This window comes from Halomonas sp. MMH1-48 (assembly GCF_022348105.1).
GTDB classification, from domain to species: Bacteria; Pseudomonadota; Gammaproteobacteria; order Pseudomonadales; family Halomonadaceae; genus Vreelandella; species Vreelandella piezotolerans.
The window spans coordinates 1-45,087 of the sequence record NZ_JAKRFL010000023.1 but is presented as its reverse complement, the minus strand read 5'-3'; the positions used below and the strand labels follow the sequence as shown (position 1 = coordinate 45,087).

The window sequence follows — 45,087 nt, the reverse complement described above, 5'->3', positions numbered from 1 at the left end:
CCACTCGGAACTGGACACCGCGCCGGACGGTCTGGCTGAACCCGGACCGGGAAGACCCGCTGGTTCAACGCGATCAGCGATTAGAAGCCGCCTGATTCCAGGTTCCAACAAGCTTGACAGGCATCGGTGGCCAGCGACTACTTTCAGGCGCTGGCTCGGGCAGAGTGCGATCTAGCGATTTGCTATTGGCCCGTTGGACGCTGCGATCTGGATATCGACACTAGCGCCTGCGCCTATCGAGTCATTGGGCATGAACGGCTAATTCCCGTGACCGGGCGTAAAAACGACGGGGCGGCGTGTGCACTACTACCTGGCGCTCGCCAGCAGCCAGTGCCCTGGCTGGCCTACCCCAAACGTGGGCTACTCGGCTCGGCGGTCAAAGCACATTTGGCACGATTGCCGCAAAGCACGTACTTAACGGCACAGAGCGAAAACCTCTATGCAGCGGGTATCAAAGAACTGGTGCTGCTGGGGTATGGCATGAGTTGGCTACCCGAGCGAAATGTGGCCGCAGAGCTGGCTGACGGCACCTTGGTCAGGGCGGGCGACAGCCGCTGGGACGTACCCATGGAGCTGCGGTTGTATCGTCACCAAAGCCAGCACCATGCCGAACTCGATAGTTTGTGGGGCCAGCTCTCACCGCCCCGACTTTGAAAGGACGTTTATATGTCAGCAACCCTCTATCAACTGCAGCGCGACCACATCCAAGCACTGAATCATGCTTATCAAGCGCGCATGGCGGCGCATAACCTGGATAGTTTGGCGATATACAGCGGTCATGCGAACAACCACTTCGCTGATGACCATGCCACCAGCTTTCAGTCCTACGGCCATTTCATTCATTGGGTGGGGATGGCTGATGTTCAGCACAGCTGGCTGGTGATTCAGCCCCATCAGCGCCCCCAGCTTTATCTGTACGCGCCTGCCGATTTTTGGCACTTACCGACTCAGCTGCCTGAAGAACCCTGGGTGGCGGAGTTCGACGTACATTTATGTAGCGATAAAATCACCCCGCCGCTCACAGGACACGCTGCCGTGATCGGCGATCTGAAGGAGCTCGCGAGCACGACACCCCTCGCCAATGTCGCCACACTTCATCCCGAAGGCTTGGTACGCGAACTCGACGAGTTGCGCATGGTCAAGTCCGCCTACGAAGTGGCTTGCCTGCGCGAAGCCAATCGACTAGCAATCGCGGGCCACCAAGCGGCTAATGCTGCTTTTATCGGTGCGTCGGCCGAACTGGATGTGCAGCTTGCCTATTTAGGGGCCAGCCGACAGCGAGAGTCGGACGTGCCTTATCAAAACATTATCGGTCTAAATGAGCATGCCGGGGTCTTACACTATCAGCGCTATGACCTGTCAGCCCCCAAACGGCGTTATAGCCTGCTAGTCGATGCGGGCCGTCGTTTTCGCGGCTACTGTGCGGACATTACCCGTACCTATGCAGGCCCGGATGCACCCAGCGAATTTGGCGGGTTAATCAGCGCCATGCACGGTCTGAAAGATGAACTCATCACCCACATCGTTCCTGGCATCGAGTTTCTAACGCTACATGAGCAGATGCACCGAGGCCTAGCCGACATATTGATCTCGCACGGACTGTATCAGGGCAGCGCAGAGAGCGCCGTGGAAACCGGTGTTACCCGCGCCTTTTGCCCGCATGGACTGGGCCACTCATTAGGGATTCAGGTACACGATGTGGCCGGATTGAGGCAGCCAGACGGGAGCCCATCGCCAGCACCTGACACCCATCCAGCCCTGCGTCTCACCCGTACGCTGCAAGCCGGTATGGTCATCACCATCGAGCCAGGCCTCTATTTCATTCCCATGTTGCTGGCACCACTGCGTAAAAAGCCCCACCCCATCGACTGGACGCTGGTCGACCGGCTCGCCGTGTGCGGAGGCATACGCATCGAGGATAATATCCTAGTGACAGAAGGCGGATCTGAGAACTTGACGTTATAGCCACTCCCTCGCCCAACAAAAAACGCCCGGCTTACGCGTGTAAGCCGGGCGTATATGTATCGGATTGGTTTAGAAACGGTAAGTAATACCGCCGCCGATCGTCACTGGCTCGATATCGACTTCGCCAACGGTGGCGCCAGCCGCATTGATGTCGGCGCTTACGTCCGCGTAGCTAACATAGCCGTTCAGCATGACGTTATCCGTCACTGCCAAATCCACACCCGCTTGGCCGATGGCGCCGTAGCTCTCGTCGATGCTCAAGCCAGATGGCTCGCTGGAAAAACTCGTGTAGTTCAAACCAAGACCTACGTAAGGCTGAACTTTCGAGTCCAAACCACCCATCGGGTAGTAGTTGACCAGCAGGTTCACCGGCAGACGGTCGACGCTACCTGCGCTGCCGCCCGGCGTCGTGTTCAGGTCATGTTCGAATTTTTCAGAGCTGTTGAGTTCGACGCCAAATTTGTCGCTGAACAGGTAGCCCGCACCATAAGTGAACCCACGTGCGCTTTGTACGTTGAGGTCCGCACCGCCAACATTGCCGTTACCTGAGCCCGTATCCGTTTGGGCAACACCGCCGCGAACAAACACATCGCCTGCTTCGTAGGCCATAACGGCTTGGCTCGCCATGACGGCACTGGCAGACACGATAGCGGCGGTGATCAATTTCATTTTGCTCATCAGGGTCATCCTCTTGCATCTTGCTTGGGATTGATGCTGGTCAACGCCAGCTAACCTATACAATATATAGTATAAGAACACCGTTTCCAAATTTCATGTGAAATTTTATTATAGGTTTTCTGGCTCTGATAGCTTTTGTTAACTATCGCGCTTGACAAACGAGCATAAAAAAAGTCCCCCGAAGGGGACCCAGGTGGAGCACGCCAGCTCACTCGGTGTATTGCCGGGCAGCGCCGCGGCAACGTTGCAAAGAAGGGAGAGCATTGAGTGCCGGTTGCATCGCGACCTTAATGACTCTATTCATTTGCGGGTTACCTTTTATGTTGCGAGCTGCGTGCCAAAAAAATAATTTCTATTAAAAAACATAATCTTACTAAATAAATGAGTAAAGAAAGCGTTCGCTATCTCTTTACCCCATGAAAAAGCGCACCAGCGGCGCGCATTTTTCGCTGCATTGCTTCATAACGAATCACTCAACCGCCACCAGCAACTAGCCTTACTGGCTTACTTGATTGCGGCCGCCGCGCTTGGCTCGATAAAGTGCCTCATCTGCTAAGACCAAGAGTCGGTCTCTGTTGTCCTCTGATACGTCGGTGCTACAGACCATACCCGCCGAGAGCGTGCACGCAAACTCCTGCTCCCCTTGGTTAAAGCGCAGGCGAGAAAAGTATTGGCGAATGTCTTCCAAGCGCTTCCGACCGTCCTCTGCGCTGCAGTGTGGCAGCACCACTAAAAACTCCTCGCCCCCATACCGGCCAATCATATCGGTTTGGCGTAGGCGCTGACGCAGCAGCGTCGCCACCGACGCAATCACGACGTCCCCTGTGGCATGGCCATAGGTATCATTCACCGATTTGAAATGGTCGATGTCCACCATGGCGACCACCACCGAATAGTGTTGTCGGAAGCCACGACATATCTCGTTGATCGCGGCACTTTTAATGCTGGCATGCTTGAGCAGCCCGGTCAGACTGTCTTTATTGAGCAGCGCCGACAGTGTGCGTGAGCGGGCCACGCGCACACGAATCGAGGCTACCAGCTGCGCAGCGAGAATGGGCTTGGTGAGGAAGTCATCGGCTCCGTGGCTGAGCGCATCTACCTGCTTACCTAAGTCCATCTCTGCCGATAAGAAGACGATGGGCAGACTACTCCACTCGTCATACTGCCGAACCACTGACGCTAAATCAGGGCCATCGTAATCCGGCATGTGCACATCCATCAGTAAGAGTTCGGGTCTAAACGAGGCGAGTTGATCGATGATATGGCGGGGATTGTCGAGGATGCGCACTTCCATCCCCGCGGCTTCTAGCACGAGCTGGTAATAAGCCGCCAGCTGTTGGTCGTCGTCCACGACGAGAATACGAGCGGGTGGCGATTGACGCTCTTGAAGAAGCTGCTCCAGACGGTTCACCAATTGCGGTATGTTCAGTGGCTTCAAAAAATAGCCATGCGCATTTAACTGTGCCGCTCGCATACGTGCATCGAAGGAGTCACAGTCGCTGATGAAAAGCAGGGGGCAAGAGAGCGCTTGCAACGGTGCAAGGTGTCCCACGCCTGCCATGGCGTCTACGATCAAAATATCGGGAGACTGATTGGCGATCGCTTGGCACGCCTCTGGCACAGAGTCGAAAAGGCGGACGTCATAACTGAAGTTCATCAACTGTTCACGGATATGCTTACCGAGCTCGTCATCTTCTTCGATCAGCCAAATCTTAGCGGATGTGCCGTTGATTTCTTGAGGCCCATCAACGCTAGGCGCCTGCTGCAAACTAGGCACGAGCTCGATTTGCATCGACTGTAATTGGCTACTCACCACGTTGACGAGCTGAAGATCGATGGCTTGATCGCTCTCCTCCAGCCAGCGCTTAAGGCCATTTTCCAACAGCCGTGCTTGGCTGCCGATCGCATCGAAACCAAACGTCCCTGCCGACCCTGCCAGTTTGTGTAGTCGATGGTAAACATCGGTCAACGTATCCCGAGGGGCTTGTGGGTCGCCACTGGACGGGGCTTCGGTGGTGACCATTAGCTGAGCACGTAACGTTTGCTGCAAACGCGTGAGCACACTGCACAACGATGCCAATTCGGCTTGCAGATTATGCTGATAGGTTTGTTTGAGCAGTGCCAGTTTGTGCTCTAGCGACTGTTGATCATGATTTGCCACACGCCTGCTCCCAAAGAGTGCGAACTTGATTAGCCAGGGTCATGGGATCGAACGGTTTGGCAATCACGCTTTTGGCACCGAGTGCGATGAGTTGATCCACCTCGTGGGGTTGTACTTTGGCGGTCATGAACGCGATAGGCACTTTCTCGAGACTCGAGCGTTGACGCAACGCCGCTAGAGTCGATGGCCCATCCATACCAGGCATCATGACATCGAGTAGAATCATGTCTGGGGCGAACGCTTCGGCTTCTTCCAATGCCTGCTCCCCTGAAGCACAGACTTTGACGTTAAAACCACCGACGACTTCGAGAGCAAGTGTCGCTACCGTTTGGATATCAGGATCATCTTCTACATACAAAATACGCTCTAAGCTGCTCATTCGTTATCCACCATCTGGACCAGTTGGGTTCGTTGTTGAATTGCCTCGAGCAACTCTGTCGGACTAATACGCGATTTCAAGAACACCGTCTCGACACGATGTTGATCTGCTTCACTGATGGACTGCCCAGATAGGATAATGATTCGCGCGTGGGGCTGCTCTTCACGAATCTGCTCTAGTAAATCCCAACCTTCGCCGTCAGGCAGACCAATATCCAAAATAATGGCATCGTAGCGTCGATAGGCTAAGTGGCGACGTGCCATGGCCACGCTCACCGCGTGATCACACACTGCATGCTCATCCAGCATGGCGCGTATGACCGCATGGAGGTCGGGGTCATCCTCGATATGCAGCAGCCTCAGGCGCTCTTGATGAGTCTGCATCTGCTCGCTGAGTAGTGCTAGCAGGTGTTCAGTCTGAATGGGTTTTGCCAACCAAGCGATGTCCTCTAAGTGACCTTCCAGAGCGACACCGCCTCGCTCCATGCTCCCCGTCACCACCATGACGGGGGTATGCTTCGACGCCCGCTGCTGTCGCAGCGCATGAATCACATCGAAACCGCTCATGTCGGGTAGTCCAATATCGACGGTGATGGCGTCATAGTGTTGGTTGGCCAGTTTCTCTAGCGCCATGGCACCGTCCAAGGCAGAGTCCACTTCGAAACCGGCTTGAGCCAATGTTGCAAAAAGAACACGCACGACGGAAGGATCATCCTCGATCACCAGCACTCGGCCCGCGTCAGCGCCCCGCGAATCACTAAGAGTATCCGAGGGATGAAGAGGCAGGGAGAACCAGAAACAGCTGCCCTTGCCCTCTTCTGAATCGAAGCCCATCTCACCTTCCATGTGCTCGATTAGCTCGCGCGTAATCGCCAAACCCAGCCCCGTTCCCCCTTTCGCCCGCGAGTCGGAGGCATCGACTTGTGCGAACTTACTAAAAATATGGCCTTTGAAGTGGTCGGGAATTCCCGGCCCATCGTCTTTGACGGTCACCATCATCCTATGGTCTTGCTTATCGACACTGATTTGGACTTCTCCTCCCTCCGGCGAAAACTTCACGGCATTGGAGAGCAGGTTCGCCATGACCTGACGAAGCCGCTGACCGTCGACACGCACCTGTGTATCCGGATGAGGATTATCCAGCGTCAACGTAACCTGCCGCTCATGGCGATAGTGGCGATTCTCCTCGATGGCACTTTCCAGTAAACGCTGCAGCGGCTGCCACTGCATATCGAACGCCAGTTTACCGGCGGCTATTTTTTCGATATCCAGCAGGTCGTTGATCAAGTGGGTGAGCCGCTGACTATTTTTATGCGCGATGTTGACCATACGCATGACGGTATCCGGCACGCTGCCAAGCGCCCCGGCAGCGACCATACCCAGCGCTCCCGAAATGGACGTAAGCGGCGTACGCAGCTCATGACTCACGGTCGAGACAAACTCGTTTTTCATTTGCTCGACGCGCTTCGATTCAGAAATATCTTCGGCAATGCCCAAGTAACCGGTAATCGTGCCTTGCTGATCTTTAATAGCGGTCACCACCAGCTTGATGGGCACACGATCGCCCGCGCGGGTCAGATAGGTCCACTCGTTGACATCGCGCTTTTCCAGGGCAGCCCGGTGGGTAAACACCTCCAAGGGCATCAAGGTATGGCCTGCACTCTGGCTCAGTTCGAGGAGCCGCTGTTCGACTTCATCGGCATCGTGAAACAGCATGGGAGTTTGCACTCCGATGACCTCGCTCGCCTGATATCCCAAAAGGTCTTCAGCACCTTTGTTGAACAGCTTGATCACTCCCTGGGTATCCATGGCGATAATGGCAAAATCCACGGCAGCATCGAGCACCGAGCTCAGCAAATCATTGCTACTGGCGAGTGCTCTGGTGCGTTGATCGACCTCGCGCTCTAAATTGCTCTGCGTATGGCGAAGGCGTTTGAACGCATCGCTGAGCTCCGCGCTCATCGCACCCAATAAATTAGAAAGCTGCTGGAACTCGACGATGCGACTGTCGGGAAGTTTGGGCGTTTTGCCTTTGGCAATCGAATCGCTCAGCGTCCGCCCTTTTTTGCCGAGACGGGTTAGCGGCTGAGTAATCATACGGCTCAAGAGTTCAGCCGCCACGATGCCAAAGATCAATACTGCCGCTAACATGGCAAACAAAACGGTCCGATAAGCTTCCATGGCACGCACGGTAGGCAGTGCCGGCGTCTCTAACAATACGTGATCGACACCTCCTACGCCGCGGGCAGGTAACTGTAGTGTATAAAACCCCTGAGAAAAGCGAACGGCCGGGTTATCCAAATTGCCTGGAAGCCACATACGCATGCGCTCGTCTAGATCGATGAGTTCATCTCCAGATGCCAGCGTTAGTGAGTTGAGATGACCTACCTGTGCCAGCAGCTCACCCTCTGCATCGAGTAGTCCAATATTGACGTTGCTATCTGCCCTTACTCGACCAATATGGTAAACGAAACGCTGATCGGCTCCGGGTTCCGACAAACGCCCCACCAGCTCGTTGCCCATGGCATTGAGCGTTTGGTTGACAAAGTTTTCTTGCCCCTGACGCATGGCATGGCCTTCGTACAGAATCAGCGGAATACCCGTCATCAATGTGACCGACAATAGGGCACAAAACAGCAGATGTTTGAGCCTTAATAAAGCCCCTGCCGTCGGCAGCCAAGACCGTTGAGATAGCCCACAAACAATAATGATCGCGCTAGCGATGACCGCGTTGAAAACACCGTTAATGGCTTGTTTTAAATACACCAGCAGCGTTAGCTCTTGGCTCCATCCTAACCACAAAGGCAATAATAGAAAGTCGATCGGGGCGGCGATCGCCGTCCAAAAGATCAGTGCAGCAATGATCAAGTTTTTGACTTTATGGTGGTAAAGCCAAGAGACCACGAGCGCCTCTAGGATGAACACCATGACGGTGACGGGATTTTCCCAAAAGACATAAGTATAAACGCCTGAGGCGACCCCAATCAGTACCGCTGGCCATGTCCCCAGCCAAGCAACGGCTAGCATGACAGCCACCGAGCCAAATACGAAAAAAACGTTAAACAGTACCGAAAGCTGTAGCATATTGCCCGCCACGCCAGCGACGAGCAGACACGCAAACAGAATACCTAGATACCAAGGAGCCCCATTGAAGCGTCCGATTCGTTCAGTGCCGAACACGCGTAGGCACCTCCGCATAAGGGAAAGTTATGTAAAACGTACTACCTTCTCCCTCTGTGGATTGAAAACCGATAGTGCCCCCCATTTGTTCGGTCATCGCCTTACTAATTGAAAGCCCCAAACCCGTTCCTCCTTTAACGCGTCGATCACTCGCATCTGCTTGCGAAAATTTTTGGAAAATCCGTCCCCTAAACGCCTCAGGTATTCCGCACCCGCTATCGTTTACGTTGATGCGTATCTCTTTATCAAACTCGTCACAATATATAACGACGTCACTGTTAAGCCGAGAGAACTTTGCAGCATTAGAGAGTAAGTTGGCCATGACCTGCTGAAAGCGCAATACATCGACGTTAATAAAACGGTCTTTCGATAGCGTTTCCAACCGTAAAGCAACGCCATGCTGATCGGCATAAGGCTGGTTTTCAAGTAGCGCAGCCTTGAGCAGTTCTCCTAGTTCTCTGGGCTGGCAAATAACATTGAGCTGCCCCGCCAAGAGTTTTTCGATATCCAAAAGATCATTGATCAACAGAGACAGCCGCTCGCCGTTTTTCAATGCCATGGAGAGCATCTTGTGGGTGCTCTCGGGTAGCTCTCCAGTAGCACCGCCCAGCACTAGCTTCAACCCGCCGGCCATGGCCGTGAGTGGGGTACGAAGTTCATGGCTCACCGTGGAAACGAACTCGCTCTTCAGTGCATCGACTCGCTGCCGATCTAACGCCGAGCCAATCCAACGGCTCAATAGCTTGATGAAGAGTGTGTCGGTTTCAGCAAAACGGTGCTGGCGAGGATCGGCGGAAGAGAAGCTCACCGTTCCAAAGAGCTGATCACCCAGTTGAATCGACGATCCCATATACGCTTTGAGGCCGAAGGTGTCGTAACACGGATGATGCCTAAGATCGCTCTCGGTCGTATCGTGAACGGCCAATAGACCGCTGGTTTTTAGCGTCATGTCACAGTAGGTATTGGTCAAGGGCAAGCACTGGCCGGCCGCCAGCGTGACATCCTTCGGCGCCGTGACGGCGACGACTTCGAATACCCCTCTATGGATACGGCTAATGATGCCAATTTGAAGATTGAGATAGCGACAGCCCAACGCCAACGCTTCCTGAAATTGCCTATCGATACCTAAATGATTAGAGGTGCTGATATCGTTAAGTGCGGCCAATGCGTCCACCAGTGAACGCTGGCGAGATTCATCGTCAGCCAACTGTCGTTTAACGTCGTTGACCCTGGTAAGCTCATTTTCCAGCCCAATTCGATTGATTTCATCTTCTACGCACGCCGCCAAGTCGGTCAACACCTGACGCTGGGAAGGGCTCAAACGGCGCGGCTCGGGGTGGATGATACACAAGGTGCCTACTCGAAAGCCGTTGGCAGTGGTCAGCGGCACGCCTGCATAGAAGCGAATGCCGCGACGGGCGGTGACCAGCACATTGTCAGCAAAGCGGGAATCTTGGCTGGCATCTTCTATCTCGAAGATGCTCTCTCCTTGAATGGCGTGCGCGCAAAAAGACTCCTTTCTGCAGGTCTGCGTCAGCGAAATGCCCTGACGTGACTTGAACCACTGGCGCTCCTCATCGACCAATGACACTAACGCAATGTCCACGTCAAAAATGGAAGTAGCCAATCGGGTGATCCGATCGAAGCGCTCCTCTGGCGGAGTATCCAAAATGGCTAAACTATGTAACGCCAGCAGCCGCGCTCGTTCACTCTCCACCATGACAGAAACCTCAAAGGTGTCTAACCGCCAATATTATCCATCGGGCATAGCGCCGCTAAGATCGTTTAGTTACTGTCAATGTATGCCTTAATGTGGGTGCTGTCGCTGGCTGTATCGATATTTTACATTTGCACTACTCGCAGCCGGTTACGACTCAACCACTTTGGAAACGCACTCATGACCTCACCCTGCACCTACTACGTTACCGGTGGCGCCCAAGGCATCGGTCTGGGCATTGCCCATACCCTTTTGGCCAAGGGACACCGTGTCGTCATTACCGATATTGATGGCGAAGCCCTCGACGCCGCTGCGCAAAGGCTGCCTCATCCGTCGCAACTGCTGACTCTCACAGCGGATGTCAGCGATGAAGCCCAGGTGATGGCCAGCCTCGAAAAAAGTGTCAACCACTTTGGGCAGCTAAACGGTATCGTGCATAACGCCGGCATTGCCGACCCTTTTCATGGCCCGGTGGAGCAGCTTTCGCTAGAGACATGGCAGGCCTACTTGGACACCAATCTCACCGGTGCCTTTTTGTGTGCCAAACATGGCGCTGCCTACTTACGTCCTCACGGCGGCAGCATGGTGTTGATGGCTTCGTCACGCGCCATCCAATCCGAGCCGGACACTGAAGCCTACGCCGCCAGCAAAGGCGGCATCGTCGCCTTGACGCATGCGCTGGCGGTCAGCCTGGGGCCTGATATTCGCGTCAACGCTATCAGCCCCGGCTGGATCGAAGTGGGCGACTGGCAAAAACCCAGCCGACAGCAGTCGGTGGAGCACCGGGATATCGATCGCGAACAACACCCGGCCGGCCGCGTGGGCACCCCCGAAGACATCGCTTCACTCACTCACTTTCTGCTCTCTAAAGAGTCTGGTTTTATTACCGGCCAGAATTTCGTCGTCGACGGCGGCATGACACGCAAAATGATCTATGCCGAATAGCGGCCTGCGCGCAAAGGTGCCGCATCAAAAAAGGCCATCGAAGGATGGCCTTTACATGGCAACTCCACGTTGGATTAAGGCGTAACGATGATTTTGACTTGCGCCTTATCGTTCAACAGCGCCTCGAAGCCCTCCTCCACGATATCCGCCAGCGGAATGCGTTGAGTGACCATATCCTCGGCGCGGAAGTAGCCCCGCTGCATCAGCGCCATCACCGCTGGGTACACATGGCGATAGGCAATGATGCCCTTCATAGTGCGCTCTTTGATCACCAAGTCATTAGGCTGAAAGCTGGCCTCTGACTCCCAAATACTCACCACCACCACTTCACCGCCCTCATGGGTGCTGTGCAGCGCTTGATTGAGCACGGCGGGAATGCCGGTCACTTCGAACGCCACGTCCACCCCGCCACTACTCAATGCTTGCAGCTTTTCCACCGCGTCGTCTTGCTGCGGGTCGATGACGATGGCGCCCAGCGCTTCGGCTTTGGCTTTACGCGAAGGCGCGACTTCCACCGCATAGATCTGCGCTGCTCCCGCAGCTTTGAGGGCTTCGATGGTCATTAAGCCAATCGGCCCAGCACCAAACACCACGGCACTATCCCCGGCTTTGAGGCTGCTCTGGCGTACTGCATGCAGCGCGACCGCCGCAGGCTCGACCAGCGCCCCCTGCTCGAAGCTAAGGTCATCCGGCAGTTTGTGCACCATATGCTCACCCATCACGGTGAACTCAGAGAATCCGCCGCCACCGCCGGAAAGGCCGTGAAAGCCGAGTAGCGGCGTCAGGTTGTAGCGCTCCATCTGATAAGCGCCATCTTTATTAGGCGAGAGGATCGGCTCAATGGCCACACGGTCGCCTACCTTCACCCGAGTCACTTTCTCACCAACCTCGACCACTTCGCCGGCAAACTCATGGCCCATGATGATCGGTGCCTGCTCGCCGCTGATCGGATGCGGTTTGCCTACCGGAATAAAAATCGGCCCGGCGGCATACTCGTGTAAATCGCTGCCGCAAATACCGCAGGCGGCGACTTTCACTTTCACCGCATGGGGGTCATCGATGGTCGGCACCGGCACCTGTTCGACGCGCAAATCTTTCGCCGCATACCACACCGCGGCCTGCATCTGTGATTGATCCGTTGACTGGCTCATAGGTTGCCCTTTCTGTTAAGACACATGGTGAACCGGCTGCAGCCCATAGACGGGGGTATCTAGTCCTTCCATACGCGCCTTCAACTGCAGCGCCAAATAGTGAGAGTAGTGCCGGGACTGGTGCAGGTTGCCACCGTGGAACCACAGCGCCTCTTGTTGGGTGGGCTTCCACATATTGCGCAGCTCCCCTTCCCACGGGCCGGGGTCTTTGGTGGTGTCAGAGCCTAATCCCCAACATTTGCCCACCTTGTCCGCTACCTCTTGAGAAATCAGTCGAGCCGCCCACCCATTCATCGAGCCATAGCCGGTGGCGTAGACGATCAGATCAGCGTCCAATTCGCTGCCGTCGGTGAGCGTTATCGAGCGCGGATTGATCCGCTCGATACCCACACCGCTGCGCAGCTTGATATCGCCATTGGCGACCAGATCGCAGGCCCCCACATCGATGTAATAGCCCGAGCCACGGCGCAGGTACTTCAAAAACAGGCCAGACTCATCGTCACCGAAGTCGAGCATGAAGCCCGCGTCTTCGAGCTTTTGGTAAAATTCAGCATCCCGCCGTTTAATGGCATCGAACGCCGGACGTTGAAAATCGGGCAACACCTTGTAAGGAATCGAGGCAAACAGTAGGTCTGCTTTTTCGTGGGTCAACCCGCCCGCGACGGCCTCCTCCGAGTAAAGCGGCCCCAGCACTTCTTCCATCAATGAGTCCGACTTGACGATATGGGTCGAGGAGCGCTGAAGCATGGTGACATCGGCATCGTGCTCCCAGAGCGCGGCAGCAATATCGTGAGCCGAATTATTCGAGCCCACGATCACGCATTTTTTACCGGCGTAGGCATCTGGCCCTGGGTGCTGGCTGGAGTGTTGCTGCTCGCCCTCGAAGCTCTCCGAGCCTGCAAACTTGGGCACGTTGGGCATCCCCGACATCCCGGTAGCCATCACCAGCTGTTTCGGACGTAGCGTGATCTCTTCGCCATTGCGCTTCACGTTCACGATCCACTCACCTGCGGCGTCATCGAAGCGTGCATTCTGACACTCAGTGGAACTCCAATAATTGAGCTCCATCACTTTCGTGTACATTTCCAGCCAATCGCCCACTTTGTCTTTCGGGGCAAACACCGGCCAGTTTTCTGGGAAGGGGATGTAAGGCAGGTGGTCGTACCATACCGGGTCGTGCAAGCAGAGAGATTTATAGCGCTTGCGCCAAGAGTCCCCCGCGCGCTCGTTGCGCTCGATGATGATCGTGGGCACGCCCATCTGTTTCAGCCGCGCCCCCAAGCCAATACCGCCCTGGCCACCACCAATGATCACGCAGTAGGGCTGGCGCGTGTAACCAAGCTCGGCTTCCTCACGTTCACGGGCTTCCAGCCAGGTTTCACGCTGTTTGTTGGCACCATGTTCGGCCCCTTTGGGGCGATGGTGATTGCGCGGTTCGGGGAAGTCGTTCAACGCCTGCATGGTAGTGAGCAGTGTCCAACACTTGCCGTTCTTCAAACGCAGGAAGCCTTTGCCGCTGGCAATGGCCGTTTTGAACGTGAACCACGCCTCGATGGTATCGCCGTTTTCGCTGGCCTCCCCATCGAGCTGCCACTGAGAAGGCCGCGTGCGGGCCAGCGTGGCATCGAGCATGGCCTGGATTTCCTCCTTGCCTTCGCACGTTTTTAGGTTCCAGGTAAACGCCAGAAAGTCGCGCCAATAGCACTCGTCGTTGAATAGCGTCAGCACGCGCTGACTATCGCGTGCCTGCAGCGCCTCATCAAACTCCTGTAGCCATGCGTTGACGGTGCTGGTGGCGTGGGATGGGGTTCTTACCTCTGTGTGAGTCATCGCGGGTACTCCAAGGTCGTTGTTATTGTTGAACTGTCGATAAGACACCCAACCCTAAGCACCCGCCGTGCCAAATGTGCAAAATAATCAATAAGCAATTGAAAAATTTAAACAAAAAAAATTTTCGCATTGCTATCCACCAACGCACCACCTGTACACTTGTCACACCTCGTGTACGGCTAACGTTACAGGTGTAACGCACGACTAACGGCGTAACACAGCCTCGTTGACACGCACGACAAAGCGCATAGTCTGGAGGTACAACAATAATTCTGTATGGATTCGCCATGCCGACGTCATCACTACCACCGACACGCTTGGCCTCCGTGCAGCGCCAGCATATCGAGCACATCTTCCAGCTCGGTGAAGGCGTGGACGCACCGCAGCTACCGGCGCAGGCCACCATCCGCCGCTCTTGGCTGCGCTGTCTGAACGAATACCGGCTCGACCCTACGCAACCACGCCCTGCCCGGGTGGTGCCCCAGCAAACCTTGATCGAGCACCGGGAATCCGTCGATGAGCTGCTGCACGTCGCCCGCGCCGGGGTCGAGCAGCTGTATGGACAAATCGCCCAGCTCGGCTACGTGCTGCTCCTCACCGATCATCGCGGCATTACCGTGGAGTTTCGCGGCAACCCTAACCAAGACCAGCAGCTGCGCAAAGCGGGCCTCTATTTAGGAGCCGACTGGGACGAGCGCTTCGCGGGTACCTGCGCCGTAGGCACCTGCCTGCACGACCGGCAAGCGATCATTTGCCACCGCCAGGAGCACTTCGACGCCACGCATATTTCGCTGACCTGCACGGCTGCCCCTATCGCCGACCCCCACGGCAACGTCATGGCCGTGCTGGATATCTCCGCGCTGCAGTCGCCTGCCCAGCATGAGAGCCAGAACTTCAGCCTCTCGCTGGTCACGCTCTACGCCCGCATGATCGAAGACGCCTACTTCCTGCAGCGCTACCGCGACTGCTTGATGGTGCGCCTGGATACCTCGCGAGAGTTCGTGCACGTGAATGGGCGGGGGCTGATCGCGATAGAAGAGAACGGCCAAGTGATTGCCGCCAACGCCGTAGGCCGTGAACTGATGGAGGAACACCAACGCCGTTGGCCGCCGTGGTCTGCACAACACGCCCCCATGCTTAGCGAGCTCTTCGAGTGCGAGATTGCCGATGTGCTCAGCATCAACAGCGCGACCAACGACCAGTTGCGGGCATTTCGCGCCCGCGCCAGCAATGCCATCTACTTTATTAGCCTGCTAGAGCCGCGTAGGCCGCGGATCGTATCCCGCGACCAGCCCGCATCGTCCCTGCCGACGCCGCTAGAACGACTGGGCGCCGACGACCCCGCGATACGTAAGCTACAAAAATTGGCTGAACGGCTGCGCAACGAGGCCAGTGTCAACGTGTTGATCAGCGGCGAAACCGGCACCGGCAAAGAGGTGGTTGCCCGCGCACTGCACGATAGCGGCAACCGCGCCAAAGGCCCGTTCATCGCGGTGAACTGTGCGGCGATTCCCGAAGCGCTGATCGAGAGCGAGCTATTCGGCTACGAGCCCGGCGCGTTTACCGGCGGGCGTGCAAAAGGTATGCGCGGGCTGATCCCTCAGGCCCATGGCGGCACGCTGTTTCTAGACGAGATCGGCGATATGCCACTGGCGCTACAAACCCGCCTGCTGCGCGTACTTGCCGAGCGTGAGGTCATGCCACTAGGCGCCAATAAACCGGAAAAAATCGACATCCGAGTGATTACCGCCACCCACCGCCATATCGATACCATGATCGCGCGGGGGGAGTTTCGGGAAGATCTCTACTACCGCTTGAACGGCGCCCAACTACGCCTACCACCGCTGCGTGAACGCGCCGACAAGCTCTATGTGATTCGCCAAGTTTTCAGCGATGTGGTCAAAGAGCGCGGCGCAAGCTCAGCGCCACGGCTGCGGGCCGATGCTATCAGCGCCCTGCTCGCCTACGCCTGGCCAGGCAATATACGCCAGTTGAAAAACGCCCTAGCGTTTGCCCTGGCCACCGCCGAGAGCAACGAAATCACCGTACACGACCTGCCCGAACAGTGCCTCAGCCAGCGCATTACCCACTCGCCAGCCATCACCGCGCCTGAAAACGAGGCCGCCGATAGCAAACTCCTCATTCAGCTGCAGCAACACCAATGGAACATTAGCGCCGTGGCCCGCGAGCTGGGGGTTTCACGGCCAACGGTATATCGGCAAATGCAGCGCCAGGGCATCGTGCCGCCGAACAAGGCCTGACAGCGGACGACGCTTGGCCTGGGCAGCCAGCCTCACGTACACTTGTTTGAATCTGATGTTCACCACGCTTTCGACAAGCCGAGGCCCACTATGGCGTTTGACTCCACCTCTTCGTATATCGCAACCCATGCGCTCAAGCAGGCGGTGAATGCTGCCGTGATGCTCGAGCGCCCGCTGCTCATCAAAGGCGAACCCGGCACCGGCAAGACGCTTCTGGCCGAAGAGCTGGCAGACGCCCTCGGCACTCGACTGATCACTTGGCACATCAAATCCAGCACCAAAGCCGCTCAGGGGCTTTACGAGTACGATGCAGTGAGCCGCCTGCGCGATTCTCAATTGGGCGTAGAGGGCGTCGAGAACGTCGCTAACTACATCAAGCCCGGCAAACTGTGGGAAGCCTTTAGCGCCGATGAGCGGGTGGTGCTGCTGATCGATGAGATCGATAAAGCGGACATCGAATTCCCCAACGACCTGCTCCAAGAGCTGGATCGCATGGAGTTTCACGTTTACGAAACCGGCGAAACCATCCGCGCCGAAAAGCGCCCCATCATCGTCATCACCTCCAACAACGAAAAAGAGCTGCCGGATGCCTTTTTGCGCCGCTGCTTTTTTCACTACATCGAGTTCCCCGATCGCGAAACCATGCAGGCCATCGTCGATGTTCACTTTCCTGACATTGCCCCGAAACTGGTCAGCGAGGCGCTGGAAGTCTTCTTTGACCTGCGCAGCGCACCTGGCCTCAAGAAGAAGCCCTCCACCTCGGAGCTGGTCGATTGGCTCAAACTGCTGATGGCCGACGAGCTAGCCCAGGAAGCGCTCTACCATCGTGACCCCGCCAAGGCACTGCCGCCCATGGCTGGTGCGCTGGTCAAAAACGAGCAGGATACCCACCTGTTGGAACGCTTGGCGTTCATGATGCGTCGCCAAAAGAGCAGCGGGCGCTAAGCCATGTTCATAGGCTTGTTCGAAACCCTCAAACGCGCGGGTGTCCCCGTTTCGCTGCGGGAGCTGTTGGACCTTAACGCCGTGGTCGAGCGCGGCGTGGTATTTGCCGATATGGAGGCGTTTTACCAGGTAGCGCGCACGGTCATGGTCAAAGATGAGCGCCACTTCGACCGTTTCGATCGTGCCTTTGCCGTCTGGTTTAAAGGCATCGAAGACATGGACGCCGCCATCGAAGCGCTGATCCCCGAGGAGTGGCTGCGCCGCGAATTCGAGAAACAGCTCACCGACGAAGAGAAGACCAAGATCGAATCGCTAGGCGGGCTCGAAGAGCTCATCGAGACGTTCAAAAAACGTCTGGAAGAGCAGAAAGAGCGCCACGCAGGCGGCAATAAATGGATTGGTACCGGCGGCACCAGCCCATTTGGCGCATACGGCTACAACCCGGAAGGCATTCGCATCGGGCAAGACGGCTCCCGCCACCGCCGCGCCACCAAGGTGTGGGACGAACGGCGCTTTCGGGACTACGACGACTCGCTGGAGTTGGGCACCCGTAACATCAAAATGGCGCTTCGGCGACTGAGAAAGTTCGCCCGCCAAGGCGCGCGGGACGAGTTCGACGTCGGCGGCACCATTCGCGAAACCGCCCGTGATGCCGGGCTACTCAACATTCAGATGCGCCCAGAACGCCACAATGCGGTCAAGGTGCTGCTGTTTCTGGACGTCGGCGGCTCGATGGACGATCACATTCGCGTTTGTGAAGAGCTCTTTTCGGCGGCCCGCTCGGAGTTCAAGCACCTGGAGCACTACTATTTCCATAACTGCCTGTATGAAGGCGTATGGCGCAACAATCTGCGTCGGGGCAACGAGCGCATTCCGACCATGGACGTGCTGCATACCTACGGCGCGGACTATCAAGTCGTCATCGTCGGTGATGCGGCCATGTCGCCTTATGAGGTCACCCATCCTGGCGGTAGCGTCGAACATTTCAATGACGAAGCCGGCGGCGTGTGGCTCAAACGCTTGACCGAGAAATTTCCCCGTTTAGCCTGGCTTAACCCAATGCCTCCCCGCGCTTGGGAATACACCTACTCGACCACGCTCATTCGCGAGCTCATCGACGACCGTATGTATCCGATGACGCTGGAAGGGCTGGAAACTGCCATGCGCGAGCTCGCCAAATAGCCTCGCACTGCCTAGAGCAGCAACGAAAACGGCGCACCCAATGGGTGCGCCGTTGCGCATATTGCAATGCCTGAATGGCTAAGCCATACGCGTCATGATGCTGTGGTTGGTCAGTTTGCGGTGCAAAACCGCCATCACTACATGGCCTACCACCAGGGCGAATAGCGCCCACCCCAGCTCGCCGTGTAACAAACCGCCTAAATTAGTCATCCATTCGATGCGCTCACCGCCGCCCGACATGAGAGACAGCCCGAATACATCCAGCGCACGACCCGAGCCGTACTGGCGAATAAGCGCAATCGCTGGCACCACGATCATCAATCCATAAAGCGCCACGTGTCCAAGCTTCGCCATTACGCTCACCGCGGGCGGACGCCGTGACGCATTCATCACTGCCCAAACAGCGCGAATCACAACGAGCGCCATCAACACGACACCCACTTGGCTATGGGCCCCCCACAGAAAGCCCTCAATCGCCGTATCTTCCAGCCATACCCTGGCAACGGCACTGCTAAACTGCCACACGAACAGCAGCGCCATTCCCCAGTGCAATGCCCGACTCACCAACCCGTAACGCGAAGAGCTGTCCATCACTGCTAGCGCCATCTATTGTTCCTCTTAACAAACGTTGAACCATGGCACTATCTTACCCAGCACAGCTCACCAGATCATGACAACAGCATGGAAATTGGTTGCAAAAAAAGGAACACGACGTTGCCTTAGAGCGACACGGGAACGCGATTCAACCCAGCTAAAAAAGCCTCTTTGGCTTGGGCGAACGCCACGGGATCGTGTTTGAAGCGGCGCATAATCAGCGCCTCATCCAGGGCTAACGTAGGCGATAGCGTCTCAATGCTGTTAGCAGGATGGCGAGTCGACAGCCCGATATGCTGACCATTTTCCGCTTCTAACCAGCGTTTGAAGCCGCACTGTTGAAAGAACGTTTTAGCTTTTTCATCCTGCGTATCGATGCGCAGCGGAGCCTTCAGACTGAGCTCGCTCAGCAAACGAGCTTTTGCACCTTTTGCAAACTCGCAGGCGTGAGTCACGGTCATGCCCTCGCCCGCCTCATCCAGCACCAATAGCGCCAGCGCTAAAGGGTGTCCTTCGCCATCAACCCCTGCCAACAACCGCGCGCCTTCTTGGGCAAACAGTACATTTTTGGTGCCGGTAAAGATCACCAACGGCGTCAAGCCTGCCTGCTGGCCATACACCTCGGCGCATAGCTTGGCCAAACACGCATCGCGCGGCTCACTCTGACTTACATGGACTACCTTCATGACGCTCTCTCGTTACGTTCGTTCACCCCGCCATGTTTCGTAGCGACAAGCGCTGACGGGTTATGAAAGCCCGCCAGCGTAGAGCAAAGCACGAGGAGACACCAGCCTGTTGTCGATGGAACCCTCTTGATCTAGGGGAGTCGCATTGAAGGCAAGGCGTTTTTTATTGCCAAGGAGAGCATATGACCCAGTTCATCAACGACCCGACCCTGCCAAAGCCGGATTTTCCTGGCAGCCACATGGTAGTTGACGACCACTACATGTTTATTTCTGGCCTCACGGTGGCCGATCTTTCTAACGGAGAGGCGGCGCGGGGCAATATCAAAGAGGAGGCTCGCCTAGTTCTGCGTGAACTCGCCCGCATGCTCGAACAAGAGGGTGGCAGCCTTGCTGATGTAGTGCGCGCTGACGTGCACTTAGCGGATCTTAAGCAAATTAGCGCGTTTGACAGCATCTATGCGGATTTTTTCGAACCTGGTCGCTATCCAGCGCGGACCTGCACCGAATCCCCGCATATCTGCGGTGGCAGTTTGGTAGAAATCACGTTGATGGCCAAACGCCCCAACTAATATTCAGCACCACATTTTCATGTTTCCAACGCACAAAAAGCCAATTGAATGGCTTTTTGTGCGTCTACTTCTCAAGGGTGGTGTTACAGGCCCGCCAGCATGCCCGTTGGATAGTTAAGCGTCAGCATATGCGCCATTCCCATCAAGAAGAGCGTTACGCCTGCGGCTAACCCAAGAGCAGCCACTGGCTTCATACGCGCGACGACCAATAAGAACCCAAGACAAAAGATCGCTGCAGCAAATAGAAAACCGAGCACCATCACGCCCCCAATCAACGCAAAGAAACCCGCGACCCAAAGCAGCTGTTGGCTCAGCGTTTGAGTTTGCCACTTCATCGGCTTAATGACCGTTCTCACGACCTCCAACACACAGGCCGCCACGATGATGGCGATCGCGAGTCGGGGCATAATGCCTCCCAGAATGGAAAGATCAGCGAACGTCCACCACATGTAGGCGGCACCGGCTAGTAGACTAGCCAGCAGCACCACGTCGATGGCGCCCAGCGACAGGGGCTCTGCTGATTCTAGAGGCGTATGCGGTGTGGTCGCCTTTCGTTGACGCTGGGCATGCAGGTAGCTGCGTAATGGGGGAATCACCAACGAGGCGGCAATCAGCGCACCGATGATCAACACACCGGGCCGCATGAAGGCGTCAGCCCCCTGGAACTGGGCAGCCTGATAAAAGTACGCTTCGGCACCGGGCGCAAGCACGAAGCCAATCAGGAAGGCCGGGCGTGACCAGTTGGCCTGCTTGAACAGCACGCCAAACGCACCGATGACACCAAGTGCGAACAGGTCCCCCAGCGAGCGCGTGGCTTGATACGCTGCAAAGAGAATCAAGATAGTGATCAAGGGCGCTAAAATCACGAACGGTATCCGTGTCAGGCTGGCCACCGGACGCGCCAGTCCCAAGCAGAGCGCAGCGCCGAGGATGTTCGCCAGGGCCAACGACCAGATGATGGTGTACGTCAGGTCCAAATTGGTTTCCAGCATGCTCACACCGGGCTGCAGACCGAGTAGCAGCAAGCCGCCCAGGAACACCGCCGCCGTCCCCGAACCGGGAATACCAAACAGCAGAGTGGGCACCATCGCTCCACAGGCACAGGCGTTATTCGCCGATTCCGGCGCAATCACACCGCGAATATCGCCTTTACCGAACTGTGTTTTATCCTTGGCGCTCTGCACCGCGTGGCCGTAGGTGAGCCAATCGACCACCGAGCCCGCCAAGCCGGGAATCGTGCCCATCAAACTGCCAATACCCGCACAGCGAGCGACGAGTCCAGGGCGTTTGGCGACGTCCCTGACGCCCTCTTTCCACCCCTTGCCCAGCTGGCACGGCTGCTCGGCAATCGCGCCGCGCTTCACCAACAGATCGATGATTTCGGGCAGTGCGAAAATACCCAACCCCACGACGACGAGCGGCAGACCGTCGTAGAGGTAGTCGATCTCGAACGGCAAGCGGAACTCCCCCGTGGCGGGGGCCATGCCGATGGTGCCCACCAGCAACCCCACTCCGCAGGCCGCAATGCCCTTGAAGACATCCTTGCCAGACAGCACCGCGACCATCGAGAGCCCCAGCAGCGTCAGCATGAACAGCTCAGAGGAGGAGAACGACAGCACGACCGGCCGAGCAATCAGGATAAAGGCCGTCAACACCACCGCGCCCAGCAGGCCACCCATCATCGACGAAAGAAACGCGCTGGAGAGCGCCCGCGCCGCCTGCCCTTTTTTAGCCAGGGCAAAGCCGTCCACCACGGTGGCCTGCGACGCGCTAGAGCCTGGTATGCCAAGCAGTACAGAGGCAAAGGTGTCGCCCGTGGGAATGACCGCCACCAGGCCCATGAGCATACCAAGAGCCACAGACGGCTCCATGCCATAGAGAAACGGCAATAGCAGCGACATTCCGGCAATGCCACCAAGCCCGGGAATGATGCCCACGATTAACCCAATCAGGACACCCACCACCATGTACAGCATATGGGGAACAGTAAACAACTGTCCCAAACTGGAGAATAAGACATCGAACATTGTCGTGGCTCTTGTGTTATTGAGTGTGAAGGAGCCGAAAGGCACTGCCTCGACAGTGCCTTTGATGAACCAGCGTGTTAAATCCGGGCACCGTGCTGTTCGAGCAGCCACTCGACGAGCCACTGGCGCGTGTCGTCATCCAGCGACATGGCATCTTGCAAGTGCTGCTCGACGACCTCGCCGACCACCGGCGTATAGGGGCCTAGCTGAGCCATGGCGGCTTCTTTGAACGTTTCGGTGTCCACGAAGCGGCGCGCCGCGTCGCGATACTCTTGGATGAGCGCCTCAGGGGCGTCCTTGGGCAGTAGAATCAGCTTTTGCAGCGTGAATCCTGAAGCGAAGAACTTGCGATACGCCTCGGCGGCAGGGCCGTTTGGGGCTTCCCCATGCAGGTTTTCATACACCTCGTTGAAGGTCGGCAAATCAGGGAAGGCTGGATCACGAACGACCTGGCCACTGTCGTCGAGCACCCCAAGGGAAAACAGCGGAACCGCTCTTCCGCTCTCGACCAGCGGCGCTACGCTACTGAAATACGCCGAGGTGGTTTGAAAATCGATATCGGCTTCACCGCGCTCGAACGCTAGCCGCCCTTCGCCACGGCTGCGCATGCCCGACACGGCCTGCACGTCGACCCCTAACAAGTCCAGCGCAATCAAGACGGGCAGCTCCAATCCGGTATGGCTCTGCACGGCAAATTTGACGCGCTGCTCGGTTACGGCCTGGAGCACATCCTCGGCGGTATCACCGAGGTTAGGCTGGGCATACACTACGCCACCGGTGGGTGTGGCCAGAATCGGCGTCCAGTCGTCGTAGTCATAGCGCACACGGCGATCTTGCAGCATGGCCGGATACTGGGTGGACGCCGAGGTGCCTATCCATTGGCTGCCATCCGAATCGGCCCGCATCGCGAACAAGTTGCTACCATTGATAGAGCCGCCGCCGGGCACGTTATCAATCACCAGTGTCGGGTTGCCTTGAATATGGTCGCTCATCCAGGTGGTGAAAAAACGCGCCCATACGTCGGTTCCTCCGCCTACACCAAAGGGAATGGTCCAGTGGATGGTGTCAGGCACGTTCACATTGTCCGCTTGAGCACTCACACTGATAGCGCCAAGCGTGGAACAAGCAACGACCAGTAGCGCTTTCTTGAATGTCTTTAGCGGAGTGTTTTTCAGGGTGGTCATGGCGATACTCCTGTTATTGATTATTGTCGGTTCATTATAAAGGTCAGGTTATTCAATCAATGGTTTCGGTGGCGTAATGCCCCACTTCCTGGGGAGGGGTTGCGTAAAAAATTTGCCCGCTCATAATTTTGCGAGCCGTTCGAATGAGTGACACCCGCGCTAGGTCAAACGCATTCTGCTGGCGATACTCTGCCGTTAACTCAATAGCACCAGAAGGATGCTCCAATATTATGTGTGAGAGCAGTTGCCCAGCGGAAAGCTTCTCAGTGCCCAGAGCCATATGATGGGCCACCGAGCCGGGCACGTTAATCGCGGCCACCACCGCCATCGCCCCTGTCACGGCAATCGCCTTATGACAGCGGTGCGGTACGAAGTAGCGCACGTTCAGCGTATGCGAGGCTGCTTGTGCCGCTGAAATCAGCACCACCTTGGGCAGTACGCTCTGGCTCACATCCCCCATGCCCATCCGACGCCCTGCTTCACGGCGCAAGTGCTCTAAGCGACTTAATAAAGCAGCATTATTGTCCAGCTCCCCAGGTGACTCGTAGCCGGTCAATCCCACCGACTCAGCGCGCAGCAGCATAATGGGGGTCGCCGCATCAATACAGCTCACCTCCACCCCATCGATCTCATCGCAGGCGTTACCGGTGGGCAAAAGCTGGCCCGTTTTACTGCCCATGATGTCTAAAAAGCTGAGCTGGATACCCGCCGCACTGCCAGGAACGCCGCTGATAGTTACGCTGCCTTCGTACTGCACCTGCTTGCCCGGAGTGGGCACATGGCACTCGATCAGCCGCTGAGTGTTCAGGTTATGCACCCTCACCACGGTGGTACCGTCCTGGGGTTCCACCAGCCCGGTTTCGATAGCATAAGGCCCCACCGCAGAGAGCATGTTGCCGCAGTTCGGGTTGAAGTCGACACGCTTGTTGACTACGTCTACTTGAGCAAATAGATAGTCGACGTCGGCATCCGGGTGCGATGAGCGCTCCACAATGGCGACTTTGCTGGTGAGCGGGTCACCGCCCCCAATCCCATCGATCTGTAGCGCATGGCCGGAGCCCATCAAGCTAAGCAGAATATCGGCCTGCTGGGCCTGATCACTGGGCAGGTCTTTCATGCGAATAAAGGGACCTCGTGAGGTGCCGCCCCGCATAATGACACAAGGAATGCTGTTCATATCGCTCCGCCATAGTTCGCGATGACTGTATGAACGGAGCATGTCAGCCAATATTTAATGTCTCAAATGCAAATATAGATTGCTATAAATCCATTTTTTGCATTAATGTGTATTGGTTATCAAACCACCGCTTTAGCGCAAGAATCCCATGCTTCACAGACTCGAATTTCTTGACCTTCAGGCCTTCATTTTGGTCGCGGAATTGGGCACCTTTCATGAGGCGGCTCAGCGCCTGCATTTGTCGCAGCCTGCGCTGACGCGGCGTATCCAAAAACTCGAAGAACTCCTTGAAGTTGAACTACTTGAGCGAACCACACGGCGGACTCGGCTAACGCCCATTGGGGCCGATTTTCTCCCGCGCGCTAGGCGAATGTTAGAAGAGTATGAGTCGTCGATTTTAGGCATTCGTGAGCTCGTCACGCACCAAAAAGGCACGGTGACGATTGCCTGCCTGCCCACGGCGGCCTTCTACTTTTTGCCTAGTGTCATTCGCGTGTTTAGCGAGGCGTGGCCGGGCATTCGCATCCGGATTTTGGATGTCAGCGCCAACGAGGGGTTGGAAAAAGTCATTAATGGCGAGGCGGATTTCGGTATCAATATGATCAGCGCACAAAGCTCGGAGGTGCGCTTTACGCCGCTGCTACGAGATCCGTTTGTACTGGCACTGCGCTCGGACCATCCGCTGGCCAGCAAAAAGCAGATTGAGTGGAGCGATTTAGAGGATGTTCGGCTCATCACCGTGAGCCGCGATAGTGGCAACCGCACGCTGCTGGATAACGCGCTGTCAGCAGAGGGTATCCACCTCAACAGCTTTTACGAGGTGCAGCACCTCTCTACTTCCTTGGGGCTGGTGGAATCAGGCCTTGGCGTGGCGATTTTGCCGCGCATGACCATGCCCGGCCCGGATCACGACACGCTCTGTTCTCGCGATTTACCCGAGCCACGCATTCAGCGCTCGATTGGCTTGGTGCGCAGCAACTCACACAGCTTATCCAGCACCGCGCAACTCTTCATTGATCTTCTGTTAGAGCACTGGGGCAAAGAGGCTATTTAGCAGTGCTTGTTAGTAGTACTTGGCGATGCAATGAGTGCCAGGATCGCGTCGATATCCAAGTGCGCTTCCAACGTATCGGCCAAGCGCTCCAGGGCCTGTTCGCGATGGGCGCTATAATCGACGCGGCCTGCCTGGGCTAGACCAAGCATGGCCAGCAGCGCTTGGCAGGCTTCAGGATGATCGAATAAGCCGTGTAGGTAAGTGCCCATTACTTGGCCGTCTTCGCTGATGGCCCCATCCAAGTGGGTGCCTAGATGAAAGAGCGGGCTACTCAGAGCCGGACCTTCGCTCACACCATTATGAATCTCATACCCCTCGACCGTTGCTTCTTCTCTCACCAGTATGCCGCTTACGTTGCGAAGCTGCTTACCCGCCACCATGCGTGTCGTCAGCGGTAACAGACCCAACCCGGCGACTTTCCCGGGCGTGCCTTCTAGCCCGTCGGGGTCATCGACGCACTCCCCCAACATTTGAAAACCGCCGCAAATGCCCAGTACTTTGCCGCCATAGCGCAGGTGACGAGTCATTGCGGCGTCCCAACCTTGGCGCTTTAACCAGGCTAAGTCGCTAGCGGTGCTTTTACTGCCGGGAAGAATGATCACATCAGCGGGGGGGATGGGCTGATCGGGGCCGATAAAGCTAAGCGATACCTGCGGATGCAGGCGAAGCGGATCGAAATCGGTGTGGTTACTGATACGCGGCAGCGCGGGTACGATCACCTTAAGCGTTTGGCTCGCTTTTTCAGCCTGCACGGTGCCAATGCTGTCTTCGGCATCCAGCAGCAGCCCTTGCAGATACGGCAACGTACCCATCACTGGCTTTTGGGTACGTGCTTCCAACCACTCAAGCCCCGGCTCCAGCAGCGCAATATCACCGCGAAAACGGTTGATAATGAAGCCTTTGGTGCGAGCCTGCTCACTCTCACTCAACAGCGCCAGCGTGCCGACTAGCTGGGCAAACACGCCGCCACGGTCGATATCGCCCACTAGCAGCACCGGGCAGTCGGCGGCCTCGGCAAATCCCATGTTGGCAATATCGCCTTGACGCAGGTTGATTTCCGCCGGGCTGCCGGCCCCTTCGGCAATGATCACATCAAAGCGGCTTTCCAGCGCCTGCCAGGCCGCCATCACGCTCGCTTGGGCGGTGCGCTTGAAAGCGTGGTAATCCAGCGCGTCCATGTGGCCATACACCTTGCCGCGCAGAATCACTTGGGCACCCCGATCGGTTTCCGGCTTGAGTAATACCGGGTTCATATCGCTATGGGGCAGCACTCCCGCCGCCTGGGCCTGTAGCGCGGTGGAACGGCCAATCTCACCGCCATCGCTGGTCACCGCGCTATTCAGCGCCATGTTTTGAGGCTTGAATGGGGCGACGGAGAAGCCGCGCCGTTTAAGAACGCGGCAAAGCCCTGCCACCACGGTACTTTTGCCTGCATCCGAGGTGGTACCTTGAATCATTAAGGTGGTCATTGCGCGTCTATTACCAAGCGTAGGAGTAGTTCACCATGGCCGCCGAGTCGCTGGGCGCGTTCGCATCGTGGCCTGGCTCGCGGGTGTGCAGCAGGTTGAACTGCCACTGGCTGCGCTCGCTGGCGGCAAACCCATAGCCCAGTTCGATATCGAGCTGGCGGCCTGACGGTTCCAGTGAGGCGCTGCGCGTTTCACGCACCACGCTGCCATCCAAGCGACGCCCCACGGGCACATCGAAACTGGCCAAGCCGCTGTCGATGCGCAGCGGCTGGCGCAGCGTCAGCGCCCAACGGTCGGCGCGCTCGCCTTCTCCCTGCCACTGTAGCCCCAGCGCCATTTGCTGAGCGCGCATGCCATCCACGCGAGTTAGCAGGCCGCTACCAGATGCGCTGCCCTCCCCCTGTTCGAATTCGGCAAAACCGCGAAAGCCATCCCTTTGGGCCTGCAGACTAATGCCCGCAAAGCGCATGCGGTTCTCATCGCCCAAACCCAATGCACCGTTGCCATTAGCGCCCAGCAGGCCCTGCTGCTCGCTCAGTTGGCCGACATAGCTGTCGATACGCAGCCCTGGGGCAATTTGCCATGCCAAACCGACGTCGGAACGCTGCGCTTGATAATCGCTGGCCGCATCGTTAGCCATATCGCCCACCCAATGGGAGGCCGTCATACTCAACCGTTCGCCCATCTCATAGCGGGTTTCTACACCGTCCACCCGCTCGAAGGCTTGGGTCAACGCCGACCCTGTTTGAAACGAGATCATTGGCATCACGTCAAGTTCGGCGTAGTTGCCCATTGGGCTAGGCTGGTTTCCAGAGAAACGAAAGGCGCTGAGCTGGGCGTTACCAAAGGTGCCATCGAAACGGCTGGACAGCAGCTCACCGTAGGCCCTACTGCGGGTCGCGAAACGATAGTTGCCCTCGATCGCCGTCTGAGTGGTGGCGTGCGATGAGGAAGCACTTGCCATCTGTTGCATCTGATCGCGAAGCTGCGAAGCCCGCACGGTGCGGGACTGGGTATGGCGCCCTAAATCGATGGCGTAATCTCGGCCCAGCGCGTCGAAGGCCACCACATTCTCCAGCACACCAGACGCTGCGACCGCATCGCCATAAGCGTCTGAAAGCTGCAGATAAGAGACATCGGCTAGCGCACCGCCATCGGTTACTCGCTGGCTCTGGCTAACGATCAGATCGCCTTCCGGGGCCAGCGCTGCCTCAATATCAGCAACACCTTGGCCCAAATAGAAAGCGCCACAGTTCAATGTGCCGCTCGTGCCACAGGTGTTCTGCTGGAACAGCGCGCTCTCCTGGCTGGCTGTGTCGAGTAGCCGCTGGCTGGCCTGCTGTGCCGTGAGATGCGGCCACTGGCCTATGATTCCCGCGGCATATTCCGAAATCCGTGCGGCGGAAATCGAGGTGCCTTGGGCTCCTACATCGCGGTTTGCGAAGTCGGTACCAATAGCGCGCGACTGCAACTGCGCATCGTCGCCTGGATAGCTGCTCGATGGATGAATAGTGCCACTGGGCGTCGTGCCCACGGCAATCAGCATCATCTCGTACAACCCAGGTTGACTGGTGTAGATCGGCTTGCCTTGCGTATCGATAGCGCTGCCCGTATTGCCAGCACTCACCACGTAGATCGCGCCTTTGCCGTCGTTGGCATCCACCACGCGCTGATATGATGTAGCCGAGGTCACTCCATTGAAGGTAAGACGAGGGTCGCTGGCTTCCAAACGGCGGGAAAAACTGGCGTTGATGACCCTCGCTCCCCGGTTAGCGGCTTCCCCAATGGCATAATCCAGGGCGTTGTTCAGCGTCGCGCCCTGGCTATCTTCTATTTTCAGAAGGTCCAGACGCGCATTGCCCAAAGTGCCGCCCGTGATGGTAGATGTCACGGTGTTGCCGTGCCACTCATCCACACCGCTGACGTCAGCCGTGCCGGTGTAGACGTCCAAACGGTCGATCACCCGCTCGCTGTTGGTGATGGTCGCGACATCGAACGCGCTATCCGTCACCGCCACCCTCACCAATCCCGGCTCGAGCGGTTCGGGGGTCTGGCTGGCCCCCACACCAGGGGAGGAGCCGCTAGGGGTGTACACGCCCTGGCTGCTATCTCCCCCGCCGCCGCCACTGGACCCGCATCCTGATAATGACAGAGTGCCCAGCGCTATCCCTACCGCTAGAAAGAGCGGGCGCCGTTCAAACATCGCGGCTGCCCTGCGTATCGGTATGGCGTTGCATAGAGTGACTCGCTTGCACTAAAGGCGTTAGAAAACATAAGAAAGGCAACGGCATTAAATACTGAGAAAAGCCCTTATCGCAAGTCGTATAACGCTCATTTCATAGGCCGTGAGTTTCTGCCCAGAGGGCGATACGCTGAGCAGCGGTGGTATTGACGACGATATCTAAATGCGACACTCCCGCAATGAACTCAAACTCTGACTGCGCCGCGTGGGGGTGAATGGTAGGCTCGAATTGCTTAGCGTAAAACGCCTCGTCTCTATCGCCCACTAGTACCAGAATGGGCGCGCGAATATTGGCAAGGTCGGCCTTGTAGTCCGCCGTTCCAAAGCTCTCCATCATGCGGTAGGTGTAGCGCAGGGTTTCCGACCCGGTGCGGTAGGCCAGCGGCAGGTTGAAGTGCAGTACCGACCAGTGATTGAAACGAGTCACGTTCATTTGATTCAGCAACGCCAGCGGCAGAATGCGCCATAGATTCGGCTTTGCCCATCCCGCTTTTTTGCGCACGGTGGCCGCGTTGTGAGCTAAAAACGGGGCCAACAGCACGACCCCGGCTAAATGGCTTGCTTGCTTGCCCGCTGCAAAGCGCAGTGCTAACCCTCCGCACGAAGAGTGCCCACCAATCACCACACGCTCATAGGGCGCATGCTCACGCTTAGCATGCTCGATCAGGTCGGCTACGTCGTCCTCTAATTGACCGATATAGTCCACATCGCCACGTTTGGCTGGGTTTGGTCCATGGCCACGTAAATCCGGCGTGATGACATCGAACCCGGCCGATGTCGCTAGGTACTCTGCCATGGGCGCCAAGTAATGGCTGCTGGCCGATGAGCCATGTAACAGCACCAACAGCGTCGACGGCGCAGCCTGCTGAGTAGCGCGGTGGCTGGCATGGTTGTGGCTGGCATAGTGGTGGCAAGCATAGTAACGGTAACTCAATGTGCCGCCATCTCGCGTGGTATAGCTTTGTAATGACGGAATATCGGCCTCAGCCGGCAAGATATTCACCAGCACATCGAAACGTAAGCCGGTAGTAGGCTGGGCATGTGGCATGGCAGGGTCTCCTGTTAGGCCGTGGTGGCGTCATCGGACGAAAAGCGCTCCAAGCGAAAGCGCAAGTGGAACGGGCTAAGCAACCCCGGCATAGGGGTTTCGCTGCTCAGCTTTCCTGGAGGATGCAGCTCCCAGCGCGCCCGCCGCAGAAGCGCAGCGAGCAAGCGGCTAGTCACCAGCAGTACGATATGTCGACCGGGGCAGATGCCAGGCCCGCCACTGAATGGCACCAGCGGCCAGCGCCTCTCGCCGTCCGGGCGAAGCCACATCTCAGGCGTAAACCGATGAGCCGCATGCAAATAGCGTTCATCGCGATGAAAATAAGGCGTATGAATCAGTACAGAGGTATGAGCAGGCATCTCCCCAGGCGTCCACTGCGTGGGTTGCGTCGACTGTCTCAAAATAAGTGGGGTGGTGGGCCACAAGCGCAGCGCCTCCAACACACTTGCCTTGAGGCAATCCATGTCAGGTGGCGGCGTGTCGTTTACGTCATCCAACGCTCTGGCCGCAAATTCTGGGTGCGCGCACAGCAGCGCCAACGCTCGAAACGCCGCCATGCCAGCGGGGTCAAAGGCAAACAACCACTGCGGCACTTGCTGAAGCGGTGCTTGGTCGCTGTCGGTCTCTTCGGTCGAATGGTGAAACAGCATCGCCATCAGGCTATGGGGCTCGGCTTGCTGATAGTAAAACGCCAAATGCTGCTCGAACCGCTGCTGCAAGCGTTTGCGTTTGGGGTGCATGAAGCCCCAATTGGCGGCCTTACGAAGCCGCACTAATTCGCGAGTGACGGTGCGGTCATCTCGGGCGCTATCGCCGAGCACCACACGCCGTACGATACGCTCCCACGCCCGTTGAAAGGTCGGCCAGTCCAGCTCATCGAAGCGTGTGTTGGTGCGCGCCACCAATGCGTCGGCCTCTTCCTCCACCACCTGGGTAAATGCATCAGCAAAAAGGTGATGCGGGCAGCCACTCTGTAACACCCGCTCGTTCAGTTGGCGGCGCGTTTGGCGTGCTTCCCCGTGGGACACCAGCGCCATGTCAGGCTCGAAGTGACCGAGTGCGCTGCGCTTCAGCGCTTCGTCCGTCGCGAAAGGCTCCGGAGTGTGCTCCAGCACATGGTTGGCATCAGCGGGATCGAGCACCACTGCCATCTTTTTGCCCGGCACTTTCAGCATGAGTGGGCCACGGCCATACTTCTTGCTGAGCGCTTGCAACTGCCGAATGCCTTTCGCATCCAGGCCGAAACGCTCCACCATCCCAACGACGTTTGGACGACGACGAATGACCCCCTTTGCCACGTTGGGGGCCATGACTTGACTGATAATGGCGATGGTTTCCCTGAGCGTTGCAGTCGGCAACCCATCAGGGGTGGATCTCCTATCCATTCCTGCTCCTTGAGTGATGCGGCTACCGTGACAGTCTAGAGCCACCTCGACCACACGCAAGGCATTCACCTATCCCCTCGCGCAACGAGCACTTAAATCAAGCCAAACATTAACTAAGTTAGCGTTATGGGCCATGCCATCAAGGCAATGCCCGCAGACAGCCTGGCCATTTTCCGCTAGGGTAGCGGCTCCCACCACCCAACGATTGCGCCCGATATGCAAGAGATACTCGACGAGATTGCCGCCGAGCTGGCCCTGGAAACCGAACGCGGCACCGTAGCCGACTATATCCCCCAGCTGGCTCATGTGGACCCCAGCCAGTTCGCGATCAGCTTGACCACGGTCGAAGGCCAGCGTTTTTCGGCGGGCTGCGCGACGACGCCCTTCTCGATTCAGAGCATTTCGAAAGTGTTCACCTTGACCATTGCGCTAGGCAAATGGGGCGATGGGCTGTGGTCGAAAGTCGGCCGTGAGCCCTCCGGCGATCCGTTCAACTCCATCGTTCAGCTCGAGCACGAGAGCGGTAAACCGCGTAACCCGTTCATCAATGCCGGGGCCATTGCGGTAGTGGATGCCATCATGATGGGCCACGCGCCCAAAGAGACGCTGGCGGAGATATTGAGCTTCGTGCGCTATATCGCCGACGACAACAGCATCTGTTTCGATCATCAGGTCGCCGCGTCGGAAATGGAGCACAAAGATCGCAATGCGTCGCTGGCCCACTTCATGAAGGCCTTTGGGCGGCTGCGACACGATGTCGATAAAGTGCTCGGCACCTACTTTCACCAGTGCGCCATCGCCATGAGCTGCGACCAGCTAGCCCAAGCTGGACTCTTCCTGGCCTCCGACGGGGTCAACCGGCCCAGCAATTTGCGGGTGGTGTCGCCCCAGCGTGCGAGGCGGATCAATTCGCTGATGATGATGTGCGGCCACTACGACGCCTCGGGGGAGTTTGCTTTCCGCGTAGGCTTACCGGGCAAGAGCGGCGTGGGCGGCGGCATTCTGGCCATTGCCCCAGGGCGTGGATCGCTGGCGGTGTGGTCGCCGGGGCTGGATCGCTTCGGTAACAGCCTGCTAGGCGCACGGGCGCTGGAGATGTTCGTACAACGCACCGGCTGGTCCGTGTTTGGCCACTAGATTTTAGCCACTAGGTTTTAGCCACCAGGCGGGGTTAGCTCTGAACGCTCTCTTGCGCTTGCGGCTCTAGGTGCCGAGCCGCTTCCCAGGCCTGCACGTTGCGTTTCACCTCCAGCCCCCAGCGGTAGCCACCCAGCGCGCCGCTTTGCTGAATCACCCGGTGGCAGGGAATCCACAGCGCCACCGGATTCGCGCCCACCGCATTCCCCACCGCCCGAGATGCTGTTGGCGCGCCTAGCGCCTGGGCAATGTGCGAATAGCTGGCGAGCCGTCCGTCGGGAATCATCAGCAGCGCGCGCCATACGTTGAGTTGGAAATTGGTGCCGCGTACGTGTAGCGACAGCGCCCCCGGCGCAGCCGTTTTCCCTGGCTCGAACAGCGCATCGACGGCATAGCGGGTCGCCTCTGGCTGGTGGCGCACCGTGCTGCACGGCCACTCGGCGGCGAGCTGAGCCAGCATCTCTGCCTCGGACGTGGCGGCTAGAAACCCCATTCGGCAAATACCCCTTGGCGTCGCTGCCACCAACACCTCGCCAAACGGCGTGGGGTGAATGCCATAAACGATCTCCACACCCTCCCCTTGGCGCTTGAACTCGCCGGGTGTCACCGCTTCGAGCGTCACAAAATGGTCGTACAGCCGCGAGCCCCCACTCAGGCCCAGCGCATGAGCGGTGTCGCTAAGACTCTGGGCCGAAGCAATGAGCTGCTTTCCCCGCGCCAGCGTCAGCGCCTGCAAAAAGCGCTTGGGACTAACGCCTGCATAGCGGCAAAACAGCCGCTGAAAATGGAACGCGCTCAAATGCACCTGCGCCGCCACCGTCTCCAAACTCGGCTGCTGGGTGGCGTTGGCCACCATAAAGGCCATGGCTTTTTCTATACGGGCATAGTCGTTCATCGCGTCGGTCTCTCAGGCATCGTTGCGAACCACCTATCGTGACCCAAGCATAACCAGCGAGCACGCCCAACCCCACCCGAATCTTGCGCACGTCACATATCAATTTTGTGCAATACCCAGATCGCGCCCCGCTTGCACACTATCACCTCCCTTCTGGAGGATCATCATGAGCACATCGCTACTGCTACCCATGTCGGCCTTTGCCCTGGCGGCGTCCATTTCACCGGGGCCGGTCAATATCGTTTGCTTGAGCAGCGGTACCCACTACCCCCTTCATAAAGGGCTCATCTTCGTGACCGGAGCGACGCTTGGGTTCCTTGCGCTGTTTCTGGGCATTGGCGTGGGGCTCTATTCGCTGCTGCATGTCACGCCCTGGCTAGAGGAGGCGCTACGGTGGGCCGGTATCGTGTTCTTACTCTACCTCAGCGTACGTTTATGTCAGCACGATGGACGAGTGAGCGAGCACGACCCCCACAAAGCCCCCGGCTTTATCACCGGCGCGGCCATGCAGTGGCTCAACCCCAAAGCGTGGCTGGCCTCGGCGGCAGGCATTGGCGCGTATACCAACGGCAACGATCCTTACTTGATTGGCCTATTCGCCGCGCTTTATCTACCGATCTGCTGGCTGTCGCTGGCCAGCTGGGTGTACGCGGGGGCGTTTCTCAAACGTTACCTGCAACGGCCTATCGTGCTCCTGACGATCAACCGCTGCTTGGCGGTCGGCTTGGCAGGGAGCGCGCTATTTCTACTTCTTGAATGACGGCGCACGGTATTGGTGGGGCGTCGCCGCGACCAGCCGCTTGAAGGTTCGCTGAAAATGGGGCTGATCGTTGAACCCTGCCGTGAGCGCCGCCTCGACGATGGGCTGACCTTGCCTCAGCACCGCCTGCCCTAACTGAATACGCTGATCGATCAAATAGGCATGGGGCGTCAGGCCGTAGTGCTGCTTGAACGCGCGAATCAAATGCCCCGTGCTGTACCCCGTTTGCTGGGATAACTCTTCCAGCGAAATATCGCGGGCGCAGTGCGTGCGCAAATAGTCTGCCACTTGGGCCAGCAGTTCAGGCGTCGGCGCGGGTGCCAGAGGTGGCTCCTCCGCCAGTTCGCTCATCAGCGTAGTGAGATAGGCGGTGACTGCCTGCCGCTTGCGCTCGATCGCGACGTGCTCATCCAACAAACCGCCGGCCATCTCGCAAAACGAGTGGAAGAGACTCGGCCGGCGGATGACCGCAGTCGCAATGTCTTGCCACTCTGGCGCAGGTAGTAGGCCAAGCCCATAGCGCAACTCGCTCATCCAGCGAGCATCCACATACAGCATGAGGTACGCCCAAGGTTGATTGGCGATGGGGTTACAGGCATGCACCCAGTGAGGGTTCATCATGACCAGGTCACCGGCACGAATCTGATGTGAGACATCACGATAACGAAACGTACTGACTCCGGCGGTCACGGCCCCCAGCGACCAATGCGCATGGCTGTGCGGTGCATAACATACCTGCCGCGCATCCTGAATCTTGCGCAGTTCGACGTGGGGCATACGCGCGTCACGCCAGAAAATAGGCTGTGCTCTATTCATGTTCACCTATCCGTCCACCCTCGTCTTGACCGCTGCTCTTCCCCACTAAACATGGCGATAAATCACCAGAAGACGATGACCCAACCGTTGCTCTAATAGCTCCGCTTGCTGGGGGCTCACCGCGCCCGTTCTGGGGTTAATCGCCGTGAGAGAAAAGCGTGAAAACCCTTGCATAAAGGAGTAGTTGAGTTGGTTCACGCTGGCCACACTTCCACAGCATGGAAGCGGTTGCGGCATGAGCCCAAACCCGCGCACTAAATCGTAATCTTGATCCATCAGAAGATGCCACTGGGGAAGGGTCAGCTCCTGCCCACACAGGTGGCAACGAACGTACTCGAAATTACTACCGCAGTCATGAAACTGCACGTATTCAGACACGGCGGCGTCAAGCGATTCGGCTTCCGGCATCCATTGCCATAACGTCTCCTTAGCACGGGATACCTGCTCCTCAGCCGGCAGGTAATGCGGGTCTGCTGGAATAAAAACGATGTGGTGATCGCTCATAGGGTTCGATCCATGACACATGAAGACGCATACTCACTACTTTCCAGAACCACTATGGCACTTTTGAGCGGAGCTCTCTATAAAAGTACCGCCATGCCCTAACGCTGCCCGCCGCATGGTCTACGCTGGACAATACCCTTTTACATACACAGTATGGGCCGCCGAAAGGATCGGCAATGCCATTCACGTCAGGAGGACACCATGGCCAGTCAACCCCCGACACATCGGGATGCGGTTAAACTGTTCGCCCGCTTGGGCTACGCCTCGCGGGGGGTCGTGTATTTACTGGTAGGCGGCTTAGCCGCGCTCGCCGCGTTAGGCCAGGGCGGCCAAACCGAAGGCAGTCGTGGCGCACTAGAGAGCGTATTGGCCGCTCCATTCGGCAAAGTAATGCTGGGTATCATTGCCCTTGGGCTAGTGGGCTACGCCACTTGGCGCACACTGCAAGCGCTTCAAGACACCGACGGCCATGGCAGTCAACCCAAAGGGTTGGCGATCCGCGCGGGATTGCTGGTCAGTGCCGTGACGCACACGCTGCTGGCTTTTTTTGCGGCTCAGTTGATCGTCAGCTTGGGCGCATCCGGTGGCTCTGGCAGCGGCTCACAGGATGCCGCTGGCTGGCTGATGCAGCAGCCATTAGGGCGCTGGCTGGTCGCGGCGGTAGGCGCGGTCTTGATTGGCGCAGGCATTGCCCATGCCATCAAAGGCTGGAAAGCCAAATTCGACCGCCACTTCTCCATGCCCACTCACGTGCAGCGTTGGGCATACCCCGTCTGTCGCTTTGGCTTGGCGGTGCGGGGTCTCGTCTTTGTGATCGTGGGCAGCCTATTTATCATCGCGGCGTACCAATACAATCCTAGCCAAGCAGGCGGCACGGCGGAAGCCTTGAGCACGCTGAGACACCAAGCCTTCGGCCAGTGGCTGCTTGCGTTCGTTGCCATCGGGCTGTTCGCATTCGGCGTGTATAGCCTCCTCACGGCGATTTATCGCCGCATCAACCCTTCCGTATAGCGACTAGACCCATGGCCTTCACTTCCACGCGAACCAAGCAGTGGTTCGAGCGTATCAACGGCTCGAAAAACATGCTGTGGCTGCTCGCCACGCTCTCTTTCCTAGAGACCATCATTTTGCCGATTCCCATCGAACTCGTGCTGATTCCGCTCATGGCGGTGAATCGTCAACGCATTTGGGCAATGGCCACCGCCACCACGCTGGGCTGTTTAGCGGCGTCCATCGTCGGTTACGGCGTGGGCATGGTGTTGTACCAGTCCGTCGGCACTTGGTTCATCGACTTCATGGGAATGCAGCAAAGCTATCAGGCGTTTCAGAGCTTCTTCGACCAGTACGGTTTTGCCGCTATTTTAGCGATTGGCATTTTGCCGATTCCGTTCCAGGTGGCGATGATTACCGCTGGGCTTTCAGGCTACCCGATCGTGCTGTTCGCCCTGGCAGCACTGATGGCTCGCGGGCTGCGCTACTATGGCCTGGCGTGGCTGGTACATCGTTTTGGGCACCGAGTGGAAAGCATGTGGAAACGCCACGCGCTGAAGACCAGCCTAGCGCTGGGCAGTGTGGTGCTTCTGTTGGTGCTGGGGATGCAGGCGCTGGCGGGGCTGATCGTGTAGAAAACACAATAGCCGCCAACGTTGGCGGCTATTAATGGGCGCTCGAATCACGTTACTGAACGTAGTAGCCGCTCACCCGCCACGTGCCCTCTTCCAGATGTGGCGTGACGACTTCGACCACGCGTTGGTTATTCGTGAACTGGGTTTGAAAAGCGAACTCTTTGTAGTCGTTGCTCGGCGCCCCAGGCATCGAGGTGTACTGCGACATGCGGATGCGCCGCCGCGACTCGACGCTGCCCAAATCGTTGCGGGCCAGCGTCACCACGCGCTGCAGCATGGTGGGGGAAAGCGGCGTCTTCAACAGCGGTGACGACTTTTCCCAAGCCTGCTCATATTCACCTTGATCGATCGCTTCCAGCCAAGCGAGCGCGGCCGCTTCCGCCGCCTCGGTGGTAGACGCCTGCACATAAGAAGTCATCGCCAGGAGCAACGCAGAGAGAATGAGAGCAAAGGGTTTTGGCATGGCAGCCTCGTATGGCAATCGAATGTGTCGTGCGACTTTAGTAGTTATCGGACCATCACACGATTTCTTTAATCACATTAACCCTAAAGCGCTAGCCAAACTGTGAAAGAGTGCAAACTTGATCGCCGCTTGGCCAAGCCACTCCTACGCCTTCTCAAACCCCAACCGCTCGTTTACTATGCGCCTCCTCATTTATGTCAGCCCTCACCATTAGGCCACTATGTCCGTCAACGCGCTCTACACCGACCTGTCTGGCTACTACGATTTGATGTGCGTCGACATCGACTACCAGGCCCAGAGCAACGCCATTCGTCGTCTGCATCAGATTTTTGGCAACGAAGGCAAACGCCATCTGGATGTCGCCTGCGGCACCGGCCCCCACGTGCGTCATTTTCTGGATGCTGGCTTCACCAGCAGTGGCTTGGACATCAACCAGCCGATGTTGGATATCGCCGCCCAACGCTGCCCAGAGGCAAGCTTCTCACTGCAGGACATGAGCCGCTTCGAGGTCGATGAGCCGCTGGACCTCATCACCTGCTTTCTCTACTCCATCCACTACAACGATGGCCTGTGCAAGCTCGGCGACTGCATCGCCAGCGCTCACCGCGCCTTGAACGAGGGCGGCGTGTTCTGCTTCAACGCGGTGGATAAACAGCGAATCGATAACGAGCTGTTCGTCAAGCACACGGCCCAGCAGGCGGAGGAGACGTTCTCTTTCCGCTCGGGATGGCACTACAGCGGCCAGGGGGAGCGGCAGTCGCTGCGGCTGAGCATCGAAAAAACCACGGCGGAGACAACGCAAGTGTGGCACGACGAGCACCCCATGGTGGCCGTCAGTTTTAGCGAACTCATCGCCCTGCTGGAGCCTACCTTCGAGGTGCACGTGTTCGAGCACGATTACCAGACCATCACGCCCTGGGATAACGTCTCAGGCAATGCGATCTTCGTATGTGTGAAGCGCGAGCGCCTCGCTTAACCGTTATCGTTGGGGCGAAGCTGCCGCTGGACGCCCATCAAGAAATTACGCAGCATTTGGTCTTTGCACTCGCGGTAATTCTTGTGGCTGGGCTTGCGGAAAAACGCGCTGAGTTCGTGAGGGCTAAGCGGCAGGCCCATCTGATCGAACACCTCTAAAATATCCTCCGCCTTCATGTTCAGCGCGATGCGCAGTTTCTGGAACACCATGTTGTTGTTCAACTGCGCTTCCGGGGCAGGCGGTGGGCCTTCGCGCTTGCCCCGCTTGAAGCTGATGAAACCGTTCAAAAACGCCGCCAGCTCTTTGTTCTTCATGGTCACGAAGGCGTCGTCTTCGTCTTTTTTCAGCCATGCCGTCACCTGCTCCTGGGTCACGTTCACGTCCGCCAGGGCGAAGATCTTGACGATGGTGTTGTCTTTTAAGTCGAAGGTGTAGCGAATACGGCGAAAAATATCGTTATTGGTCAAAATGGGGTCCTAGGCGTGGGTGAGCGTGGCCAACAGGTCATCGATTTCTGCTTTCAGCTCGTTATCTTCGATCGTTTGGGCGCTGGCCTGGGCCTGCTGCAAGCGTTCAATGGCCGCCTGGTTGTCGCCCAGCTCCACGTGCAGCGCCGCCATGGAAAACCCAATCGAAGCAATGTGGTCATTCGACTGCTTCGCGACCGCTTTATCCAGCGCTTTTTGGTAGATGGGCAGCGCGTCCTCTAGCTCTTCGGTGAAATCGGCCAGGGTTTCCCACTGCTCCGGGTGGTCTTTCTCGGTATTTTCGTGCTCGGTGCAGATCGCCTCAAGCTCGGCATACAGCGCTTCAAACGTGGCGCGGTCATCTTTGGCAGCCGCCTTCATCAGCTTTTCGGCGAGCTCGTACACCGCCTTGTAAATTTTGGTGTTAATCATCGACCACGACTCTGTTCATTCGGAATGGATGCAAAACGCCCCACATGCATGTGCGTTTAGCGTCATGACAGGATTATACCTGGTTGGGATGGAGGCACGGGCAAAGGTGGAGTGGAAATAAACGCGTATTCGAGCGTCGAACGGCTGATTTTACGCTATGCTGCACCACTTTTTTTATTTTCGACACCCCATACGCCACTCTGTCAGAGCTTCTCATGCCCTTTTCAACCCTAGGCTTGTCCCGCCCGCTCGTTCAGGCGATTACCGAACTCGGTTACCAAACGCCAACGCCCATCCAAGAACAAGCGATTCCTGCCATTCTGTCGGGCAAAGATTTAATCGCCACCGCACAAACCGGCACGGGCAAAACCGCGGCTTTTGTGTTGCCGCTGCTGGAACAGTTCAGCAAAGCCGCAGAACCGCTGCGCGGTAAACGCATTCGCGCACTCATCCTTGTACCCACTCGCGAGCTGGCGGTTCAGGTGGACGCCAGCGTGGCGCAATACGCCAAGCATACCCCGCTCACCTCAATGGCCGCGTACGGCGGTGTGGATACCGCGCCGCAAAAAGAGCGCTTGATCGAAGGGGTGGATATTCTGGTCGCCACACCGGGCAGGCTGCTGGATTTGGCGCACCAGCGCGCGCTGCACTTCGATGAACTGCAAGTCATGGTATTGGACGAAGCAGACAGAATGGTCGATATGGGCTTTGTCGATGATATCCACAAAATCATCGTGCGCCTGCCAGAGAACCGACAGAACCTGCTGTTCACGGCCACCATGACCAACGACGTGCGCGCCATCGCCCACGCGTTTTCAGACAGCAAAATGACCGACATGGCGGCGAACATCTCCATTACGCCCAACGTGCGCGCCGCCGCCACCATCAAACAGTGGCTGATCACGGTCGACAAAGACACTAAATCTGCCCTGCTGAGCCACTTGATCAACGAGCAAGCGTGGGATCAGGCGTTGATCTTCGTCGAGAAAAAACATAGTGCCGCCAAGCTGGTCGCCCAACTGGAGAAGCGCGGTATTCAAGCGGATTCCATCCATGGCGGCAGAAGCCAGGCCATGCGCGAAAAGGTGTTGGATCAGTTCAAAACTGGCGAACTGAAGTACTTGGTGGCCACTGGCGTCGCCGCTCGGGGGTTGGATATTGGCGAGCTCAGCCGCGTGGTGAATTACGATTTACCCTTCCAGCCGGAAGAGTACATCCACCGCATTGGCCGCACCGGCCGCGCGGGTGCCTCCGGTGAAGCGATCTCGCTGGTCGATATCAGCGACTTTAAAAACCTGTGTGCGATTGAAAGGCGCTTGAAAAACACAATTGAGCGCAAAGAAATAGAAGGGTTCCCGGTCAAAAAGGCCGTGCCCGCGTCTAACTTGAACCACGTTAAAAAAAGCAGCCGTTAAGCGTTCACCAAGAAGCTCACCTTTAAGAATACCAGGGTGAGCTTCACCTCTACTCAGCGGGCGAAAAAGCGTTCAGCAGCTCGGCATTCGTCGGGTATTTCTCTAACAGCGCAAGCAGCTTCTGCGCGCCTTCTATGGGCTTAAGCGGTGTTAACGCTCTGCGCAGTGTCCTTACTTTTTTAAACTCTTTCGCATCGATCAAGAGCTCCTCTCGGCGGGTACTGCTTTTGGCAATATCAATCGCCGGGAAAATTCGTTGATTCGCCACGTCCCGTGATAGCACCAGCTCCATATTGCCCGTGCCCTTAAACTCCTCGAAAATCACCTGATCCATTCGGCTTCCCGTCTCCACCAGCACGGTGGCTAGAATGGTGAGCGAGCCGCCGTTTTCGATGTTTCGCGCCGCGCCAAACAGTTTGCGGGGGATTTCCATCGCCCGGGAATCCAGCCCACCCGACATGGTACGCCCATTACCCCGCTGCTCGGCATTGTGAACCCGCGAGAGCCTGGTGAGTGAATCGATCACGATCATCACATCATGCCCCTCGCCTGCCTGCTGACGCGCTGACTCCAGCAGCTGATCGGCCATCCGCACATGGTGAGCGTAGCTTTCATCAGACGACGAGGCATGCACTTCAGCCGACACGCTGCGCTTAAAGTCGGTGACTTCTTCCGGGCGCTCATCTATTAGCAACGCATACAGCTTTATCTCCGGGTAAGCCTGCGCCACGGCTTGGCAGATATGCTTCAACAGCGTCGTTTTGCCAGAACCGGGGGGTGCCACAATCAACCCCCGCTGCCCCATGCCAATGGGTGTGAGCAAATCCATCGCGCGCACGGTGCTGGGCTGATCACTCGGCGCTAAATACAGACGTGGGGAAGGATGAATGGCGGTGCCGTTGAAGAAGCGTGTTATGGGGTCGTTGGAGGTTGGGTCTTCGACTGCGTTGGTAGGTTTGGGCTGTGGAGGTCTTTTGGTTTTTAGCGTGAGGGTTTTGCGGGTCATGGGTTGGGGCCGTCTTGTCAAAGTGGGGATTCGTGGTTGGCCATGTTCGCGATTACTCGACGGCGGATGTAAAACCTAGGCAGGATATTCAACGCTCTCTCTGACGGAACACAGCTTCTTTTCGGGCTGCTGGATATTTACCGACGCTAGCACAATACGGATGGCATAGGGCACCTGGGCTGCCGTCGAAAAGGGCGCAACGGTGGACACGCTGATGCGCTGTTGGTGGTCATGCATTATTCGTAGTGGCTCCAGAGCCTCAGAACTTTCACCACCCGTTTCTCTTCCAGTACTTGGTAAACCAGACGATGTTGAATATTGATGCGGCGTAAATAGGCCCACGCGAGATCCCCTATGAGTTTCTCGTACGGAGGCGGCTCGCGGTAAGGGTCTTCTGCAATTAACGCCAACAATTCCTGGGCTTTTGGTTTGAGGCCGCTGGAGGCGAGTTTCTTTGCATCTTTCTGGGCGTGCTTGGTGTAAACCAACGTCCATGTCACCAGTCCAGCTCCTCATCGCACTCGTCCAAGGGGGTATCCATCCCCTCACGAATAGCCTCCCGCATACCCGGTACGGAGAGCAGGTAAAGTGTTTCCTGAATGGCAGACCAGTCTTCCTCGGAAACCAGGACGGCTTTGTTCCGCTTGCCCATGATAACGATGGGCTGGTGAGACTCGGCGGTCTCGTCGATCAACCGATATAAGTTGCTGCGCGCCTCAGTGGCTGTGATTCCGGTCACGACGCACCTTTTGTGTATACAGCTTTTCACTAAATGTACGCCTCTCGGTACGTACGTCAAGGCGGACGCCTTACATAACTCCGGTGGTAATGGGTGACAAAGGAACGCAGCGTAGTTGGCGTCCCGTTGACCATATTGTTGGATTTTATTCACTCTCGCGGTATAACCCGAAATCCCGTCGGCACCAGCATGAATACACCTTCCTCGAACTTTTCAAATGGATCCTGAATCATTTCGATCGACGGGGATTGAGTCTCAATCTGGGTTACTCTATATATCCAATAATCAGAACGTCTCTGCTTTGCAACGCCCCACTCATTTGAGCTAATTTCAAATGCCCCTGACGTTCCTGTTGAGGATTTAACTTCGATGAGTTTTTCGTTCCCGTCAATGGTGAAAGAGAGTACGTCATATCCTGCAGCGGTGTTCGTTAAAGCTACATGTTTGATCAAACCAGCTAGATCCTCTCGGTCCGCCTTTCGGAGGCGTGCCCGCTCGTATTCCAGTACGAAAAGTTCACCTAGCTCCCCAATTTCTCTAGCCTTTTTCTGTAGTTCCTGAAAAAGCTCGGGGGTAATTTCAGTACCAGGTAAGAATACCCCCCTTCCGGCGTGCTCTTTCTTTGATGACTCAACACGGTGCCTGCCTTTTTCAGATAAGGCCCAGACACCGTGACGACTTCCGTCTATAAGACCACGCTTTCGGAGATCATTACGGGCCCAACGGACCATATTTTCCCATTTTGGCCGTGGTGTACCATTTGATTCGTATACCTTCTCCGCTAAATCAAACTCGGTTAGAGAAAAGTAGTTTGCTAAAGAACCATAAACCGAGAGGCCATCATCATTACTATCTGATGGGCGAACCTCCCCCCCTCGACGATCAATTTCCGCCAAAAGTGGGTCTTGTATTTCTTTATACTTTGGCAACATTGTTCAGCCCGATAAGAATCCAACGCAGAGCGCAACGGCGCGAGCTGAGCGTCCGGCACACGAAGTGTGCGAATTGACGCGTATTGTTATGAGCTTTGTAAGCCATAAAAGTCTTGGACTTCCTCTTTTGTGAGACCCATAGGGTACACCCCATTGGGATCTTCCCAGCACGCGCCACAAGTATTGCACCGGTACAGCCCTGCCTGCCTCTCCCAGTTCGGAGCTACTAGAAGAGTCAATATTTCGTCCCGGCCCTCAAGGAACGGGTGCGTCCAATATTTCCGGCACAGATCACAGCCTGTTGCCGGAAACATTATTGGCATGAGCTATACCTTATAACGCTTGCAGCATGCGAGCCCACGAAATGAAGCTGAAGGCGCAATGTAGTGGACGTCGCTGAGCCCGCACTGATTATGCGAGACGAGCGTCAGCCTGATAGTCCGGGAGAATTCCCCAATTATCCTCAAATTCGGCAACATCCTTGATATTGAGAATCGCCTGCGGAGAAGCGCCACCTCTGGGACGGCGATAGTCATGCCTCTCCATAAAAGCCGTGTATCGGGCGACGATCTTCTCTTGTATGTCGCGTTCAGTGCAGATGAAAAATCTTGCTCCGCTGATTCCTGAATCACCCAGCCGCACCAAAACCCACACTAAATTAGGGTGTTTAAGCGGTTTCAATGGACCAATTGTTTGACGATTATCCTCGTCGATACTGTGGTCGCACCACTTATCGACAGAGGACTGAACCAACGCCCCCCTCGTACTCGCTTTAACCTGAACAGGAAATGACTTGAGAGATTCAGAGTGAACCGCTGTGACATCGAATCCGGGAACATTTCCAGAATAAGGAGAAGCGAAGTAGCCAAGCGTCCCTAGTACCGCCGACACTAGATGCTCACCAACCTGTCCCGTTAATTTATTCGATACGCCCGATGCCATACTCTCAACTATTCCTTAGCGCATAACGCCGCCAGCATGCGCGGCTTTGTAGTGGAGGCGAAGCCACAACGAAAAAGGCGTCGCCGTGCCTGGCCTTGTTAAGGGCTGAGCTGATAGCTCCAATCCCGATGCTTAGCCCTGTTGGGCTTG

At 56.9% G+C, this 45,087-nt stretch carries 41 protein-coding genes; 14 read left to right on the top strand and 27 right to left on the bottom strand.

From position 1 onward, the window contains the following. Nucleotides 1-126: 126 nt before the first annotated feature. Nucleotides 127-654: a LysR substrate-binding domain-containing protein gene (locus tag MHM37_RS15510; protein WP_239297218.1), complete on the top strand. Its 528-nt coding sequence runs from the start codon at nt 127-129 to the stop codon at nt 652-654. A gap of 12 nt (nt 655-666) precedes the next feature. After that, complete coding sequence (pepQ, locus tag MHM37_RS15505; protein WP_239297221.1) at nt 667-1,965, top strand: Xaa-Pro dipeptidase; 1,299 nt, start codon at nt 667-669, stop codon at nt 1,963-1,965. Between the two features lie 69 nt (nt 1,966-2,034). Here the strand turns inward: pepQ and MHM37_RS15500 are convergent, their stop codons facing one another. The 5 genes from MHM37_RS15500 to MHM37_RS15480 form a co-directional block, all read right to left on the bottom strand. Continuing rightward, nucleotides 2,035-2,643 (bottom strand): OmpW family outer membrane protein, encoded by a 609-nt coding sequence (locus MHM37_RS15500; RefSeq protein WP_174788518.1) that lies wholly within the window; start codon nt 2,641-2,643, stop codon nt 2,035-2,037. Between the two features lie 496 nt (nt 2,644-3,139). Next, entirely contained in the window at nt 3,140-4,804 is a 1,665-nt protein-coding gene (locus MHM37_RS15495; protein WP_239297222.1) for a diguanylate cyclase, read from the bottom strand. Beyond that, nucleotides 4,791-5,183, bottom strand: coding sequence for a response regulator (locus MHM37_RS15490; RefSeq protein ID WP_239297223.1), 393 nt, complete (start codon nt 5,181-5,183; stop codon nt 4,791-4,793). Before MHM37_RS15490 ends, MHM37_RS15495 begins: the two co-directional genes overlap by 14 nt. Beyond that, on the bottom strand, nt 5,180-8,362 hold the full coding sequence (locus MHM37_RS17200; RefSeq protein ID WP_239297224.1) for a response regulator: 3,183 nt from the start codon (nt 8,360-8,362) through the stop codon (nt 5,180-5,182). Before MHM37_RS17200 ends, MHM37_RS15490 begins: the two co-directional genes overlap by 4 nt. Beyond that, on the bottom strand, nt 8,349-10,082 hold the full coding sequence (locus MHM37_RS15480) for a GAF domain-containing protein (RefSeq protein ID WP_239297225.1): 1,734 nt from the start codon (nt 10,080-10,082) through the stop codon (nt 8,349-8,351). The genes MHM37_RS17200 and MHM37_RS15480 overlap by 14 nt, the downstream gene beginning before the upstream one ends. A 177-nt stretch (nt 10,083-10,259) precedes the next feature. Between MHM37_RS15480 and MHM37_RS15475 the strand changes: the two genes are divergently transcribed. Next, nucleotides 10,260-11,024, top strand: a complete 765-nt coding sequence (locus tag MHM37_RS15475) for an SDR family oxidoreductase (protein ID WP_239297226.1) — start codon at nt 10,260-10,262, stop codon at nt 11,022-11,024. Nucleotides 11,025-11,098: 74 nt separating this feature from the next. Here the strand turns inward: MHM37_RS15475 and MHM37_RS15470 are convergent, their stop codons facing one another. Together MHM37_RS15470 and MHM37_RS15465 are read right to left on the bottom strand one after the other, a co-directional pair. Beyond that, entirely contained in the window at nt 11,099-12,175 is a 1,077-nt protein-coding gene (locus tag MHM37_RS15470; protein WP_275437549.1) for a 2,3-butanediol dehydrogenase, read from the bottom strand. Between the two features lie 15 nt (nt 12,176-12,190). After that, on the bottom strand, nt 12,191-14,005 hold the full coding sequence (locus tag MHM37_RS15465) for an NAD(P)/FAD-dependent oxidoreductase (protein ID WP_239297227.1): 1,815 nt from the start codon (nt 14,003-14,005) through the stop codon (nt 12,191-12,193). A 287-nt stretch (nt 14,006-14,292) separates the two neighbouring features. Between MHM37_RS15465 and MHM37_RS15460 the strand changes: the two genes are divergently transcribed. The 3 genes from MHM37_RS15460 to MHM37_RS15450 all read left to right on the top strand — a co-directional run bounded on the left by MHM37_RS15460 (nt 14,293) and on the right by MHM37_RS15450 (nt 18,393). Further along, nucleotides 14,293-16,266: a sigma-54-dependent Fis family transcriptional regulator gene (locus MHM37_RS15460; RefSeq protein ID WP_239297228.1), complete on the top strand. Its 1,974-nt coding sequence runs from the start codon at nt 14,293-14,295 to the stop codon at nt 16,264-16,266. A 90-nt stretch (nt 16,267-16,356) separates the two neighbouring features. Next, nucleotides 16,357-17,211, top strand: coding sequence for a MoxR family ATPase (locus MHM37_RS15455; RefSeq protein ID WP_139528155.1), 855 nt, complete (start codon nt 16,357-16,359; stop codon nt 17,209-17,211). 3 nt (nt 17,212-17,214) lie between these two features. Next, nucleotides 17,215-18,393, top strand: a complete 1,179-nt coding sequence (locus MHM37_RS15450; RefSeq protein ID WP_239297229.1) for a VWA domain-containing protein — start codon at nt 17,215-17,217, stop codon at nt 18,391-18,393. Nucleotides 18,394-18,471: 78 nt separating this feature from the next. On the opposite strand, the gene MHM37_RS15445 is transcribed toward MHM37_RS15450, so the two are convergent. Beyond that, complete coding sequence (locus MHM37_RS15445) at nt 18,472-18,999, bottom strand: cytochrome b (RefSeq protein ID WP_153843837.1); 528 nt, start codon at nt 18,997-18,999, stop codon at nt 18,472-18,474. A gap of 113 nt (nt 19,000-19,112) precedes the next feature. Continuing rightward, nucleotides 19,113-19,673, bottom strand: coding sequence for a hypothetical protein (locus MHM37_RS15440; RefSeq protein ID WP_139528158.1), 561 nt, complete (start codon nt 19,671-19,673; stop codon nt 19,113-19,115). 182 nt (nt 19,674-19,855) lie between these two features. Here MHM37_RS15440 and MHM37_RS15435 point away from each other — a divergent pair, with 182 nt between their 5' ends. Next, nucleotides 19,856-20,242, top strand: a complete 387-nt coding sequence (locus MHM37_RS15435; protein WP_153843838.1) for a RidA family protein — start codon at nt 19,856-19,858, stop codon at nt 20,240-20,242. 83 nt (nt 20,243-20,325) lie between these two features. On the opposite strand, the gene MHM37_RS15430 is transcribed toward MHM37_RS15435, so the two are convergent. The 3 genes from MHM37_RS15430 to MHM37_RS15420 form a co-directional block, all read right to left on the bottom strand. Then, on the bottom strand, nt 20,326-22,269 hold the full coding sequence (locus MHM37_RS15430) for a tripartite tricarboxylate transporter permease (RefSeq protein ID WP_239297230.1): 1,944 nt from the start codon (nt 22,267-22,269) through the stop codon (nt 20,326-20,328). Between the two features lie 77 nt (nt 22,270-22,346). Continuing rightward, nucleotides 22,347-23,453: a tricarboxylate transporter gene (locus MHM37_RS15425; RefSeq protein ID WP_239297233.1), complete on the bottom strand. Its 1,107-nt coding sequence runs from the start codon at nt 23,451-23,453 to the stop codon at nt 22,347-22,349. Between the two features lie 52 nt (nt 23,454-23,505). Continuing rightward, nucleotides 23,506-24,630 (bottom strand): 4-oxalomesaconate tautomerase, encoded by a 1,125-nt coding sequence (locus MHM37_RS15420; RefSeq protein ID WP_139528161.1) that lies wholly within the window; start codon nt 24,628-24,630, stop codon nt 23,506-23,508. A gap of 148 nt (nt 24,631-24,778) precedes the next feature. Here MHM37_RS15420 and MHM37_RS15415 point away from each other — a divergent pair, with 148 nt between their 5' ends. Then, entirely contained in the window at nt 24,779-25,684 is a 906-nt protein-coding gene (locus tag MHM37_RS15415) for a LysR family transcriptional regulator (RefSeq protein WP_139528162.1), read from the top strand. Here MHM37_RS15415 and MHM37_RS15410 read toward each other — a convergent pair. From MHM37_RS15410 to MHM37_RS15395, 4 genes are all read right to left on the bottom strand, one after another. After that, nucleotides 25,681-27,153: a cobyric acid synthase gene (locus MHM37_RS15410; RefSeq protein ID WP_239297235.1), complete on the bottom strand. Its 1,473-nt coding sequence runs from the start codon at nt 27,151-27,153 to the stop codon at nt 25,681-25,683. The genes MHM37_RS15415 and MHM37_RS15410 overlap by 4 nt on opposite strands. Before the next feature lie 10 nt (nt 27,154-27,163). Further along, nucleotides 27,164-29,356 carry a S8 family serine peptidase gene (locus MHM37_RS15405; RefSeq protein ID WP_239297237.1) on the bottom strand — a complete coding sequence of 731 codons (2,193 nt, stop codon included), beginning with the start codon at nt 29,354-29,356 and terminating at the stop codon, nt 27,164-27,166. A 133-nt stretch (nt 29,357-29,489) separates the two neighbouring features. Next, complete coding sequence (locus tag MHM37_RS15400; protein ID WP_239297239.1) at nt 29,490-30,443, bottom strand: alpha/beta fold hydrolase; 954 nt, start codon at nt 30,441-30,443, stop codon at nt 29,490-29,492. Between the two features lie 14 nt (nt 30,444-30,457). Beyond that, nucleotides 30,458-31,828: a cytochrome P450 gene (locus tag MHM37_RS15395; RefSeq protein ID WP_239297241.1), complete on the bottom strand. Its 1,371-nt coding sequence runs from the start codon at nt 31,826-31,828 to the stop codon at nt 30,458-30,460. Nucleotides 31,829-32,044: 216 nt separating this feature from the next. Here MHM37_RS15395 and MHM37_RS15390 point away from each other — a divergent pair, with 216 nt between their 5' ends. Beyond that, the gene (locus tag MHM37_RS15390) at nt 32,045-32,965 is read left to right on the top strand and encodes a glutaminase (protein ID WP_239297243.1); all 921 of its coding nucleotides are present in this window, start codon (nt 32,045-32,047) and stop codon (nt 32,963-32,965) included. Between the two features lie 34 nt (nt 32,966-32,999). On the opposite strand, the gene MHM37_RS15385 is transcribed toward MHM37_RS15390, so the two are convergent. Then, nucleotides 33,000-33,860, bottom strand: coding sequence for a methylated-DNA--[protein]-cysteine S-methyltransferase (locus tag MHM37_RS15385; RefSeq protein WP_239297244.1), 861 nt, complete (start codon nt 33,858-33,860; stop codon nt 33,000-33,002). A 166-nt stretch (nt 33,861-34,026) separates the two neighbouring features. On the opposite strand from MHM37_RS15385, the gene MHM37_RS15380 reads away from it, so the two are divergent. Continuing rightward, nucleotides 34,027-34,620 carry a LysE family translocator gene (locus MHM37_RS15380; protein WP_139528169.1) on the top strand — a complete coding sequence of 198 codons (594 nt, stop codon included), beginning with the start codon at nt 34,027-34,029 and terminating at the stop codon, nt 34,618-34,620. Here the strand turns inward: MHM37_RS15380 and MHM37_RS15375 are convergent. Next, on the bottom strand, nt 34,606-35,436 hold the full coding sequence (locus tag MHM37_RS15375) for an AraC family transcriptional regulator (protein ID WP_239297245.1): 831 nt from the start codon (nt 35,434-35,436) through the stop codon (nt 34,606-34,608). The genes MHM37_RS15380 and MHM37_RS15375 overlap by 15 nt on opposite strands. Before the next feature lie 45 nt (nt 35,437-35,481). Beyond that, complete coding sequence (locus tag MHM37_RS15370; RefSeq protein WP_239297246.1) at nt 35,482-35,940, bottom strand: hypothetical protein; 459 nt, start codon at nt 35,938-35,940, stop codon at nt 35,482-35,484. Nucleotides 35,941-36,141: 201 nt separating this feature from the next. Here MHM37_RS15370 and MHM37_RS15365 point away from each other — a divergent pair, with 201 nt between their 5' ends. Continuing rightward, a complete protein-coding gene (locus MHM37_RS15365) occupies nt 36,142-36,951 on the top strand; it encodes a DUF1206 domain-containing protein (RefSeq protein WP_239297247.1) in 810 nt (269 codons plus the stop codon). Nucleotides 36,952-36,962: 11 nt separating this feature from the next. Continuing rightward, nucleotides 36,963-37,565 carry a VTT domain-containing protein gene (locus MHM37_RS15360; protein WP_239285954.1) on the top strand — a complete coding sequence of 201 codons (603 nt, stop codon included), beginning with the start codon at nt 36,963-36,965 and terminating at the stop codon, nt 37,563-37,565. 52 nt (nt 37,566-37,617) lie between these two features. Here the strand turns inward: MHM37_RS15360 and MHM37_RS15355 are convergent, their stop codons facing one another. Next, on the bottom strand, nt 37,618-38,028 hold the full coding sequence (locus tag MHM37_RS15355; protein WP_239297248.1) for a DUF4019 domain-containing protein: 411 nt from the start codon (nt 38,026-38,028) through the stop codon (nt 37,618-37,620). A gap of 220 nt (nt 38,029-38,248) precedes the next feature. Here MHM37_RS15355 and MHM37_RS15350 point away from each other — a divergent pair, with 220 nt between their 5' ends. Further along, nucleotides 38,249-39,004, top strand: coding sequence for a class I SAM-dependent methyltransferase (locus tag MHM37_RS15350; protein ID WP_239297249.1), 756 nt, complete (start codon nt 38,249-38,251; stop codon nt 39,002-39,004). Here the strand turns inward: MHM37_RS15350 and MHM37_RS15345 are convergent. Continuing rightward, on the bottom strand, nt 39,001-39,471 hold the full coding sequence (locus MHM37_RS15345; RefSeq protein ID WP_219863421.1) for a DUF1456 family protein: 471 nt from the start codon (nt 39,469-39,471) through the stop codon (nt 39,001-39,003). The two genes, MHM37_RS15350 and MHM37_RS15345, sit on opposite strands and share 4 nt — an antisense overlap. 9 nt (nt 39,472-39,480) lie before the next feature. Beyond that, nucleotides 39,481-39,903, bottom strand: coding sequence for a tetratricopeptide repeat protein (locus tag MHM37_RS15340; protein WP_219863419.1), 423 nt, complete (start codon nt 39,901-39,903; stop codon nt 39,481-39,483). Nucleotides 39,904-40,118: 215 nt separating this feature from the next. Here MHM37_RS15340 and MHM37_RS15335 point away from each other — a divergent pair, with 215 nt between their 5' ends. Continuing rightward, the gene (locus MHM37_RS15335) at nt 40,119-41,318 is read left to right on the top strand and encodes a DEAD/DEAH box helicase (RefSeq protein WP_239297250.1); all 1,200 of its coding nucleotides are present in this window, start codon (nt 40,119-40,121) and stop codon (nt 41,316-41,318) included. A gap of 49 nt (nt 41,319-41,367) precedes the next feature. Here MHM37_RS15335 and rho read toward each other — a convergent pair whose 3' ends face one another. The 5 genes from rho to MHM37_RS15310 form a co-directional block, all read right to left on the bottom strand. Then, complete coding sequence (rho, locus tag MHM37_RS15330) at nt 41,368-42,324, bottom strand: transcription termination factor Rho (RefSeq protein ID WP_239297251.1); 957 nt, start codon at nt 42,322-42,324, stop codon at nt 41,368-41,370. A 236-nt stretch (nt 42,325-42,560) separates the two neighbouring features. Continuing rightward, nucleotides 42,561-42,824 (bottom strand): Txe/YoeB family addiction module toxin, encoded by a 264-nt coding sequence (locus tag MHM37_RS15325; RefSeq protein ID WP_239285964.1) that lies wholly within the window; start codon nt 42,822-42,824, stop codon nt 42,561-42,563. Continuing rightward, complete coding sequence (locus tag MHM37_RS15320; protein ID WP_239297253.1) at nt 42,821-43,063, bottom strand: type II toxin-antitoxin system Phd/YefM family antitoxin; 243 nt, start codon at nt 43,061-43,063, stop codon at nt 42,821-42,823. The genes MHM37_RS15325 and MHM37_RS15320 overlap by 4 nt, the downstream gene beginning before the upstream one ends. 149 nt (nt 43,064-43,212) lie before the next feature. Beyond that, the gene (locus MHM37_RS15315) at nt 43,213-43,959 is read right to left on the bottom strand and encodes a DUF3883 domain-containing protein (RefSeq protein ID WP_239297255.1); all 747 of its coding nucleotides are present in this window, start codon (nt 43,957-43,959) and stop codon (nt 43,213-43,215) included. Between the two features lie 447 nt (nt 43,960-44,406). Then, on the bottom strand, nt 44,407-44,937 hold the full coding sequence (locus MHM37_RS15310) for a hypothetical protein (RefSeq protein WP_239297257.1): 531 nt from the start codon (nt 44,935-44,937) through the stop codon (nt 44,407-44,409). Nucleotides 44,938-45,087: the final 150 nt, after the last annotated feature.

Coding starts and splice junctions, on each gene's coding strand:
- pepQ (WP_239297221.1), top strand. CDS start 667: ATGTCAGCAACCCTCTATCAACTGCAGCGCGACCACATCCAAGCACTG.
- MHM37_RS15500 (WP_174788518.1), bottom strand. CDS start 2,643: ATGAGCAAAATGAAATTGATCACCGCCGCTATCGTGTCTGCCAGTGCC.
- MHM37_RS15490 (WP_239297223.1), bottom strand. CDS start 5,183: ATGAGCAGCTTAGAGCGTATTTTGTATGTAGAAGATGATCCTGATATC.
- MHM37_RS15480 (WP_239297225.1), bottom strand. CDS start 10,082: ATGGTGGAGAGTGAACGAGCGCGGCTGCTGGCGTTACATAGTTTAGCC.
- MHM37_RS15475 (WP_239297226.1), top strand. CDS start 10,260: ATGACCTCACCCTGCACCTACTACGTTACCGGTGGCGCCCAAGGCATC.
- MHM37_RS15470 (WP_275437549.1), bottom strand. CDS start 12,175: ATGAGCCAGTCAACGGATCAATCACAGATGCAGGCCGCGGTGTGGTAT.
- MHM37_RS15465 (WP_239297227.1), bottom strand. CDS start 14,005: ATGACTCACACAGAGGTAAGAACCCCATCCCACGCCACCAGCACCGTC.
- MHM37_RS15460 (WP_239297228.1), top strand. CDS start 14,293: ATGCCGACGTCATCACTACCACCGACACGCTTGGCCTCCGTGCAGCGC.
- MHM37_RS15455 (WP_139528155.1), top strand. CDS start 16,357: ATGGCGTTTGACTCCACCTCTTCGTATATCGCAACCCATGCGCTCAAG.
- MHM37_RS15450 (WP_239297229.1), top strand. CDS start 17,215: ATGTTCATAGGCTTGTTCGAAACCCTCAAACGCGCGGGTGTCCCCGTT.
- MHM37_RS15445 (WP_153843837.1), bottom strand. CDS start 18,999: ATGGCGCTAGCAGTGATGGACAGCTCTTCGCGTTACGGGTTGGTGAGT.
- MHM37_RS15440 (WP_139528158.1), bottom strand. CDS start 19,673: ATGAAGGTAGTCCATGTAAGTCAGAGTGAGCCGCGCGATGCGTGTTTG.
- MHM37_RS15435 (WP_153843838.1), top strand. CDS start 19,856: ATGACCCAGTTCATCAACGACCCGACCCTGCCAAAGCCGGATTTTCCT.
- MHM37_RS15430 (WP_239297230.1), bottom strand. CDS start 22,269: ATGTTCGATGTCTTATTCTCCAGTTTGGGACAGTTGTTTACTGTTCCC.
- MHM37_RS15425 (WP_239297233.1), bottom strand. CDS start 23,453: ATGACCACCCTGAAAAACACTCCGCTAAAGACATTCAAGAAAGCGCTA.
- MHM37_RS15420 (WP_139528161.1), bottom strand. CDS start 24,630: ATGAACAGCATTCCTTGTGTCATTATGCGGGGCGGCACCTCACGAGGT.
- MHM37_RS15415 (WP_139528162.1), top strand. CDS start 24,779: ATGCTTCACAGACTCGAATTTCTTGACCTTCAGGCCTTCATTTTGGTC.
- MHM37_RS15410 (WP_239297235.1), bottom strand. CDS start 27,153: ATGACCACCTTAATGATTCAAGGTACCACCTCGGATGCAGGCAAAAGT.
- MHM37_RS15405 (WP_239297237.1), bottom strand. CDS start 29,356: ATGTTTGAACGGCGCCCGCTCTTTCTAGCGGTAGGGATAGCGCTGGGC.
- MHM37_RS15400 (WP_239297239.1), bottom strand. CDS start 30,443: ATGCCACATGCCCAGCCTACTACCGGCTTACGTTTCGATGTGCTGGTG.
- MHM37_RS15395 (WP_239297241.1), bottom strand. CDS start 31,828: ATGGATAGGAGATCCACCCCTGATGGGTTGCCGACTGCAACGCTCAGG.
- MHM37_RS15390 (WP_239297243.1), top strand. CDS start 32,045: ATGCAAGAGATACTCGACGAGATTGCCGCCGAGCTGGCCCTGGAAACC.
- MHM37_RS15385 (WP_239297244.1), bottom strand. CDS start 33,860: ATGAACGACTATGCCCGTATAGAAAAAGCCATGGCCTTTATGGTGGCC.
- MHM37_RS15380 (WP_139528169.1), top strand. CDS start 34,027: ATGAGCACATCGCTACTGCTACCCATGTCGGCCTTTGCCCTGGCGGCG.
- MHM37_RS15375 (WP_239297245.1), bottom strand. CDS start 35,436: ATGAATAGAGCACAGCCTATTTTCTGGCGTGACGCGCGTATGCCCCAC.
- MHM37_RS15370 (WP_239297246.1), bottom strand. CDS start 35,940: ATGAGCGATCACCACATCGTTTTTATTCCAGCAGACCCGCATTACCTG.
- MHM37_RS15365 (WP_239297247.1), top strand. CDS start 36,142: ATGGCCAGTCAACCCCCGACACATCGGGATGCGGTTAAACTGTTCGCC.
- MHM37_RS15360 (WP_239285954.1), top strand. CDS start 36,963: ATGGCCTTCACTTCCACGCGAACCAAGCAGTGGTTCGAGCGTATCAAC.
- MHM37_RS15355 (WP_239297248.1), bottom strand. CDS start 38,028: ATGCCAAAACCCTTTGCTCTCATTCTCTCTGCGTTGCTCCTGGCGATG.
- MHM37_RS15350 (WP_239297249.1), top strand. CDS start 38,249: ATGTCCGTCAACGCGCTCTACACCGACCTGTCTGGCTACTACGATTTG.
- MHM37_RS15340 (WP_219863419.1), bottom strand. CDS start 39,903: ATGATTAACACCAAAATTTACAAGGCGGTGTACGAGCTCGCCGAAAAG.
- MHM37_RS15335 (WP_239297250.1), top strand. CDS start 40,119: ATGCCCTTTTCAACCCTAGGCTTGTCCCGCCCGCTCGTTCAGGCGATT.
- rho (WP_239297251.1), bottom strand. CDS start 42,324: ATGACCCGCAAAACCCTCACGCTAAAAACCAAAAGACCTCCACAGCCC.
- MHM37_RS15310 (WP_239297257.1), bottom strand. CDS start 44,937: ATGGCATCGGGCGTATCGAATAAATTAACGGGACAGGTTGGTGAGCAT.